Origin of the sequence: Parasphingorhabdus halotolerans (assembly GCF_012516475.1) — a bacterium.
In the GTDB taxonomy this organism is placed as follows: Bacteria; Pseudomonadota; Alphaproteobacteria; order Sphingomonadales; family Sphingomonadaceae; genus Parasphingorhabdus; species Parasphingorhabdus halotolerans.
In genome coordinates this window covers 57,672-114,290 of record NZ_CP051217.1, presented here as the reverse complement: position 1 = coordinate 114,290, position 56,619 = coordinate 57,672, and the positions used below count along the sequence as shown (strand labels likewise).

The 56,619-nt window shown below is 53.5% G+C and carries 58 protein-coding genes, 1 tRNA gene and 1 pseudogene (2 of these 60 running past the window's edge); 23 read left to right on the top strand and 37 right to left on the bottom strand.

What is annotated here, in order from left to right:
* A protein-coding gene (locus HF685_RS00610; RefSeq protein ID WP_425500194.1) for an IS5 family transposase occupies nt 1–500 on the bottom strand; the annotation gives its coding sequence in 2 pieces (ribosomal slippage) (nt 1–213 and nt 216–500; 783 coding nt in all); it reaches 285 nt to the left of the window's first position.
* Between the two features lie 738 nt (nt 501–1,238).
* On the opposite strand from HF685_RS00610, the gene HF685_RS16190 reads away from it, so the two are divergent.
* Nucleotides 1,239–2,377, top strand: a protein-coding gene (locus tag HF685_RS16190) for a transposase (RefSeq protein ID WP_246218677.1) whose coding sequence is annotated in 2 segments (ribosomal slippage) — nt 1,239–1,491 and nt 1,491–2,377 — 1,140 coding nt in all. Because the reading frame shifts where the segments join, the coding sequence is not laid out codon by codon here.
* 934 nt (nt 2,378–3,311) lie between these two features.
* Here HF685_RS16190 and HF685_RS00600 read toward each other — a convergent pair.
* The 3 genes from HF685_RS00600 to HF685_RS00590 form a co-directional block, all read right to left on the bottom strand.
* A complete protein-coding gene (locus HF685_RS00600) occupies nt 3,312–3,677 on the bottom strand; it encodes a hypothetical protein (RefSeq protein ID WP_211051273.1) in 366 nt (121 codons plus the stop codon).
* A gap of 437 nt (nt 3,678–4,114) precedes the next feature.
* A complete protein-coding gene (locus HF685_RS00595; RefSeq protein WP_168817677.1) occupies nt 4,115–5,260 on the bottom strand; it encodes a tyrosine-type recombinase/integrase in 1,146 nt (381 codons plus the stop codon).
* Nucleotides 5,261–5,414: 154 nt separating this feature from the next.
* Nucleotides 5,415–5,504, bottom strand: a tRNA-Ser gene (locus HF685_RS00590).
* Nucleotides 5,505–5,624: 120 nt separating this feature from the next.
* On the opposite strand from HF685_RS00590, the gene hspQ reads away from it, so the two are divergent.
* A complete protein-coding gene (gene hspQ / locus HF685_RS00585) occupies nt 5,625–6,005 on the top strand; it encodes a heat shock protein HspQ (RefSeq protein ID WP_168817675.1) in 381 nt (126 codons plus the stop codon).
* 9 nt (nt 6,006–6,014) lie between these two features.
* Here the strand turns inward: hspQ and HF685_RS00580 are convergent, their stop codons facing one another.
* Nucleotides 6,015–6,872: an ABC transporter permease gene (locus tag HF685_RS00580; protein WP_168817673.1), complete on the bottom strand. Its 858-nt coding sequence runs from the start codon at nt 6,870–6,872 to the stop codon at nt 6,015–6,017.
* A gap of 135 nt (nt 6,873–7,007) precedes the next feature.
* Here HF685_RS00580 and HF685_RS00575 point away from each other — a divergent pair, with 135 nt between their 5' ends.
* From HF685_RS00575 to HF685_RS00565, 3 genes are all read left to right on the top strand, one after another.
* Nucleotides 7,008–7,682: a GcrA family cell cycle regulator gene (locus tag HF685_RS00575; RefSeq protein WP_168817671.1), complete on the top strand. Its 675-nt coding sequence runs from the start codon at nt 7,008–7,010 to the stop codon at nt 7,680–7,682.
* Between the two features lie 64 nt (nt 7,683–7,746).
* On the top strand, nt 7,747–9,735 hold the full coding sequence (gene parE, locus HF685_RS00570) for a DNA topoisomerase IV subunit B (protein ID WP_168817669.1): 1,989 nt from the start codon (nt 7,747–7,749) through the stop codon (nt 9,733–9,735).
* A gap of 217 nt (nt 9,736–9,952) precedes the next feature.
* Nucleotides 9,953–11,047, top strand: a complete 1,095-nt coding sequence (locus tag HF685_RS00565; RefSeq protein ID WP_168817667.1) for a serine hydrolase — start codon at nt 9,953–9,955, stop codon at nt 11,045–11,047.
* On the opposite strand, the gene HF685_RS00560 is transcribed toward HF685_RS00565, so the two are convergent.
* The 14 genes and pseudogenes from HF685_RS00560 to HF685_RS16770 form a co-directional block, all read right to left on the bottom strand.
* Complete coding sequence (locus HF685_RS00560; RefSeq protein ID WP_168817665.1) at nt 11,048–11,845, bottom strand: LysR family transcriptional regulator; 798 nt, start codon at nt 11,843–11,845, stop codon at nt 11,048–11,050.
* 10 nt (nt 11,846–11,855) lie between these two features.
* Nucleotides 11,856–12,254, bottom strand: coding sequence for a Co2+/Mg2+ efflux protein ApaG (gene apaG, locus HF685_RS00555; RefSeq protein ID WP_168821071.1), 399 nt, complete (start codon nt 12,252–12,254; stop codon nt 11,856–11,858).
* A gap of 18 nt (nt 12,255–12,272) precedes the next feature.
* Nucleotides 12,273–13,481, bottom strand: a complete 1,209-nt coding sequence (locus HF685_RS00550; RefSeq protein WP_168817663.1) for a trans-sulfuration enzyme family protein — start codon at nt 13,479–13,481, stop codon at nt 12,273–12,275.
* A 9-nt stretch (nt 13,482–13,490) separates the two neighbouring features.
* Entirely contained in the window at nt 13,491–14,543 is a 1,053-nt protein-coding gene (gene leuB, locus HF685_RS00545; RefSeq protein WP_168817661.1) for a 3-isopropylmalate dehydrogenase, read from the bottom strand.
* A gap of 48 nt (nt 14,544–14,591) precedes the next feature.
* Nucleotides 14,592–15,326, bottom strand: coding sequence for a DNA repair protein RecO (recO, locus tag HF685_RS00540; RefSeq protein ID WP_168817659.1), 735 nt, complete (start codon nt 15,324–15,326; stop codon nt 14,592–14,594).
* An 8-nt stretch (nt 15,327–15,334) separates the two neighbouring features.
* Nucleotides 15,335–17,269 carry an excinuclease ABC subunit UvrC gene (uvrC, locus tag HF685_RS00535; RefSeq protein ID WP_168817657.1) on the bottom strand — a complete coding sequence of 645 codons (1,935 nt, stop codon included), beginning with the start codon at nt 17,267–17,269 and terminating at the stop codon, nt 15,335–15,337.
* Between the two features lie 121 nt (nt 17,270–17,390).
* Nucleotides 17,391–17,918: a F0F1 ATP synthase subunit B family protein gene (locus HF685_RS00530; RefSeq protein ID WP_168817655.1), complete on the bottom strand. Its 528-nt coding sequence runs from the start codon at nt 17,916–17,918 to the stop codon at nt 17,391–17,393.
* 23 nt (nt 17,919–17,941) lie between these two features.
* Nucleotides 17,942–18,427 carry a F0F1 ATP synthase subunit B family protein gene (locus HF685_RS00525; RefSeq protein WP_168817653.1) on the bottom strand — a complete coding sequence of 162 codons (486 nt, stop codon included), beginning with the start codon at nt 18,425–18,427 and terminating at the stop codon, nt 17,942–17,944.
* Between the two features lie 86 nt (nt 18,428–18,513).
* Nucleotides 18,514–18,750 carry a F0F1 ATP synthase subunit C gene (locus HF685_RS00520; RefSeq protein WP_074205680.1) on the bottom strand — a complete coding sequence of 79 codons (237 nt, stop codon included), beginning with the start codon at nt 18,748–18,750 and terminating at the stop codon, nt 18,514–18,516.
* A 39-nt stretch (nt 18,751–18,789) separates the two neighbouring features.
* On the bottom strand, nt 18,790–19,542 hold the full coding sequence (locus tag HF685_RS00515; protein ID WP_168821069.1) for a F0F1 ATP synthase subunit A: 753 nt from the start codon (nt 19,540–19,542) through the stop codon (nt 18,790–18,792).
* 26 nt (nt 19,543–19,568) lie between these two features.
* A complete protein-coding gene (locus tag HF685_RS00510) occupies nt 19,569–19,931 on the bottom strand; it encodes an AtpZ/AtpI family protein (RefSeq protein ID WP_168821067.1) in 363 nt (120 codons plus the stop codon).
* 218 nt (nt 19,932–20,149) lie between these two features.
* Complete coding sequence (locus tag HF685_RS00505; protein WP_168817651.1) at nt 20,150–20,545, bottom strand: YdbL family probable chaperone protein; 396 nt, start codon at nt 20,543–20,545, stop codon at nt 20,150–20,152.
* Nucleotides 20,545–20,754 (bottom strand): YnbE family lipoprotein, encoded by a 210-nt coding sequence (locus HF685_RS00500; RefSeq protein ID WP_246218676.1) that lies wholly within the window; start codon nt 20,752–20,754, stop codon nt 20,545–20,547. The genes HF685_RS00505 and HF685_RS00500 overlap by 1 nt, the downstream gene beginning before the upstream one ends.
* A gap of 58 nt (nt 20,755–20,812) precedes the next feature.
* Nucleotides 20,813–23,892: pseudogene (locus HF685_RS16770) on the bottom strand (intermembrane phospholipid transport protein YdbH family protein).
* Nucleotides 23,893–24,111: 219 nt separating this feature from the next.
* Between HF685_RS16770 and radC the strand changes: the two are divergent.
* Entirely contained in the window at nt 24,112–24,816 is a 705-nt protein-coding gene (gene radC, locus HF685_RS00485) for a RadC family protein (protein ID WP_168817645.1), read from the top strand.
* 8 nt (nt 24,817–24,824) lie between these two features.
* Here radC and HF685_RS00480 read toward each other — a convergent pair whose 3' ends face one another.
* Nucleotides 24,825–26,999 (bottom strand): FAD-dependent oxidoreductase, encoded by a 2,175-nt coding sequence (locus HF685_RS00480; protein ID WP_168817643.1) that lies wholly within the window; start codon nt 26,997–26,999, stop codon nt 24,825–24,827.
* A 58-nt stretch (nt 27,000–27,057) separates the two neighbouring features.
* Nucleotides 27,058–28,158, bottom strand: a complete 1,101-nt coding sequence (locus HF685_RS00475; protein ID WP_168817641.1) for a 6-phosphofructokinase — start codon at nt 28,156–28,158, stop codon at nt 27,058–27,060.
* 134 nt (nt 28,159–28,292) lie between these two features.
* On the opposite strand from HF685_RS00475, the gene purB reads away from it, so the two are divergent.
* The 3 genes from purB to pyrF all read left to right on the top strand — a co-directional run bounded on the left by purB (nt 28,293) and on the right by pyrF (nt 30,690).
* Entirely contained in the window at nt 28,293–29,594 is a 1,302-nt protein-coding gene (gene purB, locus HF685_RS00470; protein ID WP_168817639.1) for an adenylosuccinate lyase, read from the top strand.
* Nucleotides 29,595–29,662: 68 nt separating this feature from the next.
* Nucleotides 29,663–30,016, top strand: coding sequence for a LapA family protein (locus HF685_RS00465; RefSeq protein WP_168817637.1), 354 nt, complete (start codon nt 29,663–29,665; stop codon nt 30,014–30,016).
* Nucleotides 30,016–30,690, top strand: coding sequence for an orotidine-5'-phosphate decarboxylase (pyrF, locus tag HF685_RS00460; protein ID WP_168817635.1), 675 nt, complete (start codon nt 30,016–30,018; stop codon nt 30,688–30,690). Before HF685_RS00465 ends, pyrF begins: the two co-directional genes overlap by 1 nt.
* On the opposite strand, the gene HF685_RS00455 is transcribed toward pyrF, so the two are convergent.
* On the bottom strand, nt 30,691–31,056 hold the full coding sequence (locus HF685_RS00455) for a DUF3887 domain-containing protein (RefSeq protein WP_168817633.1): 366 nt from the start codon (nt 31,054–31,056) through the stop codon (nt 30,691–30,693).
* Nucleotides 31,057–31,175: 119 nt separating this feature from the next.
* Here HF685_RS00455 and HF685_RS00450 point away from each other — a divergent pair, with 119 nt between their 5' ends.
* The 5 genes from HF685_RS00450 to HF685_RS00430 all read left to right on the top strand — a co-directional run bounded on the left by HF685_RS00450 (nt 31,176) and on the right by HF685_RS00430 (nt 36,675).
* Nucleotides 31,176–31,832 (top strand): phosphoribosylanthranilate isomerase, encoded by a 657-nt coding sequence (locus HF685_RS00450; RefSeq protein WP_246218675.1) that lies wholly within the window; start codon nt 31,176–31,178, stop codon nt 31,830–31,832.
* 87 nt (nt 31,833–31,919) lie between these two features.
* Nucleotides 31,920–33,161, top strand: a complete 1,242-nt coding sequence (gene trpB, locus HF685_RS00445) for a tryptophan synthase subunit beta (protein ID WP_168817629.1) — start codon at nt 31,920–31,922, stop codon at nt 33,159–33,161.
* A 505-nt stretch (nt 33,162–33,666) separates the two neighbouring features.
* Nucleotides 33,667–34,455, top strand: a complete 789-nt coding sequence (trpA, locus tag HF685_RS00440; RefSeq protein WP_168817627.1) for a tryptophan synthase subunit alpha — start codon at nt 33,667–33,669, stop codon at nt 34,453–34,455.
* 27 nt (nt 34,456–34,482) lie between these two features.
* Nucleotides 34,483–35,337 carry an acetyl-CoA carboxylase, carboxyltransferase subunit beta gene (gene accD / locus HF685_RS00435; RefSeq protein WP_168817625.1) on the top strand — a complete coding sequence of 285 codons (855 nt, stop codon included), beginning with the start codon at nt 34,483–34,485 and terminating at the stop codon, nt 35,335–35,337.
* Nucleotides 35,338–35,352: 15 nt separating this feature from the next.
* Nucleotides 35,353–36,675, top strand: coding sequence for a bifunctional folylpolyglutamate synthase/dihydrofolate synthase (locus HF685_RS00430; RefSeq protein WP_168817623.1), 1,323 nt, complete (start codon nt 35,353–35,355; stop codon nt 36,673–36,675).
* Here the strand turns inward: HF685_RS00430 and HF685_RS00425 are convergent.
* Nucleotides 36,672–37,988: an AmpG family muropeptide MFS transporter gene (locus tag HF685_RS00425; protein ID WP_168821063.1), complete on the bottom strand. Its 1,317-nt coding sequence runs from the start codon at nt 37,986–37,988 to the stop codon at nt 36,672–36,674. The two genes, HF685_RS00430 and HF685_RS00425, sit on opposite strands and share 4 nt — an antisense overlap.
* A gap of 123 nt (nt 37,989–38,111) precedes the next feature.
* A complete protein-coding gene (locus HF685_RS00420) occupies nt 38,112–38,927 on the bottom strand; it encodes a DUF1223 domain-containing protein (RefSeq protein ID WP_168817621.1) in 816 nt (271 codons plus the stop codon).
* A 97-nt stretch (nt 38,928–39,024) separates the two neighbouring features.
* Between HF685_RS00420 and HF685_RS00415 the strand changes: the two genes are divergently transcribed.
* The gene (locus tag HF685_RS00415) at nt 39,025–39,837 is read left to right on the top strand and encodes a pseudouridine synthase (RefSeq protein WP_168817619.1); all 813 of its coding nucleotides are present in this window, start codon (nt 39,025–39,027) and stop codon (nt 39,835–39,837) included.
* Entirely contained in the window at nt 39,837–40,388 is a 552-nt protein-coding gene (gene rsmD, locus HF685_RS00410) for a 16S rRNA (guanine(966)-N(2))-methyltransferase RsmD (protein WP_246218674.1), read from the top strand. Before HF685_RS00415 ends, rsmD begins: the two co-directional genes overlap by 1 nt.
* On the opposite strand, the gene HF685_RS16470 is transcribed toward rsmD, so the two are convergent.
* Nucleotides 40,385–40,510 (bottom strand): hypothetical protein, encoded by a 126-nt coding sequence (locus HF685_RS16470; RefSeq protein WP_281352807.1) that lies wholly within the window; start codon nt 40,508–40,510, stop codon nt 40,385–40,387. The genes rsmD and HF685_RS16470 overlap by 4 nt on opposite strands.
* 140 nt (nt 40,511–40,650) lie before the next feature.
* Here HF685_RS16470 and HF685_RS00405 point away from each other — a divergent pair, with 140 nt between their 5' ends.
* Nucleotides 40,651–42,960 carry an ATP-dependent helicase gene (locus HF685_RS00405; protein ID WP_168817617.1) on the top strand — a complete coding sequence of 770 codons (2,310 nt, stop codon included), beginning with the start codon at nt 40,651–40,653 and terminating at the stop codon, nt 42,958–42,960.
* Between the two features lie 25 nt (nt 42,961–42,985).
* On the opposite strand, the gene HF685_RS00400 is transcribed toward HF685_RS00405, so the two are convergent.
* The 6 genes from HF685_RS00400 to HF685_RS00375 form a co-directional block, all read right to left on the bottom strand.
* Nucleotides 42,986–43,078 carry an LPXTG cell wall anchor domain-containing protein gene (locus tag HF685_RS00400; RefSeq protein WP_168817615.1) on the bottom strand — a complete coding sequence of 31 codons (93 nt, stop codon included), beginning with the start codon at nt 43,076–43,078 and terminating at the stop codon, nt 42,986–42,988.
* A gap of 4 nt (nt 43,079–43,082) precedes the next feature.
* Nucleotides 43,083–43,325, bottom strand: a complete 243-nt coding sequence (locus HF685_RS00395) for a hypothetical protein (protein ID WP_168817613.1) — start codon at nt 43,323–43,325, stop codon at nt 43,083–43,085.
* Nucleotides 43,326–43,348: 23 nt separating this feature from the next.
* Nucleotides 43,349–43,489 (bottom strand): hypothetical protein, encoded by a 141-nt coding sequence (locus tag HF685_RS00390; protein WP_168817610.1) that lies wholly within the window; start codon nt 43,487–43,489, stop codon nt 43,349–43,351.
* A gap of 273 nt (nt 43,490–43,762) precedes the next feature.
* Nucleotides 43,763–44,209: a globin gene (locus HF685_RS00385; RefSeq protein WP_168817608.1), complete on the bottom strand. Its 447-nt coding sequence runs from the start codon at nt 44,207–44,209 to the stop codon at nt 43,763–43,765.
* A complete protein-coding gene (locus HF685_RS00380; protein WP_168817606.1) occupies nt 44,202–44,591 on the bottom strand; it encodes a DUF4345 domain-containing protein in 390 nt (129 codons plus the stop codon). Before HF685_RS00380 ends, HF685_RS00385 begins: the two co-directional genes overlap by 8 nt.
* Nucleotides 44,592–44,683: 92 nt before the next feature.
* Complete coding sequence (locus tag HF685_RS00375; protein ID WP_168817604.1) at nt 44,684–46,414, bottom strand: DUF885 domain-containing protein; 1,731 nt, start codon at nt 46,412–46,414, stop codon at nt 44,684–44,686.
* A 167-nt stretch (nt 46,415–46,581) separates the two neighbouring features.
* On the opposite strand from HF685_RS00375, the gene HF685_RS00370 reads away from it, so the two are divergent.
* Genes HF685_RS00370 through HF685_RS00360 form a run of 3 tightly spaced genes read left to right on the top strand, consistent with a single transcriptional unit; the run spans nt 46,582 to nt 49,534 of the window.
* On the top strand, nt 46,582–47,868 hold the full coding sequence (locus HF685_RS00370) for an MFS transporter (RefSeq protein ID WP_168817602.1): 1,287 nt from the start codon (nt 46,582–46,584) through the stop codon (nt 47,866–47,868).
* 11 nt (nt 47,869–47,879) lie between these two features.
* A complete protein-coding gene (cysK, locus tag HF685_RS00365; protein ID WP_168817600.1) occupies nt 47,880–48,800 on the top strand; it encodes a cysteine synthase A in 921 nt (306 codons plus the stop codon).
* Entirely contained in the window at nt 48,797–49,534 is a 738-nt protein-coding gene (locus HF685_RS00360) for a dienelactone hydrolase family protein (protein WP_168817598.1), read from the top strand. Before cysK ends, HF685_RS00360 begins: the two co-directional genes overlap by 4 nt.
* A gap of 49 nt (nt 49,535–49,583) precedes the next feature.
* Here the strand turns inward: HF685_RS00360 and HF685_RS00355 are convergent, their stop codons facing one another.
* Both HF685_RS00355 and HF685_RS16040 read right to left on the bottom strand, forming a co-directional pair.
* A complete protein-coding gene (locus HF685_RS00355) occupies nt 49,584–49,895 on the bottom strand; it encodes a hypothetical protein (RefSeq protein WP_168817596.1) in 312 nt (103 codons plus the stop codon).
* A 154-nt stretch (nt 49,896–50,049) separates the two neighbouring features.
* On the bottom strand, nt 50,050–50,304 hold the full coding sequence (locus HF685_RS16040; RefSeq protein ID WP_211051271.1) for a hypothetical protein: 255 nt from the start codon (nt 50,302–50,304) through the stop codon (nt 50,050–50,052).
* A gap of 49 nt (nt 50,305–50,353) precedes the next feature.
* On the opposite strand from HF685_RS16040, the gene HF685_RS00350 reads away from it, so the two are divergent.
* Nucleotides 50,354–50,947, top strand: a complete 594-nt coding sequence (locus HF685_RS00350) for an aspartyl/asparaginyl beta-hydroxylase domain-containing protein (RefSeq protein ID WP_211051269.1) — start codon at nt 50,354–50,356, stop codon at nt 50,945–50,947.
* 18 nt (nt 50,948–50,965) lie between these two features.
* Here the strand turns inward: HF685_RS00350 and HF685_RS00345 are convergent, their stop codons facing one another.
* The 4 genes from HF685_RS00345 to hisI are packed head-to-tail and all read right to left on the bottom strand — an operon-like array spanning nt 50,966 to nt 54,190.
* Entirely contained in the window at nt 50,966–52,768 is a 1,803-nt protein-coding gene (locus HF685_RS00345) for an acyl-CoA dehydrogenase C-terminal domain-containing protein (protein ID WP_168817592.1), read from the bottom strand.
* Nucleotides 52,769–52,822: 54 nt separating this feature from the next.
* Nucleotides 52,823–53,260 (bottom strand): MerR family transcriptional regulator, encoded by a 438-nt coding sequence (locus HF685_RS00340; protein WP_168817590.1) that lies wholly within the window; start codon nt 53,258–53,260, stop codon nt 52,823–52,825.
* A gap of 37 nt (nt 53,261–53,297) precedes the next feature.
* Nucleotides 53,298–53,822 (bottom strand): hypothetical protein, encoded by a 525-nt coding sequence (locus HF685_RS00335; protein ID WP_168817588.1) that lies wholly within the window; start codon nt 53,820–53,822, stop codon nt 53,298–53,300.
* The gene (gene hisI, locus HF685_RS00330; RefSeq protein WP_168817586.1) at nt 53,819–54,190 is read right to left on the bottom strand and encodes a phosphoribosyl-AMP cyclohydrolase; all 372 of its coding nucleotides are present in this window, start codon (nt 54,188–54,190) and stop codon (nt 53,819–53,821) included. The genes HF685_RS00335 and hisI overlap by 4 nt, the downstream gene beginning before the upstream one ends.
* Before the next feature lie 208 nt (nt 54,191–54,398).
* Between hisI and purF the strand changes: the two genes are divergently transcribed.
* A complete protein-coding gene (gene purF / locus HF685_RS00325; RefSeq protein WP_168817583.1) occupies nt 54,399–55,913 on the top strand; it encodes an amidophosphoribosyltransferase in 1,515 nt (504 codons plus the stop codon).
* Nucleotides 55,914–55,922: 9 nt separating this feature from the next.
* Nucleotides 55,923–56,619, top strand: the 5' portion of a protein-coding gene (locus tag HF685_RS00320; RefSeq protein ID WP_425500166.1) for an SDR family NAD(P)-dependent oxidoreductase. Its footprint extends 14 nt past the window's final position; the window shows 697 of its 711 coding nt (coding positions 1–697); the start codon lies at nt 55,923–55,925; the stop codon falls past the right edge of the window.

Below are 56,619 nucleotides of genomic sequence, written 5' to 3'. Positions count from 1 at the left end.
CTTGGCCTTCGGGAAAGCATCGATCATCAGGGCCGCACCGCCGAAATCGCTCATCTGACCCTCGCTCAGTAACATGATCATCGGTCGTCCCTTGCCATCGCACACGGCATGGAGTTTGGAGTTCAGGCCGCCTTTGGTGCGACCTATACGTCTGGGAGCGCAGCGGAGCAGGCAATGATCCGGGGGATCATTGTCCCGCAAGCCCCTTTTTTTAAAAGGCTAGCCGCTGTTCGGTGGGCCTTCAGATGCGTCGCATCGATCATCAACTGATCAGGCTTGCCACCCTTGGCTGCGAGCCCTGCAAATATCCTGTTGAACACGCCCATCCGGCTCCAGCGGATGAACCGATTGTAGATCGTCTTATGCGGGCGATAATCTTGTGGCGCATCACGCCAGCGTAAACCATTGCGGATAAAGAAAATAATGCCGCTGATGATACGACGGTCATCGACCCTCGGCACACCATGAGACAACGGAAAATACGGCTCAATCTTGCGCATCTGCGCCTCAGATAACCAAATCACTCATCGCAATGCCTCCTTCGCATCGCCATTGAATCAATCTTTACACCATCATGCAAGCATTTTAATAGGTCCTGAGCCTAATAGACGATACAAAATACCGGATTGTGCTACTGCTTGCTTTTCTTGGATTTACTGCATCTCAAATATAATGAGTACGCATTCGTTTGGATTGCTTTCGTCGCAATTTCTGTAACTAATCTGAGGTATATGATAGATTGGTGACTTCTCGTTAGAATTTTGGTTATATCTTTCTCCTGAACGGAATCCATTGCGGATCTCAGCCGTTGCTGTGGCTCTTACATGAGGAAATCTATTGTCTATCAATTTGGAGGCCAGCAAACCAGGGTCTTCAGCTTTGGCGTCAGTGGAGAAAATACTGAAAAGACACAAAGCCCCAACAACATAACAGCTTGGCAAATTTTCAAAACAATCGGGCATCGGTCAGCATGATCCTTTTCGTCAGTCAGACAAATCAGGAATGGTAACGGTCGAAAATTCAGAAAATTAACTGAACGCCAAAAATTTGAAAAGAACCGCATCCTGAATAACTTTGCCGTTCCCTAAGGAAATTGAATCCGTTTAGAGTTAAAAATTATCTCAATGACTATTTGCCCATATTCTTATATCTCTTGCCATTGTTGGAATATCCAGTGATGTGACCCCTTAAAACTCCTCCAGAATTGATTAGAGTCCGGCCTATGGAAGCACGGACGAATGAACCGGATACGATTTACAGAAGAGCAGGTTGTCGGGGTTTTACGTGAGGCAGAGGCGGGCACGAAGACGGCTGATTTGGCGCGCAAGCATGGTGTGTCGGAAGCGACGCTTTGCAACTGGAAGTCCAAGTATGGCGGGTTGGAAGTGTCAGAGGCAAAACGGCTTCGCGGCCTGGAATTGGAGAACGCGCAGCTCAAGAAGTTGCTGGCCGATACGATGCTAGATAATGCAGGTCTGAAGGACCTGCTGTCAAAAAAGTGGTAACGCCTGCTGCAAGGCGAGAAGTGGTGCTACATTTTCAGGCCCTGGATGATGTTAGCCAGCGGCGGGCGTGCAGGATCATTGAAGCTGATCGCACGAGCATGCGCTATCAGTCGCGTCGTGATGATGATGCAGATCTTCGCGACAAGCTACGGGCCTTGGCACAGGAGCGGCACCGGTTCGGCTATCGCCGGTTGCACATCCTACTGTGCCGTGACGGCATGATCATCTACCGCAAGAAGACACAACGACTCGATCGCGAGGAGGGGTTGACGGTGCGCCGACGTAAAGGTCGTAAACGTGCGGTTGGTACGACCATCTTGGATGATTGCTCACGCTACACTGTCAGACAAAAGCTGTGCACCACCATGCGAGCCGAGGATGTCCCCGATACGTTCGAACTGGCATTGGAGGCATCAGGCTATGGCCATGTGCATGTGCTGCACAAGCGCCGGCTGCTATCGAACAATGGCTCCAGCTATGTCGCAAGCGAACTCGCCGACAAGAATATGAAGCATGTACGCAGTGCACTATTCCATCCGCAAACACGGAGCAAGATCAAGCGTTGGCACCAGATCCTCAAGAACCGCATCCCGCTGGAGCATTATTATCGGCTCGGCCGTCTGGAAACGCAGGTTGAGGCATTCGTCGAGTATTATAATCACCAACGGCACCGCGAGAGCCTGAAAAGCGTCACACCTGCCCATGTATACTTCGGCAGTACAGAATCTATCATCAAACAAAGAGCAGGGTTCAAGCGAAAAAAAATCGAACAAAGGCGCTTGCATCACCGCAAGATCGCCGCATACTATCAACCAACAAATGGCATCAAATACTCGCCTGTTTTACAACGCGATATGTCTGCAATTATCTGACGACGGACATTGTAACCCAACCAAAAATTGATCGTATTCCGTATAGTATAATCGGAAAAGTTGGATGATTCCATTAATGTTAAGGGTGATAGGCCGTAAACTCATTTAGGCATTTTAACCTGCCTATTTTTGTTAAGCTTGGCGCCAAACTCCCACGATGCGGTGCTAGGTTGATTCTGATATGGAATGGGGGCAGTTTCATTTACTGGTCCTTACTGTGCTGCTCCCATTTCTATGTTAAAAAAAGGCAATTATATAAGAGGCTTGCAAGTGACAAGCTCTACGCTCGATAAATTGACCGGATTAAAGCTTCGTACTGAAAGACTGTGCAGCTACTCAATAGCGCGCCCTTTCCGTTCCCACATCTCCAACCAAGCGCCTTCCGATTCTGATGAAGTAAAGTGGAAAGTCAAAATTGTTTACACAATCCTATTGACCCCAAAGACTTCCGAGACATCATATATTATAAGTTCAATCTCCCATAAACGCATAATTTTCTTGAGTTTGTCCTTCAACTATTTCCATTGACGAAATGATCAGAAAAGAGTTTCGGATCACGTTGCGTCTGAATTTGAACGATGAAGCGGGAAGAATTTCGACGGTGTGCTGGCAAAGTACTCCGGAATTTGGAGGCAGTGTAAGCGCATGCTGTTTGCCGGGAATCATGACGTAAATCAGATTCTGGTAGGAGAAATGCTGACCAAACTTGGTTATGAGTATGATCTAGTTGTTGACGGCGCAGAAGCAGTTACAATGATTAAAGATGCTGAGCTAAGGGACAATCAGTACGACCTTGTCGTGATGGATACTCGTGTGTGGGCCCGCCGACCACAATGGAGAACATAATTGAACCAAGTTCGAATACCTGTTTCGTTTATCTCGTCTACAAACTGCCTGCAACCAAAGTAAACAGCGCGGTCCTATCTGACGGCCATCACCCATCCTCCGCGATCTTGAGTTGCCTTTGAAAAGCGGCCTGTGCTTCAGCCTGTAACTCATCCTCATTTCGGCTCCCATTAAGAACCGCATGACGGGCATAAACATAAGCCGCACAGTTAACAAACAGCACCCTTTCAGCAAGTCTTTCGAGAACAGCAATCCGCGCAGATAATGTTCCAGTTTCGAAAGCAATATTGCGGATATTTTCGTTTACACCTGTGTCATTTACGGTAGCGGTAAAACCCTGATCTATAATCTGCGACAGCATCCGGTAACGAGGGATATCTTGCTGTTCGGCAGGTCTGTTCAACGTCTGAAATTGAGAAGATTTGATCCGGACGGTCATTTTGACGACACTCATGATTGCCACCGACAGAGCGCGCTATCCGCACGCTCGAAAAACCCCTGATAGCTGTCATTTTTTGTTGGCAGTATTTCAGAGAGTGCGGATAGCGCGCTCCGAAACCCGCAGAAAAGCTGTATGCACCCGTGCGTGGGGTGTGTATCAATTTTGCTGCTCCGATACGAAGTATCGCGGGCATATTTTCTATCCAGAAAATATTGTCCAAACATCGTGACGAGACTTTGAAACTTGGGAAACGTTCGAGTGCTTCTGCACAGATGATTCGGGGGCATGATAAATTCCTTTTCGATATCGACACTGTCGCGGATTTTCGGTCAACCGGTGCTGATAAAAACAACGAGTATCAGTTGCTATCTCACCGACTTTTTCTGTCCTCTCGACGAAATACAACTTAGCGATTCGGGTAGCGTGTAGGAAAGAACAAAAGTAGAACTTTATTTGGAACAGAATTGTTCCCAATCACGCATCAGATCACGTCGCTTTTCGAGATAGTTAGTACGGCGATATGCTGCCTCGACCTTGTTAGCGACAGCGTGTGCCAGAGCAGCTTCGGCAACCTCACCTGTATAGCTGGTCTGTTCTGCTACCCAGTCGCGGAATGATGAACGGAAACCGTGAACCGTATATGGCAATTCGGCAACGCGCAGCACTTTTAACAGCGTCATATCCGACAGGGGCCGTTTCACATTCTTGCCCGGAAAAACTAAATTGCTGACCGGCGCATAATAAATCCGGGCGCGCTCAAGAACAACAACGGCGGCGTCCGTCACTGGAATGGAATGGGCCTTTCCTGCCTTCATCCGTTCTGCCGGGATCGTCCAAAGGCGACTACGAATATCTATCTCATCCCATTTCGCGCCGCGCACTTCACCGGAACGTGTTGCTGTAAGGATCAAAAACTCCAGCGCCAAACGGCTGACGTTCTCTTTAGAACGCAAAGATGCGAGAAACAGTGGCAGCTGCTCATAGGGCATCGCCGCGAAGTGACCGTCCTGCTTTGGTTGCTTCGGGAGGCCTCGACCTACTGAACGCAGCGGGGCTTCTGATGACCGGAAACCATTTGCGTATGACCAATCCAGCACTAGCCCGATCCGCTCCTTAACCCGTCGTGCGGTTTCCGGTTTCTCTAGCCAGATGGGCGAGAGAACGTCGCGCATGGTCGGTCCCTCCATATCGTTGACCAACCGGTTTCCGATTTTCGGAAAGACATATTTTTCCAGCGTCCGTATCCATTGTTTTTGATGTTTTCCGTTCTTCCAACCTTTGCGGTGTTCTTCGTGGACTCTGATCGCTGCTTCCTTGAATGTTGGGACAATCAACTTGGCTTTCTGGCGCTCTGCAACAGGGTCGAGACCGTTGTGAATATCTTTGCGGATCAAAAAAGCCGCCTCGCGCGCTTTTGCCAAAGAAACGACACCAAGCGATCCCAGGCCGATATCCCGTCGTCGCCCATTCACTTGCACTCTTAGGTTCCAGCGCCCCTTCATTGGACCTGTCAAAATCAGAGTCAGACCATCACTGTCGCTGTAGCGTCCCGGCTCTTTTAGGTTGCGTATTTTTGTTGCTGTTAACTGTTTCATTTTAGACCATCCCGTGTTTACCCCACACTTTACCCCACACTTATTGTGGGATTTAGTGGGACATTATATGAACATCTGGAAATCACGCAAGTCTAAAAAACAAGCAATTACATTATCTTATGGAACAATACGGGACTTTCTGGGATGGTATAGATGGCGGAGAGACAGGGATTCGAACCCTGGGTAGATTTGCATCCACAACGGTTTTCGAGACCGCCCCATTCGACCACTCTGGCACCTCTCCGCACTTGAGAGCTTGGGCCGCCGAGGCCTGCCTATCGAACGTGCGGCGCGCTTAACGCAACTATCTCTCTTTGCCAAGGGATAAGCTTGCATCTGCGGGATATGCGCTTAAATTAGCGCTATGAGTCTCAATAAACGCCCCACTTCCGGCAATGCTTTGCCCGCAGGCACACCGCCGGTCCTCGCCGCCAATTTCGCCATAGGTGATGTCGTGCGTCACAGGATATTCGATTTTCGCGGGATCATTTATGATATCGATCCGGTCTTTGCCAATAGTGATGAATGGTATGAATCCATCCCGAAGGATTTGCAGCCAGCCAAAAACCAGCCCTTCTATCATCTATTCGCTGAAAATTCAGACAGCAGCTATGTTGCCTATGTTAGCCAGCAAAACCTGCTCGAAGATGACAGCGGCGAACCTGTGGCCCACCCTGAAGTACCGAAAATGTTCAAAATTGATGATGGCGGGAAATATCAACTGCATCAGATACACCGGCACTAGATGCGGCGTTTACGATTTTATCTTCCAGCCCTTCTTAAGCAGTATGTAGCAGATGATTGCCAGCACGATATTAACGGCCAGCAGTACGATAGAACCCTGCAATATAGGGGAATCAGCCTCACCCAAAAATCCATAGCGAAATCCTGATATGGCGTAGAAAAACGGATTCGCGTGGCTGAATGCCTGAAATAGCGGCGACAGTTTGTCGATCGAGTAAAATGTGCCGGAAAGCAACGCTAGCGGCGCAACCACAAAATTGGTAACGGCAGCCGCGTGATCGAATTTTTCAGCCCAGATTGATGTGAGTACCCCGAGCAATGCAAGCATTGCTGAGCCCATGAGGCCAAACCAGATTACCGCCCAAGGGTGCACAATCCAGACGCTTACGCCCGGCCACAAAGCCATGGCCAACCAGACGGCAAAGCCCACAAGCACTGCACGCGTTATTGAGGCACAGACCAGTCCGGCGAGCAATTCTCCAACTGACAGAGGCGGCATCAGATAATCAACAATCGTGCCCTGTATTTTTCCAACCAGCAGCGAGAAGCTGCTATTGGCAAATGCATTCTGGATCATCCCCATGCAGATGAGGCCGGGCGCGATGAAATCCGCAAATGGCACACCCAAGACGGTGCGCCCGCCCCTTCCTAGGGCTACGGTGAAAATAACCAGAAATAACAGTGTGGTGATTGATGGCGCCCAAACCGTTTGCAGCTGTACCTTAAAGAACCGCCGCACTTCCTTCCAATAGAGCGCCAGAAAACCGCCCCAGTTTATGCCGCGAATAACCGGAACGCCCGGCTCGAAAAATGGCGGAATGGTAAATTCACCAGAAGAATCTTCACTATTTTTAGGCTGGTCTAACATAGGCTTTTCGCCTATCGGCTCTGGCGAGTAATCACAACCTTTTTGGTGGCCCCGTGGCGGCGCTCAGTCGCCGTGATTGAAAATATAACAAAGCGGCCTATATTGGGCACTTATTGGAATAGTTTAGGATTTTGTATGGCTTGGACCGACGAACGCATCGATTCACTAAAGGGTATGTGGGAAAAAGGCCTCACCGCGAGCCAGATTGCTGAAGAACTGGGCGGTGTGAGCCGCAATGCTGTAATCGGCAAAGCGCATCGGCTTGGCCTAAAATCGCGCCCTTCTCCAGTTAAAGCGAAAGCAAAAACAGCAAAAACGGCCAAGGCAGCGCCCAAAACCAAACAACCGGCGGGCAAGACCGCAAAGGCGAAAAAGCCAAAAGAAGAGCATGTTGCCCGTCGCGCGATGCCGCCACCGACGCCTGCCGCGCGCACACATGCTGCGCAGCAAGCCCGTGCACCCAAAACTGACGGTCCGAAAATCGTATCTGTTGGCCCTGGCGGTTTCTTGCGTCAGGGTCCCGGCGACCAGCAGGCACCCATTCCGCCGGCACCGCCGCGCCGTTTGGTTCCAGCCAAGCCGAGCGACGATATTGCTGATAAAACCAGCTTGCTTGATCTCAATGACAAAGTCTGCCGCTGGCCGATGAACCATCCCGGAGAACCGGATTTCCACTTCTGCGGCGTGGAGGTCAATCCCGGTTTTCCTTATTGTGTGGAACATTGCGGACGGGCGTTTCAAGCACAACTGCCTCGCGGCACAAGACGTGCACCTCCCCCGTTACCATTTGGCGGCCCGCGGGTTCGTTAAGATTGAGCAGGAGGCTGCATAAGCCTCTTGCCAGCGCGACTCTTGCCCTCTTATAGGATCACCCATGAGTGATGATCTTTTTGGCGCTGATCCGCCGACAACCAGCAAACCGGGCGATTATGATGCCTCTGCTATTGAGGTATTGGAGGGTCTTGAGCCGGTCCGCAAACGCCCTGGGATGTATATAGGCGGCGTCGATGAGCGCGCGCTCCATCATCTGGCTGCCGAAGTCATCGACAACAGCATGGATGAGGCCGTCGCTGGCCATGCGAGCCGCATTGAAATCACGCTGGATAGTCAAAACCGGTTGACGGTTACTGACAACGGTCGCGGCATTCCGGTTGATCCGCATCCCAAATTTCCGGATAAATCGGCGCTTGAAGTCATTATGACCACTCTCCACTCCGGCGGCAAATTTTCGGACAAAGCTTATGCGACCTCGGGCGGCTTGCATGGTGTAGGCGTCTCGGTTGTGAACGCTTTGTCTTCAGACACGGTCGTTGAAGTAGCACGCAACAAGACCATCTACCGGCAGAGTTTTTCGCAAGGCAATGCAGTGTCGAAACTGGAAGAAGTGGGCAGCACACCAAACCGGCGTGGAACCAGTATCTCGTTTATTCCTGACATTGAAATTTTTGGCGATGGAAATAAATTCAAACCATCCCGGCTGTTCAAGATGGCGCGGTCCAAAGCCTATCTTTATGCTGGCGTCGAAATCCGCTGGAAGTGCGATGACGCGCAGGCCAGCGATGATGTGCCTGCTGAAGCGGTATTCCAGTTCCCCGGCGGTCTCGCCGACCATTTGCAAGAACAATTGGCGGGACGCGAAACCGTGACCACCGATTTTTTCGCCGGCAGTCAGGATTTTCCCGACAAAGCAGGCCGCGTGGAATGGGCAATAACCTGGCCGATATGGACCGACGGCAGTTATAGCTGGTATTGCAACACCATACCAACGCCTAATGGCGGCACGCACGAGACCGGCCTACGCAATGCGCTGGTCAAAGGCATGCGCGCTTTTGGCGAACTGGTGCAACTCAAGAAAGCCGCGCAGTTAACTGCCGATGATATAATCTCCGGCGGAGAGATGATGCTCTCGGTATTCATTCGTGAGCCGCAATTTCAGAGCCAGACCAAAGACCGGTTGACTTCGCCCGAAGCGACCAAATATGTCGAGAACGCTGTACGCGATCATTTTGATCATTTCCTGACCGATAATATGGATCGCGGCAAAGCTTTGCTTGGATTTGTGATGGAGCGGATGGATGAACGCCTCAAACGCAAGGCCGAACGCGAAGTCAAGCGCAAGACCGCAACTTCCGGCCGCAAAGTCCGCTTACCCGGTAAATTGACCGACTGCTCTGGCAATGATCCCGAAGGCACAGAGCTTTTCATCGTGGAAGGCGATAGCGCTGGCGGCTCGGCCAAACAGGCGCGCAACCGTAAAACACAGGCGATCCTGCCGATACGTGGTAAAATTCTGAACGTCGCTTCGGCGGCCAGTGCCAAGATATTCGCCAACTCCGAAATTGCCGATCTCACGCTGGCTTTGGGCTGCGGAACCCGCAAAGATTGCGATGCCGATAATCTCCGCTACGAACGCGTGATCATTATGACAGACGCCGACGTCGATGGCGCGCATATCGCAACATTGCTGATGACGTTCTTCTTTCAGGAAATGCCCGATCTCGTGAAAAAGGGGCATTTATTTTTAGCGCGTCCGCCACTTTATCGCCTTACAACGGGCGGCAAGAGCCTTTATGCGCAGGATGACAAGGCGCGCGCCGTTATCGAGAATGGAGTGTTCAAGGGCAAGAAAGTGGACGTCAGCCGATTCAAGGGACTTGGCGAGATGAACCCTAGCCAGCTTAAAGAAACTACGATGGACCCGGATACGCGGTCATTGTTCAAGGTCACCTTGCCAAAGGAATATGAGCAGCGCGCTGGCGTTAAGGATCTGGTGGACCGGCTGATGGGCAAGAACCCCGAGCACCGTTTCAACTTCATTCAGCAGAACGCAGCAAGCCTCGATGAAGAGGCGATTGATGCTTGACCGGGCTGTTCGGTATCTTTCAGCGCTCTTTTTGGTTTGCGCGTTTTCATTGCCTTCGCAAGGCTCCGCACAACCCTCCTCAAATGCTTCGGTATCTGAGCCCTATCAGCTGCGGACATCCGAATTACTGGCTATATTCCAAGGGGTTGAAGATGAGGAATTTTTTTTCGCGCAATCCTTTCTTGACGCCGTTCCGGTCGCTCAATTTCGTGCGGGCATGGCTCAGCTTCGTGTGCAATACGGTCAACCAATCGCGGTTTTACGCATAATTCCGGCGAGCGATTTCGATGGCACGGTTGAGGTTCAATATGAAAAAGCTGTGATCGCTGCGCGCATGGTGCTGGACCGCGATCCGCCCTACCCTGTGATCGGCTTGCAAATTACCGGCGTGAACATTGCCGAAGATAGCGTTGGCAAAATCAAAGAAGAGATGCGCGCCCTGCTCGGACAAACAGGTTTTGAGGTCGCCGAAATTTCGAACGGAACGCCAGCATATATAGATGGTCTTAATCAGCGCAAACAGTTCGCCATCGGTTCGGTATTCAAACTCTATGTTCTTGCAACGCTCTCTGAGCAGATAAAAGGCGGCGAGAAAAAATGGAGCGATGTGGTCGCTCTGAACCACCAGTCGCTGCCATCCGGCGTTTTGCAGAACTGGCCAGCAGGCGCTCCGTTGACATTGCAGACGCTCGCGACTTTGATGATTTCAATCAGCGACAACACGGCGACTGACATGCTGATCGACCACGTAGGCCGTAGAAAAATTGAGCAACTGCTGCGCAGGTCCGGACATAGTGATCCGTCGAAGGCATTGCCGTTCCTGACCACTCTTGAGACTTTCGCGCTAAAAATGCCGAGGAACGATGATCTCCGTGAACGCTTTGCTGCCGCCACGGAATCCAACCAGCACCGCCTTCTGGAGCAGGAAAAATCCCGGTTAGGAATAGACTCTGTTTCGGTAACAAATCTCGCCACCAGTCCTCGCCACATTGATACTATCGAGTGGTTTGCATCACCGGCCGATATAAGCAAGTTACTCGCTGCGATGCACTCGGTAAAAGATCAGGTTGTGACTGAGATATTGGCTATCAACCCAATCATCCCACCTGGAGATGCGAAACGCTGGGAATATGTTGGCAGCAAGGGTGGATCAGAGCCAGGGGTGGTTTCGTTCGCATTTTTGATAGAAGCTAAATCAGGTAGAAGCTATGCAATATCAGGAAGCTGGAATAATCCCAAAACCCCGGTTGATGAGACGAAATTTCTGGGTTTGATGAACCGGCTTTTGAATATCACTGCAGAGCGGCGCTAGTCAGACTTTCGCCAACGCCTCAACAAGTGCCTTGACCTTCTTCTGCCGCCATTGCGGGGTCGGTGCCATCAGCCAGTAACCACGCGATGATATGCTGTCTTCTCCGATAATCTCCACCCGGCCTGCTGCCAAATCGCGCTGCACCAGCATTTTTGGAACCCAAGCATAGCCAAAGCCATTGGCCGCCGCTTCAATCGCCAAGCCGCCGTCAGCAACCCGCATCATGGTTTCTTCGCCCTCTGAAATGGGACAACCCGGCCAATCAATCTTGTTACCGTTCTCAGCTCCGGGCGCAGCCACTTTTACAAAAACTGTATCGCCAAGCATGATCCCCTCGTGGTCTCCGGGGCCATCACCAAGCCATATCGCGACATCAAGATTAGCTTCTGTAAAGTCAATCTCGTCATCCGCAGCGACGAGCGCAAAGCTTGTTTCCGGATTATCGGCTGCAAAACCAGATAGTTTCTCGTTCAGCCATTTCTGGGTGAAATCACGCGGTGCCGCAATCGTAAGCTTGCTCGATGACTGCCCCGATTGCATGGCGCGAACGGCATCTTCGAACTGCAGGAAACCGGACCGTAAAGCGTCCAGTCCCGCGGCGGCTTCGTCAGTCAGCTCCAATCCCTTAGGTGTCCGCCGAAACATCACAACGCCGAGCATATCTTCAAGCGCACGAATTTGTTGCCCGACAGCCGCCGGTGTCACCGCCAGTTCGTCGGCAGCTCGTGTGAAGCTGAGATGGCGAGCCGCAGCGTCCAGCACACGCAGCGCATTGAGCGGCAAATGGGTTCTTTTCATATGGGCCTTGTCACGGCTCTACGGTCGGTGCCATCAAAGGAAAATGGGGGATGCGCACTTCAAAAGCAGGTGGCGCTTCTCCAACCATTGTAAAATACCCCTCCATCGCGCCGCTTGGTGTGTTGAGCGGACAACCCGAAACATAATCATGGGCTTTGCCGGGCTGGATAATAGGCTGTTCGCCAATCACGCCCTCACCATCAACCTTGTGCAGACCGCCACGGGCATCGCTTATCCGCCAATGCCGCGTGAGCAATTGTATGGCGCTATCGCGGTGATTTTCGATCCGGATATGATAGGCCCAGAACCAGCGATTGCCATCGACGTCCGATTGTTCCGGCAGGAAAGTCACAGAGACTCTTATGGTTATACCATCAGTGGTTTCTGCAAACGGGAAGAAGTTTTCCATCATCGGGTGAATATAGCCTTAAAGTCCGGCAGACGAAAGAGCCTGATCCAGATCTTCTATGAGATCAATAGGGTCTTCCAGTCCAACATTGATCCGAAGCATATCTTCGGTAATGCCAATTTCCAGTCGCGCTTTTTCTCCCAGGCCATGATGCGTCGTGGACGATGGATGAGTCATCAGCGACCGACTATCGCCGATATTGTTCGATATATCGATAAGATTCAATGCGTTGAGAAGGGCATGCGCCTGCTTGCGACCGCCGCCAACATAGAGCGAAAAAATCGGCCCCGCCGCCTCCATCTGGCTCATCGCGAGATTATGCTGCGGGTGGCTGGGCAGCCCGGGGTGTAATATTTTCTCGACCCGCCGCTCTAAATACTTGCCTACTTCCAGCGCATTATTGCTTTGTTTGCGAATCCGCAGGTCCAGTGTCTCCAGCCCTTTGAGCACAACCCATGCGTTAAAAGCGCTGAGCGTCGGACCGGTATTGCGGGTGAATTGCAACAAAGTGTCTTCGATAAATTCCTCGGTGCCGCAGACCGCTCCTGCGAGCACGCGCCCCTGCCCATCCATCATCTTGGTGGCGCTATAAGCAACCACGTCCGCGCCAAATTCCATGGGTCTTTGGAGCACGTTGGTGGCAAAAGCATTGTCGACAACGCTAACGATACCTCTGGATCGCGCGAGATCGCAGACGCTACGCAGGTCGATAACATCCATTGTCGGATTGGCGGGTGTTTCGAAGAAGAATACCTTGGTTTTGGGCGTAATTGCCTGCTCCCAATTGTCGATATTGCGCCCGTCAATAATCGTGGTTTTTATCCCGAACTTCGGCAGCAATGTATCGGTTAGCCATCGACAGGAACCAAATAACGCGCGGCTTGCAACAACATGATCACCCTGTTCCAGTTGACAAAGTAACGCAGCGGTCATGGCGGCCATGCCAGTCGCCATCGATCGACAAGCCTCAGCGCCTTCCATCAAAGCGATTCGTTCTTCGAGCATCTGCACGGTCGGGTTTTGTAGGCGACTATAGGTCATGCCGTCCTGATCGCCATTGAAACGCGCAGCGGCGTCCTCGGCGCAATCATAAGCGTAACCAGAGGTCAGGAACAAAGCCTCGGATGTTTCCCCGAACTCGCTGCGCATCGTGCCGCCACGTATGGCCTGCGTGGCTGGGCGCCAGTTTTTGGTAATGCTGCGGTCCTGGCCGGTATTTCTTTTCATGGTGTAATCCTAGCTTGCAGAAAGCCGTGCGACAACCGCGTCGCCAATTTCGGTGGTGGATGCCTTGCCGCCAAGATCATGGCCCAGCACACCGGCCTGAAGTACTTCAGCAACGGCGGTTTCAATTCGCAATGCTTCTGCCTCCATTCCAAAACTATGCCGCAGCATCATCGCCGCTGACAATATCATAGCTGATGGGTTTGCAATGCCCTGCCCCGCAATATCCGGCGCGCTACCGTGGATGGGTTCGTAAAGCCCCTTGGTGCCCTCGCCTAAAGAAGCCGACGCGAGCAGTCCAATCGAGCCCACACACATGCTGGCTTGATCCGACAGAATATCGCCAAATATATTACCGGTGAGCATAACATCGAACTGGCCTGGATTGCGAACCAGCTGCATGGACGCATTATCCACATACATATGACTTAGCTCAACATCGGGATAGTCGGCAGCGACCTCGTTCACCACTTCGCGCCATAACACAGATGTTTGCAGCACATTGGCCTTATCAACCGAACAAAGCTTTTTGCGGCGGCCTTGCGCAGATTTAAACGCCACATGCGCTATCCGCGAAATCTCGTTTTCATCATAAGACATGATGTCATAGCCCTCGCGCAGGCCAGCATCGGTGGTGCGCCTGCCTTTGTCGCCGAAATAGATATCGCCGGTTAGCTCGCGCAGGATCAGCAGATCAATCGCACCTGCTACTTCAGGCTTCAATGCAGACAGTCCTTCCAATCCCGCGAAAGCTTTGGCGGGCCGCAAATTGGCGAAAGTATGCATTTCCTTGCGTAGCCCGAGCACCGCCTGTTCCGGGCGAAGATGCCGATCCAGATTATCGCACGCTGGGTCACCCACTGCGCCAAACAGAACAGCGTCAGCTGAATGCACCAATGCTAACGTTTCTGGCGGCAATGGATGGCCGTGTTTATGGTAAGCGACACCGCCAACATCAGCATGCTCTAGCTTCAGATCAGGCAAGCTCAGTGCTTCCAGCACACGCAGGCATTCAACCATGATTTCCTGACCAATACCGTCGCCGGCGAGCACTGCGATATGCATGGAATATTCCTTAAAGTACAGCGGACGCTCCTGCCGCGTTCAATCGATTCAGGCAACCACCCTTTTGAGGCGATCCACCAAAACCGAGCGCGCCGCCATTACATCGGCGCGTCGATCTTCAAAGAAATGCCGCCGCAGGAAAAATCCCGTCACTTTCAGACCATCAAAAATATCATTCCACCCCGGATTACCCGCGCCTTTCAAAATTCCCGGAAGGGGCAGTAAACTATCTTTATAGGCCAGCCCTGCCCCGGCACTAACAGCCATGGCACTTTTCGGGCTGATATAGATGAGATCATTCTCGGCGTCCGTAACCGCGCAATTATCCAATGCCAACCCAAAGCCCAGTTCTGCCAATAGGAGCTGTTCATAACGGACCAGAGCCACCGCCCAACCCTTGGCCGACGGGGCGCTGCATATCGCATCAAGAAGCCCGGAAAGCGCGCTGTACAGCGAGGGATAACCATGTTCTTCGGGCAATACCGCTGCGGTAAGAGCAGTCACCCAATCCAGCGCCGCGCTTGCCAAGGGCTCTCCGAGATAGGGGCCACGGCTTTGTGTCAGCTCTGCAGTCATCGACGCCAATTGATCTTCCGTCCGCGCACGATAGTCCGCTTGGACAATATTGGAAGGGATCAAAATGGGCCGCATCGTACGTGACCGCGCCCCGCGGACATAGCCGGACATCAGGCCATTCTCCGGGGTTAAAGAACGCACCACCGCACCATGCTCGCCATGCGGGCGAACGGAGCAAATTATAGCGGTGGTGCGGAGGCTAGGCATTGCTGGGCCTAAACATGGAAATAGTCATAAACTTTTTGGGCCACCGTGGCCGAGACGCCGGGCGCTCCTTGCAAATCTTCCAGCGAAGCATTTTTCACGGCCGCCGCCGTGCCGAAATGCAGCAACATCGCGCGCTTTCTTGCGGGGCCAATGCCCGGAACATCATCCAGCGAACTGTGCCCGATAGATTTGGCGCGCTTGGTTCGGTGCGCACCAATAGCAAAGCGGTGCGCTTCATCGCGCAAGCGTTGGAGATAAAACAACACCGGGCTGTTCATAGGCAAATTCAGTTCACGCCCATCGGCCAGGTGAAATGTCTCGCGACCAGCATTGCGATCCGGGCCTTTCGAGACGCCGATCATCAGCACGTCTTCCACGCCGATTTCGGCCAGCGCATCGCGCGCCGCACTCATCTGGCCTTTTCCGCCATCGATCAAAACCAGATCCGGCCATTCGCCCTTTTCACGGTCCGGGTCTTCCTTCTGCGCGCGGGCAAAGCGACGTTCGAGCACTTCGCGCATCATCGCGAAGTCATCGCCGGGCGCAGTGTCCGGGTTTTTAATGTTGAATTTACGATAAGCGCTTTTGCGGAAACCTTCCGGCCCCGCGACGACCATACCACCAACCATATTTGTACCTTGAATATGCGAATTATCGTATATTTCAATGCGATCAGGCACAGCGTCCAGTTCCAGCAAGTCCACCATCTCGCGCATGATCTTGGCCTGGGTAGAGGATTCAGCGAGACGCCGGTCCAGCGCCTCCTCGGCATTGCGACTGGCCTGCTTGAGCAGCTTCACCCGGTCCCCGCGCTGGGGCTTGGACACGCTCACTTTATATTCCGCTTTGGTGCTCAAAGCTTCCGCAAGCAAATCATCATCAGGCAGTTCGCGGTCCAGCAGCACCAATTTGGGCGGAGGCATCCGGTCATAAAATTGCATCAGGAAACTGGAGAATACTTCCTCGATCTCTACGTTGGTCGTATGCGCCGGAAAGAAGCTGCGATGGCCCCAATTCTGTCCACCACGAATAAAAAATGCCTGAATACAGACTGTCGAGCCTTTCGCTGCTAGCCCGAAAATGTCGGCGTCGGGCAGCCCGGCAGCGTTTATCGCCTGATTGCCCTGAATAAATGTCAGAGCTTTGAGGCGGTCGCGGTATAGGGCTGCCATTTCAAAATCGAGATCGTCGGCTGCCTTCTCCATCTGCGCGCCGAGCTTCTGCTGTACTTCGGTCGATTTTCCGGTGAGAAAATTGCGCGAATCTTCAACCAGTTCGGCATATTCCTGCTTACCGATCCGGTCGACGCAGGGCGCGGAGCAGCGTTTGATTTGATAGAGCAAACACGGTCGTGAACGATTGTTAAAAAAACTGTCCGTGCACGAACGCAGAAGAAACAGCTTTTGCAGCGCGTTGAGCGTCTGGTTCACCGACCCCGCACTCGCAAATGGCCCAAAATATTTTCCCTTCACCCGCTGCGCGCCGCGATGTTTCTGGATACGCGGAAAATCGTGATCCTCACGCAGTAAAATAAACGGAAAGCTTTTATCGTCTCGCAGCAGCACGTTGTAGGCAGGACGAAATTTCTTGATGAGTTGCGCTTCGAGCAACAGCGCCTCTGCCTCGCTCCCTGTTGTCACAATCGTCATGGAACGCGTCTGCGCAACCATCCTGAGCAATCGTTGCGGCAACCGCGCCATTTGAACATAGGAGCCAACGCGGTTTTTCAGTGATTTTGCCTTGCCAACGTACAGCACATCGCCGCGACTATCCTGCATCCGGTACACCCCCGGCCTAGCGGGAAGAGTGTTCAGAGTTTCGCGGATTGCCGCCATACCGGTTTCAAGATCAGGGGCCTCTGCGCCACGCACCGCATAAGTCGCTTTCTCCTCGTTAAACCGAGAATCGGCATTGGGTTGATCGGGACGGTCGGCTTTGGACATGATACGGTTTTAGGCTGGCTGGATAGTCAAATCCACCACTACATTTTTCGCGTTCAAAGCCGGGAGATTTGGGAAGACGACTAATGAGTCTCGAATAAGCGCGAGACAACCGGAAAATTTATCAGTTCAGCACTTTGCCGATATCGCCAATAGCTTGATCGACGAGCTTCTTATCGGCAGACGCATCATGATTTGCGGCGATCAAAGCTTCTGCTGCCATCGTTGCTGCAGAAGCCGCTTTGGCACGAACCGAAGCAATCGCCGAGCGTTCCGCCGCGCCGATTTTCTCTTCTGCCATTTTCTGACGACGCGCGACCAATGCTTTGGTGTCCACTTTCGCCTGCTCAACCAATGCGCCCGCTTCTTTTTCAGCGCTTGTCATCAGCGCTTCGACCTCAGCCTGCGCGCCTGCCGTCTTCGCTTCATATTCCGCTTTCAGCGACTCCGCTTCTTTGCGCAGGTTTTCAGCCTCATCGAGTGTCTGCTTGATCTCGGCGATCTGCTTATCGAGCATGCCACCTAAGATTTTTGGAACTTTCATCCACAGCATGATGCCAAAAACAACCAGCATGGATAATGCTACCCAGTTGGTTGCGTTCAGGCCCAATGCGGAAGCTTCCGCGCCTTCTGCCAAAATCGATATAATCATTTTCTATCTCCTTCAGCAGGCGCTCAGAAAGCGGCCTTAACCGCCTTTTTGGCTGCCGCCGCAGTGACTTTCGCACCAGACACTCTTGCGACAATATCCTGAGCCGCCTCCGCCGCAACCGCTTCAATTTCGGTCAGAGCCTTTGACGTAGCCGCTTTCAAAGCCGCGTCCGCTTCATCAGCCGTTTTGGCGATGGCAGTATCAGCCTTTTTCACCGCAGCTTCGTTTTTTTTCGCCGCTTCTGCCTTCGCAGCCGCGACAGTTCCAACAGCATCAGCGCGTGCATCATTGATACTCTTGCGATAATCTTCTTCGATCTGTTCCGCACGGTCCTGCGCCTCTTGCGCAGCCGCCAGATCATTGGTGATGCGGTTTTGGCGGTCATCCACAGTTTTGCTGATTTTCGGCAACATATTCCGGGCAATACCGAAATAGATGATACCAATCACCACAAGCAGCCAGAAAAACTGACTGCCATAGACTTCCATGAGCTGACTAATTTGAGGCATAATTCACCTTAAAATCCAAAACGCAATGTCGAGTTTTTGGGGCGAGCCAGCATTGGCCAACGCGCCCCAAAATATATCAGCGAAAATTAAGCTGCTGGTGGTGCGTAAAGAATGATCATGGCGACAGCAAACGCGATCAGGCCGAGCAATTCAGCAGCCGCAAAGCCGATGAACAAACGTCCCTGCTGGCCGTCGGCCGCTGATGGGTTACGCAAAGCGCCTTCAAGGAAGGAACCGAAAACATTACCAACACCGGTTGCAGCAGCGCCAACGCCGATTGCAGCCAGGCCAGCGCCGATAACTTGTGCAGATGAGAGATCCATAATTAACTCCGTAGTTTAAAGTCGTTGTTGAAAGATAGTTTAGTGAAGATTGACCGCATCGTTGATGTAGAGCGATGTAAGTAGCGCAAAAACATAGGCTTGAATCGCGCATACTAACAGTTCCAATGTGCTCACGAACACAATGAAAACGAAACTGAGAAGCGCAATGGCAATGCCGCTGCCGCCGACGTCAATGCCTTGGATAACAAAGTTTGCGAACACTTTGATAAGAATGTGGCCGGCAATCATCGCAACGAACAACCGCAACGCAAGGCTGAACGGTCGCACCATGAAAGACACGATTTCAATCGGAATAATCAACGGCAGCATATATATTGGCGTGCCGTGAGGAACAAACAGGCTGAAGAACTTAAGTTTGTGTTTCCAGAGACCTACAATGAGAACGATGGAGAAGCTGATAACTGCCAATACGCCAGTTACTGTGAATTGGCTTGTCACCGTAAACGGATGAACACCCGGCAATATTCCAAATGGCATCATCCCCAGCAAGTTCGCAAACAGGATGAACATGAAAATTGTAAACACCCAAGGTTTATATTTTTTGCCTTCAGGACCGATGCTGGAAGCAATCATATTGTCGATAAAACCAGTGAGGCCCTCAACCATCATCTGCCAGCGGCCAGGAACGAGCTCGCGCTTCATTCCGCCGAGCATGAACACATAAATCAGGCCAAGGACGATAAACATCCACAGCGCGCTATTGGTGAAATTAATCTGTTGTCCAAACAACGTGAAACCGTCAAAAATGGACTGCACCTCGAATTGGTGCATTGGATCAATTTTGCCTTCTTCAGCCACTAACTTAACCCCTGATCGTCTTCGTCCGAAATTGCCGTGCCGATGTCACCCACCGGCTGGCTCGAAATTCTGTAAATACTCCAAAATGCTGTTCCAATTCCTACGAAAAAAAACAGCAATAGAAATATTGGTGTGGTTCCGAGCCATGAGTCCAAACCGAACCCGACTATGAAACCACCGGCTACGCCTCCAATCAATAAACCCAGCACTCTTGCGCCAAGCCGGTAATTTTTATCCGGCCCTTTGTTCGCGTGCCCGGTTCTGATCCGATCTCTGTTTTGTGCTTTCTCAAGCCGCTCTTCAAGCGACGAAACCCGCACATCTTCTTCAATTGGATCCTGATCAGATTCGCTCGCTGCCATTTTCACCCTTTCAGCGCCCCGAAAGCCACGAAAAAGAGCCATAAATCACAGCAGGCCGACCCGCCAAGGCGCGGTCCGTTTAGGAAAGCAAAGCGCGCAAGTCAACAGCGATGCTGCATTGCGGAAAATAAGCAGAAATATCAAAGAAAAAGGCGCGTTAGCCAAGCCAACGCGCCTTTACATAAACTCACATTCGTCACCCAAATTGTTGGTCGGGATCAAGGGCAGCGAGAATCCCGCACCGGCGCGGAACTGTCGCGGGTATTCCAAGTGCCACTAGGTGTCTGATATTTTTCGCCGGACACAGTTCGCATGATCAGGTTGCATCCCGAGGTGAAAGCAAATTGCTCTACCGTTGAATTGGTTTCCTGCGCCTTGCGGGTATAGGCCGCCTTGCGTTTAATATTAATATCTTCAACCAGAGCTTTCACCGATGCCGACGGGCTAGTGACATAGCCAAGATAGCCATCAGGCTTCTCGCCAATCGCGCCAGACGAGCGCGCCGCTTCATAAGCCGGATCACGTTGCGCAAGCACCGGGGCGGTAACTATAGCAGCCAGTGCTAGCGCGCCAATTGCGCTTAAAGCTGTGTTTTTCTTTATAAACTCATACATTAGAAAATATCCGCTTCCTCTTTGATTAAATCCTTTGCATCGCCATCAAGGCGATACACGACTTCCTGCTTTATATTGATATTGAGGTTGATCACGATGGGTTTGTCTGGCGCAGAAACTTGTACGCAAGCCGTCAGTGCCGTCATCACACCCCATATCAGGCCAGTAGCAGCTAAACTCCTCATATTGCGACGAATCGCATTGTTCATCCGATCCGTCAATTGGATTATCTTATGCCGCATTATCGCTTTCCCCCGTCTGAACAGCTTATTCATTATTATCTTTCAGTTCCTTGACTGCTTCTTTCGCCCGCGCTTCCTGAGCTCGCAGCAGCGCCGGTAAATTCTGTCCCACCAGTATTTCCGGCTCGTAGTAAGATTTTGCGCTGCTCATTAGCTGCATGAAGGGTGCCTGAATACGCACGTTAAATTCGAGCGGAATACGCGCGAGCTGCCGGGTGATGAAATTTTTGGACGCATCATCGCCCTGTTGCAGCCCTGAAAATTTGACTTCAGTGATGATTTCACCCGCAATATCACCATCCATGCCGATTGTGAGATTACGGTATTTTAGAGATTTCAGAGCGTTAAAAGCAAAGTTCGCGAAGGTACCCATGTCTTCGTAGGTAAGCTCTCCGACATAAGCCAGTGAACCACCGCCCTCTCTTGCCACCAGATACCCCCGACAACACGGCCTCCGTCCTGATCAAAAACCATCGGCAGCTTGCCATCGAAGACTCCCGTCGCAGCAAGGTTTTCAAAATCAAACTGCGACAGGAACTGCGCCGCATCGACGCCTTTGACCGTAAACTCCAACCGTCTCTCCCTGTCTTCGCCCATATCCATGACCGTTGGCTCCAGATAAAGCATACCGCCGGCAAACGGCCATTCGCCACCCTCGATCTGCATTTTATAATCCGGCAACAGGCGATAGTTCAAAAAGCCATTGAACACCGCTACGCCGGGGTTCACTTCCGCCATGAGGACTTTCTGACCCGGGCCAGTTTCCAATCCCAACAGATCAGTGAATTTGATGTCACCGGATAATCCCGTGACAGGGCCGAAAGCCGCTGCGAGATTGATTGAGTTCGTACGGAATACGCCGGTACTTTTTACGCCATCTTCACTGTTGTCCCAGTTGATTTGACCCGTACCGGTCACCGACCCATCGACATTGGCGATCACGCCGAGTGTGAGCGGGGTCAATAGTTCCGGCTGAAAATCCTTGTCAAAAGTCAACCTGCTGACGTTTAACAAAGCCTGTCCCGTGTTGTTTTCCAATCGGTGGACCATGTCGACGGTCGCCACGGCTCGCTCTGTGGTTGGCTCCTGAAGCGTTCCGGTTGCAACAATCTCGCTGTTGGCAAATTTCAACAATACATCTTTGCTGATCACCGGCCGGAACCGCTCAACCTGCTTTTCATCGCGCACTCTCAATTGCGCGTCAGCCAGAAACTCGCCGCCAGCATAACGCCACCGGGCTTCTATGTCTTCCATCAGTAACGGCACATTGGCGATCTTACCTTTGGCACCGGCAATCGTTCCGGTGATGTTGCGCCCAAAAACAGCGCCGAGCAGCGCGATATCAAATTCGGACTGGCTGCCCACCGCGCCGAGCCGCACCGCAACATTGCGCGCCATCATTCCCTTGGCGAGAGAGAACCCAAGCGCGCCGCTGGAAACCGAGAGCGGCGTTCCACCCACAGCCCCATTGAGCCGTATTGATGGCGCATCGGCCGCGATATTAACGCCGCCGCCTCTGCTCGACACTATCCCGCCCAAACCTTGCGGACAAAGCCGTGTTTTCGTTGGGCCAGCGGTGAGCGAAGCCACGCGAAGACTGGCAAATTGCAGGTCCACGCATTGGCGAAACAGCGTAAATCTGCCGCTGCTAGCCAAACTGCCGCTGATCGGCATTTGCAGGCCAGTAATCTGCCCATCGGCAATCGGCCCCGAAAGCATGAAGCGTCCATCGATATTGGTTCCACCACGGCGCGCCGGAGAGAAGCTGAGTGCCGGGATACGCAAGCTGGAAGCACCGGCTTCGTAGTTGGCCATTTCCAGACGGCCGGAGAAGCCGCGAGACAGGCTGCCATCGTTGAGAACGAGCAGCGCAGTTGGAAAACCTCCACCCTGCAAGCGAATATTGCCATCAGCCAGCATGCGAATATTTTTTTGTGTGAACGAGAGCAGCATCGGATTGCTGAGCGACATAACCGCCCCGGAACGAGAACGCAGACCCAAGGTGTCGAGCGCAAGTGTTGTCCCCTTGGCTCCGGTTTCAAACCGCATATCGCTAGACATATCTAAGGCTTTCCCTGCCCCTTGCACCGCTCCGGAAAGCTTGGCTGCAACGGGTCCGACCGGCGAGCCAGCAGCTGATGCTGCAATTGAACTGGCTTGCCCGAGCATCGCGCTATTTAGCCGCGCGGCGCGCAAGCTAGGCGATCCCTCGAAACTGACAGTCATTTGCGCGTCGCCATAACCAAGCTTGAACGGTCCACTAAAACGCCCGATATCCGCGCCGCCATAGGGCGAACGGAGTCCGCTGGCAGTCAAATCAATATCGCCGCTGCTTTGCGCCATATCGCCTTTGAACCGCGCTGTGGTTTTCAGCTCCTGAGTGGAATAACCGACATATTTAACCGGCCCGCCGATCAAGCCGGCATTGCCGTTCCAGCTGGCGAAATCCGATCCCAGTTCCACTGATATTCGCGCGGCCATATCTTCTGCAGACAAATCCATCTCGGCGCATTGGACCTGCGGCAACCTCAGCGGTCCCTGCAATTTGGGCTTCTTACCCTTGATCGCGACTTTGCCGAAATAGGTGGGATCAGCGAGACTGCACCCGCCGAACGCCAGTTGTTTGCTGATCGCAGCCATTTCACCGGAAAAGCCGTTCTGCAAATTGCCTTCACCGTTCAGCGACACTCCAATAGCGCCATATTCGCTATCTATCTTCAGCTTTGCATTGCTCAGGCCAAGCCAGATGTCGGGCAAAGCAAGCGGGCTATCATCTTCCGGATCGGTAAACTTATCCAGTTCGCCAAAGGAAAGCTTGCCATCGGCCAGCCGACCGAAAAGCTTCACGCCGCTCGCCCGCACCCAATTTATGCCCGCTCCCTGCAGGGTTAGCGAATTGCCGACCTCGACCAGTTCCGCCGTGAGATCGGGGCGTGAAGGATCGCCGATTACTAGATTGCGAATGACCTGTTTGTTAAAACCGATGTCGGAAATTTCATAGCTGGCCTCAACATCCAGCTTGTCCAGTTCGTCGCGCAGAAAGCTATCCGCGATGCTCGTACGACCGAACCAGAGCACGATAAAGCCGACGAGCAACAGAAACATGAGTACGTACAGGAAGAACCTGAGCCGGAAACGGCTGCCTATCGGTTCAAATGCTGTTTCCTCGGTCATCCGGGTTGAAATGCAGAAGTCTGCCTTAAGTTGCAATGTACAACTACGCGATTGGCGAGGTTTTTACCGCTATGCGTTCGGATTGGACATTTTCGGACATATTGCTTTCTTGACTTTGGTCCGAAGGTCCAGCCACGCTAAGCCAAGCTTATGGCGGAACCCGGGGGCCTCAATGGAGCGACAGAACATCATGGCAAAGGCCATCGTGCTCGCCTGCGGCAGCGATTGCTGAATGGCCGGGGTGATGCCCTGCTGGACCATGAACTGATCGAATATCTTCTCGCGCTTGCCATTCCACGCCGCGACACCAAGCCACTTGCAAAACAATTAGTCGAGGAATTCGGCGGGTTGCCGGGCCTGCTGACCGCTGATGGCGAAACCCTCAAGAATGTTAAAGGCATGGGTGAAACCAGCGCAGCCGCAATAAAAATCGTCCAGGTTGCAGCGCTCAGATTGCTTTCCGAGCCTGTCCGCGATCAGCCGATTTTGACAAGCTGGCAAGCGCTGCTCGATTATCTGCGCGCCGATATGGCTCATCTTGTCCACGAACGGGTGCGGGTGTTGCACTTGAACACCAAAAACCAGCTGATCCGGGATGAGCTTGTCAGCGAAGGGTCGATTGATCAAGCCGCCATCTACACCCGCGAGGTTATCCGACGCGCTTTGGAGCTGGGTTCCGCTGCGATCATATTGGTCCATAACCACCCCAGCGGTGATAGCTCACCCAGCCGACAGGATATCGCAGTCACCAAAGATATTTGCGATGCCGGGCGCAAACTGGGCATCGCAGTGCATGATCATATCATCATTGGCAAAGATGGGCATACGAGTTTTCGATCAAAGGGTCTGATGTAGTCCGCTGATCAGGCTCCGCTGTCCCTGCCAGTGATCAACCTTATGCCAAGTTGCAGCGTAAAATACGACCATATCCAGTTGACCAGCACTGAAATCCGGTTGCGTGTGCCGGAGAGAAAACCGACGTGCACCGCACCCCATAACCACCAGGCTATTGCACCATGCAATTTCATGAAACCGAAATCAGCCACTGCACTTTTGCGCCCGATGGTGGCGAGGCTGCCTTGGTGCCTATAGGCAAATGGCTTCAACTGCGGGCCTGTAACCAACTGTGCCTCGATATAACTAGCGACATAAGCACCGGCTTGTTTTGCCGCGGGAGCGAGGCCCGGTACCGGATCGCCGTTCCAGCCATTACTGCCCGCTGTATCGCCAATCGCAAAAACATTCTGATAGCCTTTGACGCGCAAATGTTCGTCCACAGCAACCCGCCCAGCCCGGTCGGTTTCGGCATCGAGCCATTTTCCGGCGGGAGAGGCGACGACACCAGCCGCCCACAGCACAGTTTCTGTCGCGATTTCCTGATCATCGCCGATGTTTACATGATCGCTGGTTATGTTGGTAACGCGCGAATTCAGCCGAATATCGACACCCAGATTTTCCAGCGATTTTGCCGCATGAGCTGACAATTCTTCCGGGAACGCGGGTAAAATGCGATCCCCCGATTGCACCAATATTATCTCTGCCTCAGCCGGATTGATCCGACTGAATTCATCCTTCAAGCCTTGGTGCGCCAGTTCCGCTATTGCGCCAGCCAATTCTACTCCGGTCGGCCCGGCACCGACAATTACAAAGGTCAAAAGCCGCTTTACCCGCTCGGTGTCGTTCGTCGACTCCGCTCTTTCAAAAGCCCCCAACACATGCGCGCGGACAGAAACACCGTCTTCGATGGTCTTCAGTCCAGGAGCAAACGGTGCCCATTCGTCTTTGCCAAAATAACTGTGCGATGCACCAGTCGCCAGAACGAGATAGTCATATTCTACTTGGTTTTGTCCATAGGTCAGCGTTTTTGCGTTGCTGTCAACGCCGCTCACTTGTCCCAGAACAACGCGGACATTGCCGTCGCTGCGAAACAACCCCCGGATTGGAGTCGCAACATCGGCTGGCGATAATGCGGCGGTCGCGATTTGATACAACAACGGTTGAAAAAGGTGATAATTATGCCGGTCAATCAGGGTGATCCGCACTGGCAGGTTTTTGAGCTTATTGACGCAAGCCAGACCACCAAAACCTGCGCCGACAACCACAATATGTGGCCAATGATCAGGAACATCATCATATTTGCGGTCAAATAATATATTGGTTTCCAGCCAACGCGATATAACGCTATCAATGGCCATAAAGCCTCCGCCGAAGATGAACAGAAAACCAAAAAGCAGCATCGGATATAATGTCAAATCGGGGTGCAACCCCATGACTGCCAATGTACTGAGCGCAACGATCAGCAATATGCTGGAAACCGGAACGAGAAATCCGGCGATCAAAAGCACAGCCAAAATCACAGCAAGTCCCGGATGAATGCCAGCAAAGCTTTTGATCGGGAGGAACACTTCCGACCCGCCTGCACTGATCATAGCGACAGCAATGAGTAGGGTAGCAGCCAGCCACAGGCGGATAGCGAGAAACCACAAGGGAGCCAGCTTCTCTGTCAAAAACTGGCAAAATAACGTGACTGACCGGGCAAAGGGCAAAGCACTGCCGCCCAATCCCGCCGCCAAGGCACGATCAAAGGAAAACGCGCCTGCCCCGCGCAGCACGTACCAGCCAAGGATGGCGATCAACCAAAGATTAAGATCAACCGCAAGATATTCGATCTGGCTGATCGCTAGCAGCGACAAAATGGCCAGCGCGGCACCGCGCGTGAAGAGTCCAAAAAGCAGCAATATCGGTGCGATCACTTCAATGAGTACCCCAATCACTGCGGCAGTCCCGGGAGCCATCCAGCTGACCGGATATTCAAGCCGCGCCAAATTCAGTGCCGTATCCCAATCAGATAATTTTACGATACCAGACCGGAAAATTGCCTGGGTAACGAGCAAGCGTACGAGCAGATCGAAAAATGGATTGATCAGGGATATGATCGAGCGATAAGTCTTCACCCAAACCCGCATCGTGATACGGAAAAATGGCGAGAGCCTCTCTTCCTGTAATGTTGGTTGCACCGCCGCTGCGTTGGTCGTCATCGTCAAGGCCTCCTTTTCGGAACCATTCGCGAGGCTAGCAGATAAGTTACACTCCCGTTCAATAAAGAAACATTGGCATGCCTTCGACTTGCAGTAAATTCGCGCGATATTGATTGGCGTCATAGAGGCCTGAAACATTTACGCCTTTGGTATCTTGCAGCAATGTATCAATCGGCACGACGCCGTAATTGCCATCGGTTAGGCAAACCATGTTCGAGGACCGCCCTTCCTCAATCAGCTGGACAGCCAGCGCTCCAAAGGCAAAGCCAACCATCCGGTCCATTGCGTCCGGTTCACCAGCGCGCATCAAATAGGCGAGTTCTTGCACAATTGTTTTTTCCGGCGAGCGCGCCTCAATCTCGCGCGCCAGCTGCGTGCCAATATTCAGCCCTTCGCGATTTGTATTTGATTTATTTATTTCATCTTCAAATCCGGCAGTCCCCGAGAGCTTTGCTCCTTCCGATACGATGCACAGCGCATAGCTTTCCGGATTGTCCTGCTTGTCTTTGAGAAGTAGCGGCAGCAGCACATCAATATCGGCTGGCACTTCTGCAATCACGGTGCGGTCCGCTTGCGAGAGGAAGCCTGAGAGCAAAGCGGTTTCACCCGATCGCCGACCGAAAAGCTCAATCACGGCAATACGTTCATGACTGGCAGCGGTCGTCCGCAAAGAATTTATCGCTTCCACCGAACGAGTGATAGCAGTCGAAAAACCGATGCAATAATCGGTTCCAAAGACATCATTATCCATCGTCTTGGGGATAGAAATAACATTGCGACCAAGACTCGCCAGATGGGCAGAAAAACGCAACGTGCCATCTCCGCCCATGGTAATCAGCGCGTCTACTTTCAACGCATCTAACGTATCCAGTACTTTTTGTGTTTGATCGCCTTCTGAGGTTGTGCGGGGGTCGCAGCGAGAGCTGTGCAATATCGTCCCGCCCTGTCGGTCAATCCCGCGCACGCGATCTTTGTCCAGGACCATCGCTGCATTTTCCAGCGACCATGGATCGCTTGGATCAACCTCAAGCACCCCTTCCCAGCCGCGCATCAGGCCAATGACATCCCAGCCGCGCTGATAGGCGGACATCGCAATGGAGCGAATACATGGATTAAGCCCCGGCACATCGCCGCCGCCCGTTAATACTGCCAATCGCATGAAATTCTCCTGATGATGGCCAAGTTGCACCCCGCGCATTGCCGACTCATGATCATGCTGCTAGCGCGTCCGCAAATCACGAAGGTTATTTGCCCGTGAATAAACCAGCTTTTCGAATTTCAAGGAACTAAAAAATGATCCCGCGCTATTCCCGCCCTGAAATGGTTGCCCTTTGGGAACCTGAATCCAAATTTCAAATCTGGTTCGAAATTGAAGCCCATGCGACGGACGCGCTGGCCGAAATAGGCGTGGTGCCGAAAGAAGCTGCGAAAGCGATTTGGGAAAAAGGCGCGTTTGACGTGGACCGAATTGATGAAATTGAACGCGAAGTAAAACATGATGTGATCGCGTTTCTTACCAATGTTGCAGAAAATGTCGGCGAGGAAGCGCGGTTTATGCATCAGGGCATGACTTCCAGTGATGTACTCGATACTTGCCTTGCGGTTCAGCTCGCGCGCGCATCTGATATATTGCTGGCCGACATTGACGCGCTGTTAGCGGCTATAAAAGAACGCGCCTACGAACATAAATTTACGCCGACCATTGGTCGCAGCCACGGCATTCATGGCGAGCCGGTGACCTTCGGCCTAAAACTCGCACAAGCCTATGCCGAGTTTGAACGCAATCGCGAACGCCTGGTGCTGGCCCGCAAGGAAATTGCCACCTGTGCGATCTCCGGCGCGGTCGGGACATTCGCCAATATCGATCCCAAGGTCGAAGAGCATGTCGCGGCGAAACTGGGCCTGGAAGTTGAACCGGTTTCGACACAGGTCATCCCGCGTGATCGCCATGCACAATATTTTGCGACGCTCGGCGTGATTGCCTCATCAGTTGAGCGGCTAGCCGTTGAAGTGCGCCATTTGCAACGCACCGAAGTTCTGGAGGCAGAAGAATATTTTTCACCGGGGCAAAAAGGCTCCAGTGCGATGCCGCATAAACGCAACCCTATTCTGACGGAAAACCTTACCGGCCTCGCCCGTATGGTCCGCTCCTATGCAATGCCCGCTATGGAGAATGTCGCGCTGTGGCATGAGCGCGATATATCGCATAGTTCGGTCGAGCGGATGATTGGGCCAGATGCCACAATCACGCTGGACTTCGCACTAGCGCGCCTCACCGGCGTTATTGAAAAGCTGCTAATCTATCCTGAACGGATGCAGAAAAATCTCGACCGTATGGGCGGGCTTGTTCACTCCCAACGTGTCCTTCTTGCGCTGACGCAGGCAGGTATCAGCCGCGAGGATAGCTACCGCATCGTCCAGCGCAACGCCATGAAAGTCTGGGAATCAGACGGTGAGATTGCCCTGCTTGATCTCCTGAAAGCCGACCCTGATGTGACGGCCAAGCTGTCACACGAAGAACTCGAAGACCGTTTCAACCTTGATTATCATTTCAAGCATGTTGAAACCATTTTCGCGCGGGTTTTTGGAGAATAACGTCTGCCTCTGGTCATTCTTGTAATTTCGGCATAGACTGACACTATTGAATTACAAAAAGGCACTGCATGCAATTTATCAAAATACTTTTGTGGGTCCTGCTGCTGGTAGGCTGTTTCATTTTCTGGTGGAGTAACGAGACTCGATCTTCGCTCGATGTTGGCGCGGCGATAATTGAAGCGCGGGTATCCACTTTTGCTCTGGGAGCCTTTCTGGCCGGCTTTGTTCCGACATGGCTATTGTGGCGCACATCCAGTTGGCGACTGAAACGCCGGATCAAGACGCTGGAAGACGCAGCCCGTCCGAATTATACTGCCCCACCGCCAGCGCCTGCCCCGCTTGATCTGAGCAAGGAGCAAATTTCAACATCACCCGCCAAACCAGCCGTCTCTCCGGAGAACACCGATAAGGCCGGCACATAATGGGCAATCCGGTCTTTGTTGCGCTCGACACGCCAAATCTGGACCGCGCGATTGAAATCGCAAAATCGGTCAAAGGTCACGTCGGTGGCCTGAAACTCGGCCTCGAGTTTTTTTGCGCGCACGGCCATCATGGTGTCCATGAAATTCAGAAAATCGGCCTGCCTATTTTCCTGGATCTCAAGCTGCACGACATTCCTAACACTGTTGCCAAGGCGATGCAGGCGATCAATGTGCTGGAACCTGCCATTGTTACCATTCATGCGTCCGGCGGACGGGCGATGATGGAGGACGCGAAGGCGGCAGCCAATGGGCACACCAAAGTTGTTGGCGTGACATTACTGACATCACTCGACGAGCGCGACATGGGAAAAATCGGCTATGCTGGCTCGCCGCATGATCAGGTCGAGCGGCTGGCCGGATTGGCGCAGGAAGCCGGACTGGATGGTATTGTTTGCTCCGGCAACGAAGTCGCAACTGCGCATAAAGCCTGGAAAGACGGGTTTTTTGTTGTCCCGGGCCTGCGACCCAAAGGCGGTAAAATGGGCGACCAAAAACGCACTGTGACCCCGCGGCAGGCGCGGGACAATGGCGCTAGTGTGCTGGTGATTGGAAGGCCGATTACCGGCGCTGACGATCCGAACGCTGCTGCGCGCGCAATAGAGGGGACGCTTTAACTACTCTTCCAGTTCAACCATCAGTTCCGGTGAGTTAACATTAAATCCGTTCATTTTGGCCGAACCGTCATAAACCTTCATTTGATAAGATTCCTGACCCTTCCCTTTTTCAAATTCCGTCTCGTAAACAAGTGAAACGAAGGTTCCATTGGTGGTTGCATTTACATTCCAGCCAGTTCGTTTCGCATCCACTACCTTTCCAAGCCGCTTGCGAATTGTTTTGAACAATCGATTATTCATTTCTCGTGTCGTAGCCGCCTTATATTCTTTGGTGGCAGCGTCATAAATTTTGTCAAATCGTTCCGCATTGTAATCCATATGAAGCCGCTCAACCGCGGTTTCCGCCATCTCCGCACCTTCGGTCACAGCGCCGCAAGAAACCAAGAAAAATAGGAGAATGCCCGAAATACAGAATTTATATATTGCGCTCTGACCCCCAAGCTGATTACGCCGCTAACAAACTAAACTAAATGTACGGAATAATTTTGAACCAGCAACAAAGAAGTTTGATTAAAATCTGCGGCCTTTCAACTGAAGAGACTGTCGACGCGGCCATTGCGGCAGGGGCGACTCATATCGGTCTCGTTCATTTCGAGAAAAGCCCTCGCCACATATCGCTGGAAGATGCAGCAAAACTGCGCCGCCGTGTGCCTGCCGAGGTCAAGGTTGTGCAGTTGCTGGTCAACGCCGATCCGAAACTGACCAGTCAGGCCATCGCCACCGTTCGACCGGACGTAATCCAGTTTCATGGCAGCGAAACACCAGAATGGGTCAAAATTGTGCGCAAGCAGACCGGTTTGGAGGTATGGAAAGCCTTCGGCCTGCGCGATCAGGCTTCGCTTGAAAGCAGCAGCCGGTATGTTGGCGCGATTGACCGGATATTGTTCGATACCCCGGCCAAGGCATTGCCGGGCGGAAACGGCGTCGCTTTTGACTGGTCCTTACTAGCGGGTCACGACCACCCAATCCCGTGGGGGCTAGCTGGCGGGCTGGATACTGAGAACGTCACCGAAGCGCTCAAAACAACCAACACGCCATTGGTCGATGTCTCCTCCGGCGTTGAATCCGCGCCGGGCGTCAAAGATGTGGACAAGATCGCCGCCTTTTGCCAAGCGGTTCGGGAGTTTGATGCCTCGCGTTAGACCCCGTTCGTACTGAGCTTGTCGAAGTAGGAACGGGCGTGGCGATCACCCTTCGACAGGCTCAGGGCAAACGGATATCGAGAGCGAATGAATAAACCGGAAACAACTCCAAACAGCTTCCGCAATATGCCTGATGATCGAGGTCATTTTGGCGAATTTGGCGGGCGTTATGTCGCTGAAACGCTGATGCCGCTGATCCTTGATCTGGAGAAGCAGTATCGCGCCGCGCAAGCTGATCCGGCGTTTGCCGAGGAGTTTGATGATCTGCTCGCCAACTATGTCGGTCGCCCGTCGCCGCTCTATTATGCCGAAAGCCTGACCGCGGAAGTTCGCAAAGGTGCCGCGCAGAGCAAAGGCGCCCAAATCTGGTTCAAGCGTGATGAGCTCAACCATACCGGCGCGCACAAGATCAACAATTGCATCGGCCAAATCCTGCTTGCCAGGCGGATGGGCAAGACCCGGATTATCGCGGAAACCGGCGCGGGGCAGCATGGCGTGGCGACGGCAACGGTCTGCGCCCGCTTTGGTTTTCCGTGCACCATTTTCATGGGCGCAACCGACATCGAGCGGCAAAAACCGAATATTTTCCGGATGCGTTTGCTCGGCGCGAAGGTTGTACCGGTAACCAGTGGTTCCGCCACGCTCAAGGACGCCATGAACGAGGCGTTGCGAGACTGGGTCGCCAATGTGCATGATACATTTTACATCATCGGCACGGCGGCTGGCCCTCACCCCTATCCGGAATTAGTCAGGGATTTTCAATCCGTTATCGGCAAGGAAGCCCGCGCACAAATGTTGGATCGAGTTGGACGCCTACCAGACCTGCTGGTCGCGGCCATTGGTGGCGGGTCCAATGCGATTGGGCTTTTCCATCCGTTTCTCGATGATCCAGATGTTAAGATGCTGGGCGTGGAAGCGGCGGGTCATGGGCTCAAAAAACAGCATGCGGCGAGCCTGGCTGGTGGTTCTCCCGGCATATTGCACGGAAATAAAACCTACCTGCTGCAGGATGAAGACGGCCAGATTGACGAAGCCCATTCGATCAGCGCTGGCCTCGACTATCCCGGCATCGGCCCCGAGCATAGCTGGCTCAAAGAATCCGGCCGCGTCGATTATGACAGCGCAACCGACACCGAAGCGCTCGACGCCTTCCAGCTGCTCTGCCGCACCGAAGGCATCATCCCGGCGCTGGAACCGGCCCACGCGATCGCCGCGGTCACCCGCGAAGCGGTAAAGATGGACCGCGACCAAATCATCCTGGCGAACCTGTGCGGTCGCGGCGACAAGGATATCTTTACCGTCGCCGAGGCTTTGGGAACGGAGATTTGAATCGTGAAAGTTTGACAGCTGGAATGCGCGGTTTCGCGATATCGTTGGCGATTATAATTTCACCCTTCGCCGTCATATACTTCACATCAGAATTGCTCGCCGGACTTCACCCAGCTTCTGAAGAAAACTGGTTGGGAGAATTTTTCAAGGAACTCGCGATATCTCAGGCCAAGATATGCATAATTGTCTTGGCTGTTTATTGGTCATTTTCAGGTCTATTTAGTAGGGGTCCCGTATATGTGATCAAACTCGCAAATTATCTTTTGATCGCTGCCTTCAGTATAGTTTTGGGGGTGACTGCAACATTCATAATTCCGATTCTTCCTCAGTTTGACAGCCTTTGTGATCAACTTCCCTATCCCGGAAAATATTCTCTGTTTGAACTTCACAAATGTCCAACCAGCGCAATCACCATCCATGTCCTAAATTTCTTGTTTCTCTTTCTGGTCGTGTCTAGCGGTATCGTCAGAGTTGTTCAGTCAAGGCGAAAGTACGTTTCTAAACTATGACCCGTCTCTCCCAATCCTTTCCCGGCCACCGCGCAGCGCTCATCACCTTCGTCACCGGCGGCGACCCAACCCCTGCAGACACCGGCGCTATCCTCGACGCCCTCGTCGAAGGCGGAGCCGACATCATCGAGCTTGGCATGCCGTTCACCGATCCGATGGCCGATGGCCCGTCGATCCAGGAAGCGGATATCCGCAGCCTTGCGGCGGGCACAAAGACCGCCGACATCTTCCGGATCGCCGCCGAATTCCGCCAGCGCCACCCCGACACGCCGGTGATCCTGATGGGCTATGCCAATCCGATGACCATCCGCGGCTCGGAATGGTTCGCCGATGCCTGTGTTGAAGCCGGCGTCGACGGCGTGATCTGCGTCGATATCCCGGTCGAGGAGGACGAGAGCCTCGGCGATGCCCTGCGCGGCAAAAATGTTGCTGTGATCCGCCTCGCCACGCCGACCACCGATGCCGCCCGCCTGCCCACCATCCTGAACAACGCCTCCGGCTTCCTCTATTATGTCTCGGTCGCCGGCATCACCGGCCTGCAACAGGCCGCGCAGGCCAGCATCGAAGAGGCAGTTGCGCGCCTGAAAGCCCGAACGGACCTGCCGGTCGCGGTTGGCTTCGGCGTCCGCACACCGGAACAAGCTGCCGAAATCGCAAAAGTTGCGGATGGTGTCGTGGTGGGTTCCGCCATAGTCGAAATTGTGGGTCAATATGGCAAAGATGCCGCGCCTTATGTTCGGGACTATGTCAAAACGCTTTCCGATGCTATCAGGTCGGCGCGCTGAAATATTCTGAATTTTGAGGAACAGAAAATGTCCTGGCTAAGCAATGTTCGCAACAAAATCGCATCCATCACCAAGAAGGAAACGGCTGATAATCTCTGGCACAAGTGCAAAAAATGCGAAGCGATGGTGTTTCTCAAGGAATTTGAGGATAATATGCATATCTGTCCGAAATGCGAGCATCACGGGCGGATTGGGCCAATGCTGCGTTTCAAACAGATCATGGACGAGAATAGCTGGAAGCTCATTCCCTGGGCCAAGGTGCAGGAAGACCCGCTCAAGTTTAAAGACCAGAAGAAATATGCTGACCGGCTGAAAGCGGCCAGAACCCAGACTGGCGAGCAGGATGCGTTTATCAACGTCAAAGGCACGATTGAGAACATCCCATGTGTGGTCGGGGTTCAGGATTTTGCCTTCATGGGCGGCTCTATGGGGCTGGCGGTTGGCGAAGCCTTTGTCGCTGGCGCCAAGCGCGCAATCGCCGATCAATGCCCGTTCATCTGCTTTACCGCTTCGGGCGGCGCGCGGATGCAGGAGGGCACTTTGTCGCTCATGCAGATGCCGAAGACAACCGTCGCCATCTCGATGATGCGCGAAGCTGGTATTCCCTATATCGTTGTATTGACCGACCCGACGTCCGGTGGCGTTATGGCCGCCTATGCCATGCTCGGCGATATCCAGATTGCCGAACCGGATGCGACACTGGCATTCACTGGCCGGCGGGTGATCGAAAATACGATCCGCGAAAAACTCCCCGATGATTTCCAGACATCGGAATATTATCGGGACCACGGCATGCTCGACATGATCGTCCACCGCAAAGAACTGCGCGCGGAACTGGCGCGGACGATGGGCTATCTCATGGCCTGGAAAGACGCGGCCTAAACAGGCGCACCAAACATGGCAGACGGGGCTAAATCCGATCATCCGGCGGTACAAAAGCAGCTAGACCGGCTCACCATGCTCTCGCCCGGCCGCGATGTGCTGGGGCTGGAGCGGATCAGCGAAGTGCTAGGCCGTCTCGACAATCCCCACGAAAAACTGCCGCCGGTTTTTCACGTCGCCGGGACCAATGGCAAAGGCTCCACCTGCGCTTTTCTGCGCGCTGCGATCGAGGCGGAAGGCTTGAAATGCCATGTCTACACCAGTCCGCATCTGGTTCGGTTTAACGAGCGCATAAGGATCGCAGGCAAGCTGATTGAGGATGAATATCTTGTCGAACTGCTCGCCCGCGTTCTCGATATCAGCGAAGATATCAACCCCAGCTTCTTTGAAGCCACAACAGCTGCGGCGATGCTGGCCTTTGCTGAAACGCCCGCCGATGCCTGCGTGCTGGAAGTCGGCCTTGGCGGGCGGCTAGATGCAACCAATGTTGTATCTAATCCTGTCGCCACCGGCATCGCGGCGCTGGGTATCGACCATGAAGGCTTTCTGCTGTCGCCGGAAGAAGGCACGCCAGCCAATCCGGATGTGCGCATTGCTTGGGAAAAGGCGGGCATTGCAAAGCGCGGCGTTCCTTTACTCACCCAGAAATATCGTGAAGATATGGCCCGAGTGATTGCAGATCATTGCGCGAAGGTCGGTGCCCAATTTCACTCGCGCGGTGACGATTGGGATGCTGCCATTTATGAAGGCCAGCTGCATTACAAAGATCGGGATGGCAAACTCAACGTTCCCCTGCCCGCGCTGGTCGGCGCACATCAGGCGGATAATGCGGCTCTCGCTGTTGCGATGCTCCGCCATCAGGATAAGGTTCAAATATCTACCGGCGCGTTGAAGGCAGCCATGGGCTGGGCACAATGGCCGGGCCGGATGCATTTGCTGATCGCCGGACCGCTGACCCATTTACTCCCGGGTGATGCGGAAGTTTGGGTCGATGGGGGCCATAATGTCAGCGCCGGACTGGCCTTGGCCAAGCATTTCGCAGATTATGAAGCGGGGTCGATTGATTTAATTATCGGTATGCTGGCAAATAAGGACCCCTCTGCCATTGTCGAGCCTCTCAAGGAAAAATTGTCCAGTGTTACAGTCGTACCTGTAGCCAATCATGAATCCCATGATGCCGGGGCTTTCGCTAATCATGGCGAAAATCTATCTGAACAACCCGAAGTCGCGTCTGCACTCAAGGCATTGAAGATTAGCAAAAATGCGACAGTTTTAATTGCAGGATCGCTTTATCTCGCAGGCGAAGTATTACGCGCCAATGAGCAGGTGCCGGATTAGGAGGGCGCTCCCGCTTCGTCTGCCTTCTCGTCAGAATGGACACTGCCTGCCGTGCCCAATGATTTATCAACCAGTCCGGACCGGATCATCAACCAGAACATGACGACACCAGGGAGCGCCGCAACGGTCGTAAGCAGATAGAAATTCACATAGCCCATACCCTCGATCAGCGAGCCCGCCGTCGTGCCCGTCAAGAAACGCCCCAATATGCTTGCCGCCGCCGATAGGAGCGCAAACTGCGTTCCGGTAAATTGCAGGTTACACAACGCAGATAGATAGGCCACCACCGCTACTCCGCCAACGCCGCTGGCAAAATTTTCAAAGCCGATTGCCGCTGCCATACCCCAGTTGCTGTGACCAGCCGCTGCAAGTCCGGCAAATGACAAATTACTTATGGCCATAAGCACAAGGCTCAGCATCACCGCCTTTTTCATCCCAAGCCTTGAATAGACGATACCGCCAATAAAAATACCGATAAGGAATGCGAAGAACCCGAGACTGACATCGTAAAATGCAATCTCGTCATTCGTAAATCCAAGGTCTTCGAAAAGCAGCCGGAAGGTCAGGTTCGCCAGCGTGTCGCCAATTTTATGTACCAGTACAAAGAGCAATACGATCCATGCGCCTGACCGTTTGAAAAATTCCATCAGTGGGCTGACATAGGCAATGGCCGCCTCGATCGGGCCTTTAAGCGCCATCGGTTCCTGACGACGGCTGGGCTCGCGCATGATCAGACCGACGATTACGGCAAACAGCGCGAATAACGAGCAAACATAATAAGCAATCGACCAGTTGGTCCGCGCCGCGACGACCAAAGCGACAGCACCAGCGGTGGCAGCACCAATGCGCCAGCCATATTGCGACATGCCAGAACCGACACCCAGTTGTTCCGGCTCCAGCAGTTCAATGCGGTAAGCGTCGATCACGACATCAAACGTCGCCCCTGCGACACCGACCATGATTGCCGCAACTGCGACAGCACCAATGCCTTTGGCGGGGTCAAGCGAGCCCAAGTAGATGATCGCCACCATCGCCAATGCTGCGGTCACGATCAACCAGGAAAGGCGTTGACCAACACGTCCGATAATAGGCAGTTTCACCACATCAATAATCGGAGCCCAGAGCCATTTAAAATTATACGCAAGAAATGTCAGAGCAAAGGCGGTAACGGTCGACTTCTCGATGCCCGCCTGGGCTAGTCTGGTGGTCAAAGTCGCGGCAATCATGGTCAGCGGCAATGCAGAGGAAATCCCTAGAAACAGGGCGGCTAGCGGCGCAGCTTCACTATAGGGCCGGACACCCGCCGGAAGCATTCCGCGCCAACCCAAATCTGCTGCTTGCTCACTCACGCCAACTCTCCCTCAAACCAAGGGGAAATCTTTAGCGCCTATTTGCCTGAATGCCAGCTTGATTTTATTTCGGGGCGTGTAAGGTGACTATATTTCAAGCAGCTTTGCGCCAATAATCGCCCCTGCGCCGGGTTGTTGCACGACAATCGCGTATTTATCGGCGCCGTAGACGTTGATATCCTGATTATTCAGAACAAAGCTGACCGGTTCGCCTGTCCAGCTACCCAGATTGCGCTCTGCTTTCACGACGTTAGTATAGTGCAAAATTCGCCCGCCGTTCTCACCCCGCCCCACATTGACCTTTTCCGATGAACTCATTGCAATCAAGGAAACTCCCGCCATATGACGGGTCTTTCCGGAAATCGTCACGATCATCTGGCCGCTGTCATCGCGTGACGTTTCAATTGTAGGCGCCGATGCTTTCTGGGCCAGGCGAACCAGCGAACGCACATCATTTTCACGGCTGCCAACCGCACCGCCGCCGCCATTGACAACCATTTGCGGGGTATAAACGCCGGAGCCTTGAAGACCCTTTTCGGCATAAGCGCGTTGGAGACGCGTGTTGTCTTCTTTGGCCAACGTATCCTTCCACCCCAGCCGGTCCCAATATGTGACGGGGCGCGTTATCACCAGCAGGGAGCTGTCTTTCGCCAGCCGGGAGGCCAGCATATCTGCAGGGGGACAGGACGAACATCCCTGACTGGTGAATAACTCAACGACAACAGGATTGCGGGATTGGATGTTGTCGTCATTTTGCGACCCGGCTAGTGTCACGAGGAAAGAGATTTGTGCGGGTGTTGTTATGGATGTGGAACCAGCTTCAGCTGACTGGGCGATTTGGGCACTCATGAATCCTGCAAAAGCTGCGCCTGCAACCAATGCTGATAGGATTAACTTGTTCATCTGAAACGCTCCACATCTGCAACTACAATGGCATTCGTAGAGACCAAAACAAAGGTTACAGATTGCGGGATTTATTTTTTTCCGCCATGCGCAGCTCATGACCAATGAGGAAAAACCGAAAATCTACAAAGCTAGGCCAGTGCGCGGCGGCAAAGCCCCTGCCCAGCCAAAAGCTGCTCCTTCGGGAGAGAAACGCGAGGGCCAGCGCATCGCCAAATTGCTGGCCCGTGCCGGTGTTGCATCTCGCCGCGAGATAGAGCGGATGATTGATGATGGGCGGATTGCGCTCAATGGTGATCTGGTGGAGCATCCTTCGCTGCTGCTCAAGAATCTAACCGGCATAACCGTCGATGGCAAACCGGTAGCCGAACCTGCGCCCGCAAAGCTGTATCGGTTTCACAAGCCCAATGGCTATCTCACCGCCGAACGCGACTTTACCGGCAAGAAGACCATCTATGATGTGCTACCGGAAATGGAGCGTGTCATGCCAATTGGCCGGCTGGATATGAACACCGAAGGCCTGCTGCTGATGACCACCGATGGTGAGTTCAAGCGCGAAATGGAATTACCCAAAAATGGCATCGAACGCACTTATCGCGCCCGGACCTTTGGCGAAATCTCCCAAAATCAACTGGAAGAGCTGTATCGCGGGATCACCGTTGAGGGCATGCATTATGGTCCGATCACCGCCAATCTGGAGCGGCGTACAGGCCGCAACCAGTGGATCGAGATGACACTGACGGAAGGCAAAAACCGTGAAGTCCGGCGGGTGCTGGAGCATTTTGGTCTGGAAGTATCTCGCCTTATCCGCACCCGCTATGGCCCGTTTGTACTGGGCGATCTGCAGAAGGGCGAGATTGAAGTTGTGCGCCAGCATGATCTGGTAAAATTCAGAAAGAGTTTGAAATAATGCGGATAATCGCTGGCCAGTGGCGCGGGCGAAAAATAGTCGCTCCAAAGGGGGATACGACCCGTCCGACCGCAGATCGCACTCGGGAACGGCTTTTTTCCATGCTGATCAGCCGCTTGGGCGATTTTGTGGATTTGCAGGTACTGGACCTGTTTTCCGGTTCGGGCGCTTTGGGGCTGGAAGCATTGTCGCGTGGTGCAGCGCATTGCACCTTTGTCGAGCAAGATCAGCAGGCGGTAAAAGCACTGGAGAAAAATATCGAAACACTGGGTGCATCTGCCGATATCCGGATTGGATCGGCATTGCACCTTGGCCCCGCCCGAAACGCCCATGATCTCATTTTAATGGATCCACCCTATGATAGCGGCGCAGGAGCCGTGGCTTTAGATAAGCTCGGTCGTCTTGGCTGGTTCGCGCGGTCAGCCTGGATCGCTATTGAAACATCCAGACATGAAAAAATCGAGGTCGATGGTTTCGACCTCGATTGCACGAGAGACAGCGGCAAGGCGCGCCTGCATATTCTGCGGCCCGCTGCTGAAATTTCAAATTAACCGTTTGCCGACTCAAACGCCGAGGCGGTTTCATTGTGATCTGCGCTTGTTTCTACATAAGCGGTGGTGCTCGCCATCAAGATGGTCGCCAGTACCGCGCTAAACATCAGTCTTTTGCTCATTATCTTATCCGTTCGTTATCGTTCGGGGGCTCTACTTCGTAATTATTAATAATCTATATTGCAGCGCAGCAATGAATCGTAGCTGTACCTTGGGGCATATTGGTCTTGCCGTCGCTGGCGATGTTCCCTAACTGTTCACCATGTCTGAAACTGTCAAGATTCCTGCTGAAAACGATCCGCCTTATGTTCGCGGATTAAATGTGCCGCAGCGCGAGGCAGTGCTGACATCGGAAGGGCCAGTGCTGGTTCTGGCGGGCGCGGGAACGGGCAAGACCGCTGCGCTCACGCGTCGACTGGCGCATATTGTCTATTCGCAAAAGGCCTGGCCATCAGAAATACTGGCAGTGACCTTCACCAACAAGGCCGCGCGCGAAATGAAGGAGCGGATCGCATCGATCGTCGGCGAGGCATTTGAAGGCATGCCATGGCTCGGAACCTTTCATAGTATCGGCGCGAAAATGCTGCGCCGCCACGCCGAGCTGGTCGGGTTGCAAAGCAACTTCACCATTCTCGATACCGACGATCAGCTGCGCTTGCTCAAGCAGCTCGTGCAGGCAGCGGAACTGGACGAAAAGCGCTGGCCGCCGCGGATGCTCGCCGGGCTGATCGACCAATGGAAAAACCGAGGGCTCAACCCCGCTGATTTGGATACCAACGAGAATGAGCGCTATGCCAATGGTCGCGGACAGGAATTTTATGCCGCCTATCAGGCGCGGCTCAAGGCACTGAACGCCTGCGATTTTGGTGATTTATTGCTGCATATTCTCAACCTGCTCAAAACCAACCGCGAGATATTGAAGCTCTATCAGGAGCGCTTCAAATATATTCTCGTCGACGAATATCAGGACACCAATAGCTCGCAATATCTCTGGCTGCGGCTGCTCGCGCAGGAGCGCAAGAATATCTGCTGCGTCGGCGATGATGACCAGAGTATCTACTCTTGGCGCGGCGCGGAAGTCGCGAATATTTTGCGTTTCGAGAAGGACTTTCCCGACGCGAAAGTAATCAAGCTGGAGCAGAATTATCGTTCCACGCCGCATATTCTTGCCGCTGCTTCGGGGCTGATCAACCACAACTCGGGTCGCCTTGGCAAGACGTTGTGGACAGCTGAGGTAGACGGCGAGAAGGTGCAGGTTATCGGGGTCTGGGATGGTCCCGAGGAAGCACGCCGCACGGGTGATGAGATTGAGGCGCTACAGCAGATCAAGCAAGTTTCACTTAACAACATCGCCATTCTCGTCCGCGCGCAATTTCAAACCCGCGAGTTTGAGGATCGCTTTATCAGCATCGGCATGCCCTATAAAATTATCGGCGGTTTCCGATTCTATGAGCGCGCAGAAATTCGCGATGCCCTCGCCTATCTCCGGGTGATCGCCCAGCCTGCCGATGATCTCGCCTTTGAGCGCATCGTCAATGTGCCCAAGCGTGGTCTTGGGGATAAAACTGTGGAGAAAATTCACCGGCTGGCGCGCGCGCAAGGAACGCCTTTAGCCGCCGCCGCGCTTTCCATTTGCGATACCGACGAACTCGCTGCCCGCGCCCGCAGTACGCTTACCGAGCTGACGCGCAGCTTTGGCCGCTGGCGGGAAATGGCCGCAGAAACACCCCATGCCGAACTGGCACGGATTGTTTTGGATGAATGCGGCTATACCGGATCACTGCAAGCGGATCGCTCGACAGAGGCTGCGGGGCGGCTGGAGAATCTGACCGAGCTCACCCGCGCAATGGAAGAATATGAAACGCTCGGCGAGTTTCTCGAGCATGTCTCGCTGGTCATGGACAATGATGCGGCAAGCGATGAGGCCAAAATCACGATCATGACCATGCACGGCGCAAAAGGGCTGGAGTTTGACCATATATTTTGCGCCGGATGGGAAGAAGGCGTGTTTCCCTCGCAGCGCAGTCTGGATGAAGGCGGGCTTGCTTCGCTCGAGGAAGAACGCCGCCTTGCTTATGTCGCGATCACGCGCGCCAAACAGAAATGCACGATTTTCCACGCGGCCAACCGGCGTATTTACGGTCAATGGACCAGCTCTATTCCTTCGCGCTTCATCGGCGAGTTGCCGGAAGATCATATCGAAACGGAATCCAGCATGTCCGGCGGCGAAAGCCTGTGGCGCGCCAACTGGAGCGAACGCAGCGATCCTTTCGCCCATCTCGCCGCCGCAAATGCCACGCGCGCAGGCCAGCGCGGGCCCGGCTGGCAGCGCGCTGCAGTTTCATCTTCTGGCGGCGGCTTCGACACCAATCCGCGCACGATAAAAGAGGCCCGCAGCAGCGCGGTCTCGCTGGGCAATAAAGGCCGCGAGGATGTCAGCATCGGCATGCGCGTCTTCCACACCAAATTCGGCTATGGCGAAGTGATGGAGAAAGAAGGCAATAAGCTGGAGATCGCGTTTGAAAAGAGCGGAAGCAAGCGGGTGCTGGATAGTTTTGTGGAGGTAGCTTGAGTCTGTAATCGGCGGCAGCCTGAGATCACCAGCCCCGGTCTTTCCGTTTCTTGCGAACCACATAGATTGTGGTGCCCAGCGCGATAATTATCAGAGCGATCAGACTATAAGCGATCATCAACCTAATGGGTATATCCACGTTTTTCAGCCTCTGCATCTTCCGCAAATTCGTGCGTGATTTCTGCGTCCATCTTGTCAACCAGGCTTACCTGCCCCGCCTCGCGCTTCTCCGCCTGAATGGCCTCTAGGCCCCAGGCTTTAGCGGCGGCGGCGGCCACTTTGCGGCGACTTTCGAGCGGATCATTGGCTGCCAAATCTAGCTGGCACGCCTCCTGTTCCCGGCAAATGCTGGCTTTTACACGCATGGGTTACGACCTTCCTTATGCTACTATTTGCTGCGGTTATTTTTCATATTTTCAAGGCCTTTGACCACACCGGCTTTGTCCGATGGATTGGACGCATTGGTTTTGATCTTCGCGGCCTTGGGCTTACGAATTTCGCGGTTCGATTTCTTCTGTGATTTGGCCATGATGGAGTCCTTTCGGGAACAACGGAAATGAAGGCGGCGGTAACGGCGCGGCGATGATGCGAGGCGATAATATTGCGCGTCGGCGAATATGTTGGCGGCGATTGGCCCGTCTCGGGACCAGCCGCAAAAGAACCGATCAAATGGATTTTCGACCGTGAAGAACCCCCGTCTGAGGCTGGCGCGAGTAATGGATCGTTGCAACGTACTTATCATATAGGGATTGAACGCGGCTTTTGTAAGGCGGGTGTTTATAAAGCGACGGCAAGCCCTCGCCTAGCTCATTTCCTCCACATAGCCGGGCGGCATCAGCGCTTCCCATTCTGCGCGCGCCTGCACGATCATTGTCTTTAATCGCGCCGCCTGCCGCCGCCACGCTGCGTCGATTCCGGAATTCCAGTGGTCCGCCGCATGGCGCGCCAGTTCGTCGATCGAGAGGTCGATGAAGGCGTCATATTCCTCCATCGGCAACCGCCCGTAGCTGCGATGCGTAAAGACAAGCTCTGTCACCAGCGGCCAGACCCATTGTTCTTGGCCAGCGAGGCCGAGCATCATTTCCAACGTCTCGTCAGTCATCCGGATCGACGCTGCCTCAACATTGAGAAAAGTTTTTCGCCGGTCCGGATAGGCTGCGAAAAAGCGCTCGAACAGGCCGTGCCGCAACTCCGCGCCGGAATCCGCTACAGCTGCAAGGCTGTCTTCCATAAGAGCACGGTCAGCCAATGGCAGGATCGCGATAGTATTTACGCCACCAAAGCCAGAATAGCGGCGGCAAGATCAGTTCCAGCGCCCACATAAGCTGGAAAAATTCGTTCGGCAGTCCAACCTGCATCGCCGACACACAACGCGCCACGCCGCCTAGGAAGAAGACGAGCAAGAGCGCTTGAAAAACGCCACCGCGTGCCCGCAAATTCTGGCTACACCACAGAAGCGCCGCGCCAAAACCGAGGAATAGCGTCGCATAAAAGCGGTCTTCGCTATCCATCGTGGCGTTCACTGGCACAGAGCCGGGGATGGCAGAGGGTCCGATGGCAATATGGACCAGCGCAATGATCATGCAGGTGATCCCGAATATCGCGATGAGGATTTTCAGCGTCGTAGCCATGGTTTATCCTTCTGTTCGTTCACATCCTCTTTTAGGTGCACATTGGCCGGAGTCCATTATCTGTTATATCAAACAAATATTGTCCTCACCCACTAGAAAACCGCCTTCGCTTCCGCTTCCTTCATCATTGCCGCGCGGACCATCGGGATTGGCGGACCACCGTAGCTCAGAAACTCGTCGTGAAACGCCTTCCATTTTTTGCGGTCACCACCGGTCCAGTCCTCGCGCAATTTGCGGATCATCAGCTTGCCCATCGTGTAGTTCAGATAGGCCGGATCATAGGTTCCGCGTGCTGCTTGCTGGGTCGCATTGCCCTTGTCCTGATAACATTCGTTCTGGAACATATCGAGGCTCTGCTGAACGGTCATGCCCTTCGCATGCAGACCGATGGCGGAGAGATAACGGCAATTGCGCAACAACGCATTGGAAAGCTGCCCGATTTTGGTTTCGGGGTCGCCATCATGCAGGCCCGCATCGACCATCATTTCCTCGGTATAATGCGCCCAGCCTTCCGCAAAGGCATAGCCGACGAACAGCTTGCCGAAGATGGATTTGGCGCGATTGGCGTGGAGAAAATTCAGGAAATGCCCCGGCCAGACTTCATGGATCGTCGTGCCCAGCAAATCCATCTTGCCCGGAATATAGGCTGCGCGAGTTGCATCATCCCAACTCGGGTCCGGCGGCGAGATATAATAGACGCTCGGCAAACCCGTTTCATATGGTCCGGGAATATCAATATAGGCACTGTTCTGGCGGTTATAGGGAGGCGATTCCTCGACCTGCGCCTCTTCGGTGCCGGGGATCGAAACCAGATCCTTTTCGATCAGAAAGGCCTTCAGCGGCGGCAATTGATCGCGCGCTTCCTGCACCGGACCGTTTTCGGGTTTGTTCGCCGCCATTTTGGCAAAGCAATCCACAATGCTGGCACCGGGCGCAAATTTGCTACAAGCTTCGGCCAGCGCCTCCTGATTGCGTTTCAAATCCACGCGGCCAATCGCCTCTAATTCGTCGAGCGTAATATTAACACCTTCAGTCTTGCTCACCATTGCGGCAAATTTATCAGCACCGAGCGCATAGCCGTCTCTGGTTGTCGGAACAGAACCAATATGCCCGGAAAGATCTTTCATCGCCGCTGCTGCTGCCGCAGCCGCCACATCAAATTCCTCTTGCAGCGTTACGTCCTTCACTTCGGCAAAGGCGGCCTTCGCATCGCCGGTAAAATAATCCGCAAAGCCTCCGAAAGCGGCCTGCCCGTATTTCAGGTAAGTTTCCGGCAGTGGCAGCTTTAGATTGGCCTTGATCTGCGCCGCTGCGGCGGGAATATTATTCGCATATTTGATAAACGCCTTCATCCGCGTTTCGGCATCGGCATAAGGCCGGGCGATATAGACATTGGGATCAAGCGCACCGGAATAATAGGCCGGGTTCTTGTGCGGCCAATCTGCTGTTTCAATCCAGAAAAGCTCGCCTTCCATGACGCTGACCAGATAGTCACGCTCGAACTTTTCCACATCGCTCAGGTCTGCGGCATCAATGGTTTTGGCATCAGCAATCGCCTGTTTGCGAACACTGATCGCTTTCTGGATGCCCTTCGCGCTCCAGTCAGGCAATTGCCCGTCAAATTCATGCTTGCCCTGATAGACCGCAAAAGTGGGATTGACCGGAAAATAACCATCGAGAAACGTCGACAGAAATTCGCCCCACGCACCGCTCTCGTCAATTTCCATCGACGCGGCTGCATCTGGCGTATCGCCGACCTTCTTGCAGCCGGTCACGGTCAATGCCGCCAGCGATACGGCCAGCATCAAGTTGCCTATTTTCATGGTTTATCCTCTTCCGCGGCTGCTGCCGTCTCGATCCCTGTTGACACGGGTTGCCACAAAGCAAGGCGGTTTGACCAGACCTATTCGACGAAATACGCTGAGGAATTTGCTCAATCCAATAGACGAAGCGATTGCAGCGATGACAGGTTGTCGCTAGCAGATAGGGTGTGAGCACATCTGCCCCTCATCCCTTTACCATAGCTAATTTTCGCTATCTCTGGTTTTCGCGACTTGCATCAATGATCGCGCTTTACTCCATGATGCTGATCCTCGGTTGGCAAGCCTATAACTTGGCACGCGAAGACATGGGCATTGGTGCGTCAGCCGGCATATTGGGGCTGCTTGGTTTGCTGCAGTTTGTGCCTTTGTTTATCTTGACCCCATTGGTCGGCTGGGTTGCCGATCATCTCGACCGCAGGTGGATTGCGCGGACAGTGCTCGGCGCACAAGCAATAATCGCGCTCGCATTGGCATTGCTGACCTTAACTGAACATATTACTTTGTGGTGGATCTACGGCATCTCGGTTTTGCTTGGAATCTGCCGTGCCTTCCTTGGCCCTGCCATCACCTCACTCGCACCCAATCTCGTGCCGAAAGAATCGCTGCCCCGCGCCATCGCACTCTCGACAATTGCGTGGCAAGTCGGGGTAATTGCCGGACCGGGGCTGGCCGGGCCTTTTTACAAGATTGCACCTGCACTGCCCTATTTTGTGTCAACCGCGCTCTACACGCTGGCGATGCTCGCGATCTTCATGATCGGACCCGTTGCGCGCAGCGCGATTGATCGTACCAAAGGTCCAATCAAGCAGGTAATGGATGGCATGTCTTACGTCTGGACGAATAAACTGGTCCTGGGCGCAATAACGCTTGATTTACTGGTGATGTTTCTGGCCGGAGCGACCGCCATGATCCCGGTCTTTGCCAAAGACATCTTGGGTGCGGGAGAAATCGGCTTGTCTCTGCTTGCTGCATCACCAGCCGTCGGCGCGGTTATCGTTGCAGGCATTTTCTCCTTCGCGCCTTTGTCGAAGAATGTCGGAAATATTATGCTGGTGGCAATGGCAGTATTCGGGCTCGCGACTATCGGCTTTGGCTTCAGTAAATCTCTCCCTCTGTCAATGTTCTGCCTCGCCATTTGCGGTGCCGCCGATATGTTCGGCGTCTATGTGCGCAGTTCTTTGATCCAGCTGCACACGCCCGATGAAAAGCGCGGGCGGGTCAATGCCGTCAGCCAGATGACGATCAGCGCGTCCAATGAATTGGGTGATGCATTGTCGGGCGGACTCGCCGTGTTATTTGGTCCCATCGCAGCCATTGTCGCGGGCGGTGCAGGTGCTATAGCAGTTGTCGGATTATGGTCGCGGTTGTTTCCGCAACTGGGTGCGGCAAAGACTTTTGATCCGCCAGAGAATTTACAACCGGTTTCAGCAGAAATCGGTAAAGACACTAATTAGGAGCCAAGATAATGATTGCTAACAGCATATTGGAAACAATAGGAAATACACCGCATATCAAAATGCAGCGCCTGTTTGGTGATGCCAACGTCTGGATCAAATCGGAACGCTCCAATCCCGGTGGTTCGATCAAGGATCGCATCGGATTGGCGATGATCGAAGATGCCGAGAAATCCGGCGCGCTACAACCCGGTGGTACGATTATCGAACCGACATCGGGCAATACCGGTGTTGGCCTCGCAATGGTAGCGGCTGTTAAAGGCTATAAGCTGATATTGGTGATGCCTGAATCGATGTCGCTGGAACGCCGCCGTTTGATGTTGGCCTATGGCGCGTCCTTCGATCTCAGCCCAAAAGAAAAGGGCATGAAAGGTGCCATTGAGCGCGCCCAGGAATTGATCGACAGCACTCCTGGAGCATGGATGCCGCAGCAGTTTGAAAATCCAGCGAATTTTGAAGTGCACAAACGCACCACCGCTTTGGAAATCTATGAAGATTTCAAGGATAATCCGCTCGATGCAATAATCACTGGCGTCGGCACCGGCGGGCACATCACGGGCGTTGCAGAAGTGCTGAAGGGAAAGTGGCCGGGCTTGAAAGTTTATGCGGTTGAGCCGGCAGGTTCGCCGGTCATCAGCGGTGGTCAACCTGGACCGCACCCAATTCAGGGCATTGGTGCCGGCTTCATTCCTGGCAATTTGCATACCCAAAGCATTGACGGTGCGATCACCGTCGAGCCTGCGGACGCAAAAGCGATGGCACTGCGCGCCGCCAAGGAAGAAGGCATGCTGGTGGGCATAAGCTCCGGCGCAACGCTGGCGGCAATCGCGCAAAAACTGCCCGAGCTTGGCGACAGCGCCAAGGTACTCGGGTTTAACTACGACACCGGCGAGCGATATCTCTCCGTGCCTGAGTTCTTGCCTGAAGAATGAGCTCAATCGAAGTAACCACCTTCACCTATCGACATGGTGACGTCGAACTGGCTGGCTATATGGCCCAGCCAAGCCGGTATCCCCGCGCGGCGATATTGATCGTGCCGACCATTGCCGGACCCAACCAGATTATGTTTGACCGGGCAAAATGGCTTGCTTCTATCGGCTATTCCGCGATGGTTTGCGACATATATGGCAAGGGCGAGATTACCGATATGCAGGAAGGCCGCCGGTTGGCTGGTGAGTTGCGCGCTGATCCGGAATATTATCGCGAACGGTTTCGCTGCGCTCTCGACGAGTTGCGGGTACGGTCCAAACTCGCCAATCACCGTCTGGCCGCCATAGGCTATTGCATGGGCGGTGAAATCGTTCTGGAAATGGCGCGCGGCGGCGAAGACCTGGCGCTGGTCGTCAGTTTCCACGGGCTATTGGCGACGCCGCTCCCGGCCAAGCGAGGAACAATCATTCCCCGCGTGCTGGTTTGTCACGGACGGGCCGACCCGCTGGTTCCGCCTAAGCAGGTGCGGGCGTTCCTCGAAGAAATGGATATTGCAGGCGCAAATTGCCATATGCATATTTATTCAGGCGTGGTGCACGGATTCACTGATCCGGCCAGCAACAGCAAGCCTCTTGATGCTGTGTCCTATGATGCTTCGGCTGATCGGCAGAGCAAGGCAGCGATGCTGAGCATGTTTGATGAATTATTCGGACCGGAAAAAACGCCGGCCAACTAAAGCCAACCGGCGTTTTCACTTTGCGACCCTGAGGGTAACTTTTATGGGCTTAATCGGGTTTGCCGTCACCATCGTCGTCGAGCAAATCCGGCTTGCCATCAGCATCTGTGTCCCAGGCGTCCGGCGCACCGTCGCCACTGCGATCCCATGCATCGGGCGTACCATCGCCGTTGGTATCAATGGTGGGTGCTGGAACTTCAGACATGGCATCATCAGCGGGTGCTTCTTGCGCGGCTGTCTGTTCGACGCCGGCCTCTTCCGTCGGCGAAGCGGCGTTGGCAGCAACTGACAATCCGAGCCCTGCCGTCAGCAGGTACGGTGTCAACCGAAGCGCGCGTTTTTGTGTGGTTTTGGAATGCATTGCATATACTCCTGATGCAGATCATTCCCCTGTCCTGAAAGGGTTTGCGACAATCGCTGCCGCTAGTCCAGTTGCCCGCGATAATTTGGGTGGAAAAGGCGGTAGTCCGGGGCTTTTTGTTCATTCATCGCAATCCCGTAACCGTTTGCCGTATTCATAACGTCAATGCCGCGATGACAGAATCAAGTCGCTTCTTTGTCGAAATTTCGTCACATTTGGCGGTAAAATCAGTACAACAGGGTCGGGTCACTATTGTTGTGAGAGCGAAAGCCATGACCAATTTAAACGGAAACACAAAGGCAAATTCACCCGCGCCGCGACCATTAATAATCTCCGTCGGAAAACGGCTACGCAATAGCCTGAACAGGATTACTTCCTCACAATCCCGCATACCGGTTTCCCCGATCATTGATCCTGAGACATTTGATTGGACCGCGGAGGTTGCAGAGAACTGGCGAATGATTGCCACAGAAGCCAGCCAGATATTGCGCTTTCGCGATGCTGTGCCGCCGCTGAAAGAAATCTCTCCAGATCACGCCCGTATTGCCGGCGACGGTAATTGGCGTTCGTTCTTTCTGGTCGGCTACGGATTTGAAGTACCGGAAAATTGCGCCCGGGCTCCGGTAACCGCTGCACTGGTGAAAAAAATTCCTGACCTCAACTCGGCGTTTTTCTCCATCCTCGACCCCGGAGCGGTTATTCCCCGGCATCGCGGCGTTACGCGGGGGTTAGTGACCTGCCATCTCGGGCTGTCGATTCCGCACCCACCGGAGAAATGTACCATGCAGGTGGAAGATATGGACCTGCACTGGAACGAAGGAAAATGGCTGGTGTTTGACGACAGCTATTTTCATCAAGTGCACAATGATACCGACCAGCGACGCATCATTCTGCTGATTCAGGTTAAACGTCCGATGCGATTGCTTGGCCGATTGGTCAACGACTTCGCGCTATGGAATATCCGGCGGTCACCCTTTGTGCAGGATGCCCGCCAGAATCTGGGACAATGGGAAGAAGCCTTTCAGAACGCCGAACGGAACGAAGCAGCCTGAAAGCGTTCCTCAGCGCCCCTAAGCTACAGCGAACATATCCGGCTCGAGTGCCATAATCGCTTCGCTCCCGGCTTCAATTTTACGCCGCAAAGCTCCTGCTTCGGGCATGAAACGTTCAGAAAAATAACGCGCTGTCATTAGCTTGGTTTCATAGAAAGCAGAGTTATCAGCGCCTGAATCAAGGGCTGCTTGCGCCGCCTCCGCCATGCGCAGCCATTGCAGACCAAGCGCAACAATACCCATCATGTGCATATAGTGATGCGCGCCGGCTCCCACATTATTGGGGTTCGCCATGCCATTTTGCATGAACCACATGGTTGCAGCCTTGAGTTCGCCATTTGTCTTTTCCAGACGCGTGGCAAAATCCGCAAGCTTCCCATTGCTCTTGGCGGAAGCACACTCGTCATCCACTACTTTGAAAAATCTCTGGACGGCGCGGCCACCATTTTGAGCCAGTTTACGGCCAACCAAATCCATTGCCTGAACACCATTCGTGCCCTCATAAATCATCGCAATCCGGGCATCGCGGACATATTGTTCCATACCCCATTCCGCAATGTAACCGTGGCCACCATAAACTTGCTGGGCATTAGTTGCGACTTCATAGCCTTTGTCTGTGCCATAGCCTTTAATGACCGGTGTCAGCAGAGAAAGCAGATCATCTGCCATTTCGCGCTCTTCTTCGGTCTGCGCCTTGTTTTCAAGATCCGCCTGAAGGGCAGCCCATAAACATAGCGCCCGCATGCCTTCGGTAAACGCCTTGCCATCCAGCAACATGCGGCGGACATCAGGATGCACAAACAGCGTATCGGCTTTCTCATCGAGATCTTTCGGCCCTGTGAGCGCTCGTCCCTGCCGGCGATCATTCGCGTAGTGTACCGCGTTTTGGTAAGCGACTTCCGCTACGCCCAATCCCTGCTGTCCCACGCCAAGACGCGCGACGTTCATCATGATAAACATCGCGGCGAGACCTTTATTCTCTTCACCCACCAGATATCCGGTCGCCCCGTCATAATTCATGACGCAGGTGGAGTTTCCGTGAATACCCATTTTATGCTCGATCGAGCCGCATGACACCGCATTGCGCTCGCCCAGTGACCCATCATCACCAACGATGAACTTCGGCACGATGAACAGCGAGATACCTTTTACACTATCAGGCGCATCGGGAGTCTTTGCCAGTACGAGGTGGATGATGTTCTCCGCCATATCGTGTTCACCAGACGAAATGAAGATTTTCGTGCCAGTAATCGCAAAGCTGCCATCGTCGTTGGGCATTGCCTTGGTACGGATTAGTCCCAGATCGGTGCCGCAATGGGGCTCGGTAAGATTCATGGTTCCAGTCCATTCACCAGACACCATCTTGGGAACAAACTTCTCTTTCTGTTCCTGGCTGCCTTTTGCCAAAATCGACGAAATCGCACCGTGGGTCAGGCCGGGATACATCGCAAAAGCCATGTTACCGCTAGCCATATATTCTTCAAAAGCCATTGAAACGATGTGCGGCATACCCTGACCGCCAAATTCTTCCGGAGCACCCAAGGTTCCCCAACCAGCTTCCCGATATTGCTGATAGGCGTCTTTGAAACCGGTTGGCGTGGTCACGCTGCCATCATCATGGCGGGTACAACCTTCCTGATCACCCACTTGATTGAGCGGAAAGAGCACATTTTCAATAAATTTCCCACCCTCGGTCAGGATGGCATCTATCATGTCCGGACTAGCATTTTCAAATCCGGGCAAATTGGAGAAGCGTTCGATCCCTAGGACATTGTTTATGATGAACTGGGTATCGCGGACAGGGGCTGTATAACTGGGCATAATATATACCTTTTTCTAAATGGAAACGGCCGAACAATATCGGCAAACTATCCTCTATTTTTGCTGCGCTTTTGCTTCCGCCATGGCGTTCTGCACAGTCTTTATAAAACCGGTAAGTTCCTTGATCGAGCTATCGATGTCAGCGCGCTGTTTTTTCAGCACATCCACTTTTTCCTGACATTTCTCAAGCGTCACCTGCATCTGGGTGATGCGGCCATCGCCCAAATCATATAAGTCAATCATCTCGCGAATTTCGACGAGACTGAAACCGACATTTTTTGCGCGCATGATCCAGGCAAGCCGCGCGCGGTCTCGTTTGGTATAGATGCGAGACAATCCTTTGCGATGGGGAGCTATAAGCCCCTCATCCTCATAGAAACGAAGCGCACGTGCAGTGACGCCAAATTCCTCGGACAAATCGGAAATCGTATAGGTTTCGCGATTTTTGAGGTCCGGCGTATCAATCTCGGCATGATTGAGCGTTTGCGACATGACATTCATATAGCTTACGCTAACGTAAACGTCAATATTATCCGCCGGGGCAAAGATTCTCGATATCACGACCACGAGTCGAGCGAGCGACGGCATCACCCTCGCCCACTAGATAAAAACTTACACCATCAAAGCCGGCGCGCGGAGAACAATAGGATGCACAAGCTTCCGGCAAATTACCCGGCAACTGTAACTCCACACCATCAAAGCTAGCGGTGAAGCTACAGGCCTTCTTGCTGTTCAATGTAATGTTTATGTTTTCGCCAGCGCGCGAGGCCTCACCCATTCCTTCGCACTTACTATCAGGACCGAAGACGGCAATCATACCAACTTGATAGCCCCGCTCATCATTGCCAACCGCGCAAAAACTATCTGTTCCCAGATCGCTTTGCCGTTCAAACGCTCCGGACAATGTAACATTGCGGATATCGGGGATTACACCCGCCTCAATCGCTGCTTGTTCCAGTGAAGATGGTTCTGCGACATCGGCAGACTCGCCAGTCGATGTGGCGTCACAGGCAGATAAGGAGCAGATACAAATTGCTGCGAGCAGAAATCTCATTCGGCTTGCTCCAGGGCGCCGTCTTGGATTTTTCGATAGAAACAACTTGTTGCTCCCGTGTGACAGGCTGGGCCCGCAGGCCTGGCCGTGATCCACAATGCGTCCTGATCGCAATCGATTCGGACTCCCGTCATTTCCAAAATATTGCCCGATGTCTCACCCTTCTTCCAAAGCTGCTGACGCGAGCGGGAAAAGAAATGCACAATGCCGGTATCAAGGGTCAGCTTCAACGCCTCGGCATTCATGTGGGCCACCATGAGCACGTCGCGGGACGAATCATCTGTCACGACGGCTGTGATCAAACCGTTAGAATCATACTTGGGGTCGAGTTTACTGCCGGTTTCCCGGTCTGAATTTTGATCTGCCATTCATTTGAATTACGGGCACCATCGGTGTGGTGCAACGCAATTCCAGTGTTTATTGGCAAACACAGTTGCCAACATCGCAACCGGCGACACGATTATGATATATTTATGACTATTGGGGGAAGACAAACCGGCGTTTCATTCCTATATCGCTGCCATCCCGCCCGATGCAGCTAGTGAAGCGATTCTCGGGTAGCAAACAAGGTGAGCCATGATTACCACCCACCCGTTTGACGATGACAAGCTAAGAGAAGAGTGCGGCGTTTTTGGCGTTGCCGGAGCAGAAGACGCTGCTGCGATGGTGGCCCTTGGCCTCCATGCGCTGCAGCACCGCGGACAGGAAGCGGCGGGCATAACGGCGCGAAACGGTCGCGAGTTCTACAGCCACCGTGCACTCGGCCCGGTTGCCGGAAATTTCGATAGCCAGGAAATTATGGACAGATTGCGCGGCGACTATGCCTGCGGTCATGTGCGCTATTCCACAACGGGCGCAGGCACTTTGCGAAACATTCAACCGCTGGAAGCAGACCTTGCCTCCGGCGGTTTTGCTATCGCCCATAATGGTAATATCTCAAACGCGCTGAAATTGCGCCACGAACTGGTGCGCACCGGATCAATCTTCCAATCAACCAGCGACACGGAAGTCATCATCCACCTGGTGGCTACCTCTCAATATCGCACATTGCTTGATAAATTCATTGATGCGTTGCGCCGCGTTGAAGGTGCTTATTCACTGATCTGCATGACGCCGGAAGGCATGATCGCCTGCCGAGATCCGTTGGGAATACGGCCTCTCGTCATTGGCAAAGTGGGCGATGCTTATGTTTTTGCTTCAGAAACTGTCGCGCTTGATCTCGTGGGCGCCGAATATGTTCGCAGCGTTGAAGCGGGCGAACTGGTGGTTGTCTCGGGCGGTGAATTACGCTCGCATCGGCCGTTTGGAACAACCAAGGCGCGCCCCTGCATTTTCGAGCACGTCTATTTTTCACGACCCGATTCAATTGTCGACGGCTCATCGGTCTATAGCGTCCGCAAAGCAATCGGCGCAGAACTCGCAATCGAAAATCCGGTTGATGCAGATTACGTGATTCCTGTACCCGATAGCGGAACGCCGGCAGCTATCGGATATGCGGAGCAATCCAAAATTCCATTCGAACTGGGAATAATTAGGTCCCACTATGTCGGACGAACCTTCATTCAGCCGGGCGATGGTGTTCGTCATTTGGGAGTAAAGCTCAAACATAATGCCAACCGGCCGCTGGTGAACGGCAAGAAAATCGTACTGATTGACGATTCGATTGTCCGTGGCACGACCAGCCTCAAAATCGTGCAAATGATGCGCGAGGCAGGCGCAGCGGAAGTCCACATGCGGATTGCGAGCCCGCCGACCATGCACAGCTGTTTTTATGGGGTGAACACACCCAAACGCGAAAAGCTGCTCGCATCAGCAAAATCTGTCGATGAGATGTGCGAATATATTCAGGCCGACAGCCTCTCCTTTGTATCTATTGATGGCCTCTACCGAGCTGTCGGAGAAGACGCGCGACAGGATATCCAGCCGCAATATTGCGATGCTTGCTTCACGGGCGCATATCCCACCCCGTTGACCGATCAGGACAGCAAGGAAGAGCCTGATCAACTGTCGATGCTCAACGAGCGCGTCGCACCCCGCGACAACTCTTCGCTGACAGAACAAGTGAACGAGCTGACCGAGCAGGTTGGCTAAATATGAAGTTTGTCGACTATGAAGTTTAAAAACCAACTGGCACTGGTCACCGGGGCCAGTCGCGGCATTGGCGCAGCGACCGCAATCTCTTTGGCCAAAGAAGGTGCGCATGTCATATTGACCGCGCGCACTGCGGGTGATCTCGAAGAAGTGGAAGAACATATCCACAGTGCTGGCGGCAATGCCACAATCGCGCCACTGGATTTGACCGACGGAGACAGCATCGGACGCCTCGCTACGGCTATTTCAGACCGCTGGGATGCGCTAGACATCATGGTGCTGAACGCTGCGATGTTGGGCTCTCTCGGACCGGTTACGGCGATTGACGGCAAAGAATTTAACAATGTGCTGACGCTCAACCTCATCGCGCAACAAGCTCTGATCGCTGCCTTTGATCCGATGATGCGTAAAAGCGCTGACGCCCGGCTGCTCGCGATTACAAGCAGCGTTGGTCGGTCGCCGCGTGCGTTCTGGGGTGCTTATGGCGCATCCAAAGCAGCGCTGGAAACCCTGATTTTGAGTTACGGCGAAGAAGTCCGCAATCTCGGTAAGATACGCACGGCGATTATCAACCCCGGCAAGACCCGCACCAAAATGCGCGCCCATGCTTATCCCGGGGAAGATCCTGCCAGTGTCAAAGAACCATCTGTCGTTGCAAACGGAATGGTTGAAATACTCGCCAGTGATTTTGAAACCGGCAAGCGCT

Excerpts from the sequence above, each read along its gene's own strand:
- HF685_RS00600 (WP_211051273.1), bottom strand. The coding sequence starts at position 3,677 with ATGAGTGTCGTCAAAATGACCGTCCGGATCAAATCTTCTCAATTTCAG.
- HF685_RS00595 (WP_168817677.1), bottom strand. The coding sequence starts at position 5,260 with ATGAAACAGTTAACAGCAACAAAAATACGCAACCTAAAAGAGCCGGGA.
- hspQ (WP_168817675.1), top strand. The coding sequence starts at position 5,625 with ATGAGTCTCAATAAACGCCCCACTTCCGGCAATGCTTTGCCCGCAGGC.
- HF685_RS00580 (WP_168817673.1), bottom strand. The coding sequence starts at position 6,872 with ATGTTAGACCAGCCTAAAAATAGTGAAGATTCTTCTGGTGAATTTACC.
- HF685_RS00575 (WP_168817671.1), top strand. The coding sequence starts at position 7,008 with ATGGCTTGGACCGACGAACGCATCGATTCACTAAAGGGTATGTGGGAA.
- parE (WP_168817669.1), top strand. The coding sequence starts at position 7,747 with ATGAGTGATGATCTTTTTGGCGCTGATCCGCCGACAACCAGCAAACCG.
- HF685_RS00565 (WP_168817667.1), top strand. The coding sequence starts at position 9,953 with ATGGCTCAGCTTCGTGTGCAATACGGTCAACCAATCGCGGTTTTACGC.
- HF685_RS00560 (WP_168817665.1), bottom strand. The coding sequence starts at position 11,845 with ATGAAAAGAACCCATTTGCCGCTCAATGCGCTGCGTGTGCTGGACGCT.
- apaG (WP_168821071.1), bottom strand. The coding sequence starts at position 12,254 with ATGGAAAACTTCTTCCCGTTTGCAGAAACCACTGATGGTATAACCATA.
- HF685_RS00550 (WP_168817663.1), bottom strand. The coding sequence starts at position 13,481 with ATGAAAAGAAATACCGGCCAGGACCGCAGCATTACCAAAAACTGGCGC.
- leuB (WP_168817661.1), bottom strand. The coding sequence starts at position 14,543 with ATGCATATCGCAGTGCTCGCCGGCGACGGTATTGGTCAGGAAATCATG.
- recO (WP_168817659.1), bottom strand. The coding sequence starts at position 15,326 with ATGCCTAGCCTCCGCACCACCGCTATAATTTGCTCCGTTCGCCCGCAT.
- uvrC (WP_168817657.1), bottom strand. The coding sequence starts at position 17,269 with ATGTCCAAAGCCGACCGTCCCGATCAACCCAATGCCGATTCTCGGTTT.
- HF685_RS00530 (WP_168817655.1), bottom strand. The coding sequence starts at position 17,918 with ATGATTATATCGATTTTGGCAGAAGGCGCGGAAGCTTCCGCATTGGGC.
- HF685_RS00525 (WP_168817653.1), bottom strand. The coding sequence starts at position 18,427 with ATGCCTCAAATTAGTCAGCTCATGGAAGTCTATGGCAGTCAGTTTTTC.
- HF685_RS00520 (WP_074205680.1), bottom strand. The coding sequence starts at position 18,750 with ATGGATCTCTCATCTGCACAAGTTATCGGCGCTGGCCTGGCTGCAATC.
- HF685_RS00515 (WP_168821069.1), bottom strand. The coding sequence starts at position 19,542 with ATGCACCAATTCGAGGTGCAGTCCATTTTTGACGGTTTCACGTTGTTT.
- HF685_RS00510 (WP_168821067.1), bottom strand. The coding sequence starts at position 19,931 with ATGGCAGCGAGCGAATCTGATCAGGATCCAATTGAAGAAGATGTGCGG.
- HF685_RS00505 (WP_168817651.1), bottom strand. The coding sequence starts at position 20,545 with ATGTATGAGTTTATAAAGAAAAACACAGCTTTAAGCGCAATTGGCGCG.
- HF685_RS00500 (WP_246218676.1), bottom strand. The coding sequence starts at position 20,754 with ATGAACAATGCGATTCGTCGCAATATGAGGAGTTTAGCTGCTACTGGC.
- radC (WP_168817645.1), top strand. The coding sequence starts at position 24,112 with ATGGCGGAACCCGGGGGCCTCAATGGAGCGACAGAACATCATGGCAAA.
- HF685_RS00480 (WP_168817643.1), bottom strand. The coding sequence starts at position 26,999 with ATGACGACCAACGCAGCGGCGGTGCAACCAACATTACAGGAAGAGAGG.
- HF685_RS00475 (WP_168817641.1), bottom strand. The coding sequence starts at position 28,158 with ATGCGATTGGCAGTATTAACGGGCGGCGGCGATGTGCCGGGGCTTAAT.
- purB (WP_168817639.1), top strand. The coding sequence starts at position 28,293 with ATGATCCCGCGCTATTCCCGCCCTGAAATGGTTGCCCTTTGGGAACCT.
- HF685_RS00465 (WP_168817637.1), top strand. The coding sequence starts at position 29,663 with ATGCAATTTATCAAAATACTTTTGTGGGTCCTGCTGCTGGTAGGCTGT.
- pyrF (WP_168817635.1), top strand. The coding sequence starts at position 30,016 with ATGGGCAATCCGGTCTTTGTTGCGCTCGACACGCCAAATCTGGACCGC.
- trpB (WP_168817629.1), top strand. The coding sequence starts at position 31,920 with ATGAATAAACCGGAAACAACTCCAAACAGCTTCCGCAATATGCCTGAT.
- trpA (WP_168817627.1), top strand. The coding sequence starts at position 33,667 with ATGACCCGTCTCTCCCAATCCTTTCCCGGCCACCGCGCAGCGCTCATC.
- accD (WP_168817625.1), top strand. The coding sequence starts at position 34,483 with ATGTCCTGGCTAAGCAATGTTCGCAACAAAATCGCATCCATCACCAAG.
- HF685_RS00430 (WP_168817623.1), top strand. The coding sequence starts at position 35,353 with ATGGCAGACGGGGCTAAATCCGATCATCCGGCGGTACAAAAGCAGCTA.
- HF685_RS00425 (WP_168821063.1), bottom strand. The coding sequence starts at position 37,988 with ATGCTTCCGGCGGGTGTCCGGCCCTATAGTGAAGCTGCGCCGCTAGCC.
- HF685_RS00420 (WP_168817621.1), bottom strand. The coding sequence starts at position 38,927 with ATGAACAAGTTAATCCTATCAGCATTGGTTGCAGGCGCAGCTTTTGCA.
- HF685_RS00415 (WP_168817619.1), top strand. The coding sequence starts at position 39,025 with ATGACCAATGAGGAAAAACCGAAAATCTACAAAGCTAGGCCAGTGCGC.
- rsmD (WP_246218674.1), top strand. The coding sequence starts at position 39,837 with ATGCGGATAATCGCTGGCCAGTGGCGCGGGCGAAAAATAGTCGCTCCA.
- HF685_RS16470 (WP_281352807.1), bottom strand. The coding sequence starts at position 40,510 with ATGAGCAAAAGACTGATGTTTAGCGCGGTACTGGCGACCATCTTGATG.
- HF685_RS00405 (WP_168817617.1), top strand. The coding sequence starts at position 40,651 with ATGTCTGAAACTGTCAAGATTCCTGCTGAAAACGATCCGCCTTATGTT.
- HF685_RS00400 (WP_168817615.1), bottom strand. The coding sequence starts at position 43,078 with ATGATCGCTTATAGTCTGATCGCTCTGATAATTATCGCGCTGGGCACC.
- HF685_RS00395 (WP_168817613.1), bottom strand. The coding sequence starts at position 43,325 with ATGCGTGTAAAAGCCAGCATTTGCCGGGAACAGGAGGCGTGCCAGCTA.
- HF685_RS00390 (WP_168817610.1), bottom strand. The coding sequence starts at position 43,489 with ATGGCCAAATCACAGAAGAAATCGAACCGCGAAATTCGTAAGCCCAAG.
- HF685_RS00380 (WP_168817606.1), bottom strand. The coding sequence starts at position 44,591 with ATGGCTACGACGCTGAAAATCCTCATCGCGATATTCGGGATCACCTGC.
- HF685_RS00375 (WP_168817604.1), bottom strand. The coding sequence starts at position 46,414 with ATGAAAATAGGCAACTTGATGCTGGCCGTATCGCTGGCGGCATTGACC.
- cysK (WP_168817600.1), top strand. The coding sequence starts at position 47,880 with ATGATTGCTAACAGCATATTGGAAACAATAGGAAATACACCGCATATC.
- HF685_RS00360 (WP_168817598.1), top strand. The coding sequence starts at position 48,797 with ATGAGCTCAATCGAAGTAACCACCTTCACCTATCGACATGGTGACGTC.
- HF685_RS00355 (WP_168817596.1), bottom strand. The coding sequence starts at position 49,895 with ATGCATTCCAAAACCACACAAAAACGCGCGCTTCGGTTGACACCGTAC.
- HF685_RS16040 (WP_211051271.1), bottom strand. The coding sequence starts at position 50,304 with ATGATCGGGGAAACCGGTATGCGGGATTGTGAGGAAGTAATCCTGTTC.
- HF685_RS00350 (WP_211051269.1), top strand. The coding sequence starts at position 50,354 with ATGATTGCCACAGAAGCCAGCCAGATATTGCGCTTTCGCGATGCTGTG.
- HF685_RS00345 (WP_168817592.1), bottom strand. The coding sequence starts at position 52,768 with ATGCCCAGTTATACAGCCCCTGTCCGCGATACCCAGTTCATCATAAAC.
- HF685_RS00340 (WP_168817590.1), bottom strand. The coding sequence starts at position 53,260 with ATGTCGCAAACGCTCAATCATGCCGAGATTGATACGCCGGACCTCAAA.
- HF685_RS00335 (WP_168817588.1), bottom strand. The coding sequence starts at position 53,822 with ATGAGATTTCTGCTCGCAGCAATTTGTATCTGCTCCTTATCTGCCTGT.
- hisI (WP_168817586.1), bottom strand. The coding sequence starts at position 54,190 with ATGGCAGATCAAAATTCAGACCGGGAAACCGGCAGTAAACTCGACCCC.
- purF (WP_168817583.1), top strand. The coding sequence starts at position 54,399 with ATGATTACCACCCACCCGTTTGACGATGACAAGCTAAGAGAAGAGTGC.